The following is a 57,671-nucleotide window of genomic DNA, read 5'->3' on the forward strand; positions in this document are numbered from 1 at the left end:
GCACGGTCCGCGCGACCTCCTCGACCATGACCGCGGCCTTCACCGCGGCCTTGGCGTCCTTGCCGATCGTGAACGGGCCGTGGTTGCGCATGAGCACCGCGGGGCTGCGCGAGTCGCGCAGCGTCTCGACGATCCCGCGGCCGATCGAGTTGTCGCCGATGAGCGCGAACGGCCCTACGGGGATGTCCCCCCCGAACTCGTCGGCCATCATCGTCAGCACGCACGGCACCGGCTCGGCGCGCGCCGCCCAGGCGGTCGCGTACGTCGAGTGCGTGTGCACCACTCCCCCGACGTGGGGCAGGTGCGTGTACACGTACGCGTGCGCGGCCGTGTCCGACGACGGCCCGCGCGTGCCCTCGACGAGGGCGCCCTCGAGGTCGCACACCACCATCGACTCGGGCGTCAGCTCGTCGTACGTCACGCCCGACGGCTTGATGACGAGCAGGTCGCGCGCGCTCGGGCCGGCGGGGTCGACGACGACGCGCTGCGACACGTTGCCCGCCGTCCACACGACCAGGCCCCAGCGGGGCAGCTCGGCGTGCAGCGCGGCGACCACCTCGCGGACGCGCGCCACCTCCTCGCGGACGGCGGGCGCGTAGGCGTCCAGGGCGGTGACGGTCATGCGGCCTCCTGCGTTCGTCCCCGCGGCGGCGGGGCTGGATGGTCGGTTCGGCGCGACGGGCGCCGGTGGGCGTCCGCGCGGAGCGTCGGGGGTCAGAGCACCTCGGTGGCGAGGCGCTCGACGGCCAGGCCGGCCTCGTAGCGCTCGAGGTAGGTGGCGTAGCCGGCGACGTCGGCCGGGTCGGGCTGCACGACGTCGATCTCGGCGTCCGCGAAGACGCGCGTCGTCAGGTACGTGCCGAGGTCCTGCGTCGCCCCGCTCGCGAGGTAGCCGGCGAGCACCGCGATCCCCCACGCGCCGCCCTCGCCCGCGGTGCGTCCGACGGCGACGGGGGCGCCGACGGCCGCGGCGAGCAGCCGCTGCGCGACGCCCGCGGTCCGGAACAGGCCGCCGTGGGCGTACATCGTGTCGACCTCGACGCCCTCGGCCGCGAGGATCCGCATGCCCAGGCTCAGGGTGCCGAACGCGCCGTACACCTGCGTGCGGACGACGTTGGCGAGCGTGAGCCGGCTGTCGGGGGTCCGCACGATCAACGGACGCCCCTGGTCCAGGCCCGTGATCGGCTCGCCCGCCAGGTAGTTGTACGCGAGCAGCCCGCCGCCGTCGGCGTCGCCGTCGAGCGCCTCGCGCAGCAGGACGCCGAAGACCTCGTCGGCGCCCGCGTCGGACCCCAGCGCGGTGGCGAAGCGGCCGAACACGCCGGCCCACTCCCCCAGCTCGCTCGCGCCGTTGTTGCAGTGGACCATCGCGACGAGGTCCCCCGCGGGCGTCGTCACCAGGTCGATCTCGTGGTGCACGGCCGCGAGCGGCTGCTCGAGCACGACCATCGCGAAGATGCTGGTCCCGACGCTGATGTTGGCCGTGCGCGGGGCGACGGACGCGGTCGCGACCATGCCGGTGCCCGCGTCGCCCTCCGGCGGGCACAGCGGCGTGCCGGCGCGCAGCGTGCCCGTCGGGTCGAGCAGGGCGGCGCCCTCGTCGGTCAGCCGGCCGGCCTCCTGGCCCGCGACCAGGACGTCGGGCAGCAGGTCGGCGAGGTGGTCGACGGGCAGGCGGTCGGCGACGAGGCCGTCGACGCGCGCGAGAAGGTCGGCGTCGTAGTCGCGCGTCGCGGGGTCGACCGGGAACATGCCGGACGCGTCGCCGACGCCGAGGACCTTGCGGCCCGTCAGGCGCCAGTGCACGTACCCGGCGAGCGTCGTGACGAAGCGGACGTCCGCGACGTGCGGCTCGGCGTCGAGCACGGCCTGGTGCAGGTGCGCGACCGACCAGCGCAGCGGGATGTTGTAGCCGAGCAGCTCGGTGAGCTCGGCGGCCGCCGCGCCCGTCGACGTGTTGCGCCACGTGCGGAACGGCACGAGCAGGTCGTCGTCGGCGTCGAACGCGAGGTAGCCGTGCATCATCGCCGAGACGCCGATGGCGGCGAGCGACGTCGGGCGCACGCCGTGGCGCTGCTCGGCGTCGGCCAGCAGGTCGGCGACCGCGGCGCGCAGGCCGTCCCACACGGCGTCCAGCGCGTAGGTCCAGGTGCCGTCGACGAGCTGGTTCTCCCAGGCGTGGCCGCCGCTCGCGAGCGGCACGTGGTCCTCGCCCACGAGGACCGCCTTGATGCGCGTCGACCCGAGCTCGATGCCGAGGGTCGCGCGGCCCTGCTCGAGGGCCTCGCGGGCCGTGCCTCCGAGGGCGTCGGCCCCGTGCTGCTGCGCCATCGCGTGCTGCTCCCTTCCGGGCTCCGTCGCCCGGTGTCGCCGTCGCCGGGCGGGTGCTCGTCGCGCCCGCGCCTCGCTGATGTTAACGCTCACATGGAGCGCGTGCCAACCCTTCCCGTCAGGTCCCGCCCGCCGCGTCGCGCGGGGCCGACGACCGCCGCACCACCAGCTCGGGCGCGATCGGGTGGTGCTCCGCCGACGCCCCCGCCAGCGCGTCCACGACCGACTGCACCGCCCGCCTGCCGAGGTCGTCGAACCCCTGCCGCACGGTCGTGAGAGGCGGGTGGTAGAACGCGGTGCCGGGCTCGTCGTCGAACCCCACGACCGCGACGTCCTGCGGCACCCGCACACCGGCCTGCGCGAACGCCGCCAGCAGACCCAGCGCCAGCTGGTCGTTCGCGGCGAACACCGCGTCCGGCAGGCCCTCGCGGACCAGGTCGCCGCCGACCGCGAACCCGTCGGCCGCGGACCACCCGCCCGTGCGGTGCTCCGGCACCGGCAGGCCGGCGTCCTGCAGCGCCTCGCGCCACCCCCGCAGGCGGTCCCGCGCGTCGTACCACTCCTGCGGGCCCGCGACGTGGACGACGTCGCGCCGGCCCGTGGCGATCAGGTGCTCGGTCGCGAGCCGCCCGCCCACGACCTGGTCGACGGCCACCGTCGGCAGGTCGGCGCCCTCGCGACCGGACGACACCAGCACCACCGGCACCGGCAGGTGCACCCCGCCGACCGCGTCGACCGTCCCGCTGCGCGGCGCCACGACGACCACGCCGTCGACCCCCTGGGCCAGGAAGTGCTCGACCGCCGCGACGACCTCACCCCCGCTGAAGTCGCGCAACGTCGCCACCGACACGTAGAAGCCCGCGTCGCGCGCGGCCTGCTCGAACGCGACGAGCGTGCTGGTCGGACCGAACAGCGCGGTCGCCGGCGTGATCACGCCGAGCGTCCCGGTACGGCGCGTCACCAGCGCGCGCGCCGCGAGGTTGGGCCGGTACCCGAGCGTCGCGATGGCCTCCACGACCCGCTCGCGCGTCGCCGGGCGCACGCTCGGGTGGTCGTTGAGCACGCGCGACACCGTCTGGTGGCTGACGCCCGCGAGCGCCGCCACGTCGTTCATCGCCGGGGGCCGGCCGTCGCGTGACCGGTGCGCAGGCGTGGGACGTGCGGCAGCGGCCGGGCGGGGGTCCACGGTCACGGGTCAGCCCGCGCCGAGCTCGCGCGAGCGGTCGGCGGCCGCACGCACCGCCGCGACGAGGCCGGCCCGGACCGCGTGCGCGTCGAGCGCCGCGACGCCCGCGACGGTCGTGCCGCCGGGCGACGACACCCGCTCGCGCAGGACGACCGGGTGCTCGCCGCTCTGCGCGACCATCGCCGCCGCGCCCTCGACGGTCGCGACCGCGAGCCGCGACGCCAGGTCCCGCGGGAGCCCCAGCAGCACGCCCGCCTCGGCCAGCGCGTCGATCACGTAGAACGCGTACGCGGGACCCGAGCCCGACAGGGCGGTCACCGCGTCGAGGTGCTTCTCCGCGACCCGTTCGACGAGGCCCGTCGCCGCCAGCATCCGCTCGACGAGCGCGAGGTGCGCGTCGTCCGCGGCGGCGCCCGGAGCGATGCCGCTGGCACCCTTGCCGATGAGCGCCGGCGTGTTCGGCATGACCCGCACGACCGGCGTCCCGGCGGGCAGGGCGTCCTCGTAGACCCGCAGCGGCACCCCCGCCGCGACGCTCACGACCAGGGCGCCTGCGCGCAGCACCGGGGCGATGTCCGCGAGCACGGCCGGGACGACGTCCGGCTTGACTGCCAGCAGCACCACGTCGGCCGACGCCACCGCGTCCCGGTTGTCCGCGACCCGCACGCCGTGCTCCTGCGCGAGCGCCGCCGCCCGGCCCGCGTCCTGGTCGGCGACGACGACCCGCTCGGCGTCCCAGCCGCCCTGCCGCAGCGCCGCCACGAGCGTGCCGCCCATGACCCCGCCGCCGAGCACCGCCACGAGGGGCGTCGCCCCCGGGTCCTGCGTGGTCATGGTGGCCTCCGTCGCGCCGGCGGCCGCAGGCTCGCGACCGGGACGAGCCTACTGGCGCGTCCGGCGCGCGCGGGTGCGCGTCGAACCACGTGTCCGGTGGCTCCTGGCGGACCAGGAGCCACCGGATGCGTGGTTCGTCGTCGGGCCGCGGTGCCGCCCCTCCTCAGCCTCCCGGCACCACGCCGGGCGGCGGGCCGCCGCCCATGGGTCGCTGGACGGACGTCGACTCCTGCGACAGACCCGACAGGCCCGTGCTCGCGTCGTCGTCCTCACCCACGTCGAGCGGCGCCTCGAGGTCCGCCAGGACGACCCGGTCACCCACCTCGACGCCGGACGTCACCTCGGTGAGCTCCGACCCCACCGCACCCGTCCCGACCGGGACGTCGTCGACGGCGCCGTCCTGGCCCAGCACCTGCACGGTCGTCGCACCGCCCGCCGTCCGCACCGCTGACGTCGGGACCGTCAGCACCGCGTCGCCCGCCGCGACGGCCACGTCGACCTGCGCCGACGAGTCGTCGAACACCGGCTCGTCCGACGGGTCGAGCGCGACGAGGACCGTGTACGCGGGGGTGGACGTCTCCGAGACGTCCAGCACACCGACGCTGCTCACCGTGCCCGTCAGCCCCGCCGACGTCGTCGCGACGCGCACCGTCGCGTCCTGCCCCACCGCGACCGCGTCCACCGACGTCAGGGGCACCACGAACGTCACCAGGTGACCGTCGTCGCCGAGGACCGTCACGACCGACGACGTCGACGACGCCTCCACCGTGGCGCCGACGCTCAGCCCGACCGCCGCGACCGTGCCCGCGACGGGGCTCGTGAGGTCGGCGAGCGTGAGCGCGTGCTCCGCGATCGCCACGTCCGCCTCGCGCAGCGCGATCTGCGCGCGGTCCGCCACGACCGTCTCCGCGGTGATCGTGCGGGTCGTCGTACCGCCCAGGGCTGCGTCCGCGCCCGACGGGCCGGTCGTCGACTGGCCCGTCGCCGGTGCGCCGGTCGCGGGGGCGCCCGTGGCGGGTGCCCCCGACGTCGGCGGGCTCGCGTCCGAGCCGCCGGGGGTGGCGCCGCCGCCGGGGGTGGGGCTCGGGGCGGGGGTGGGGCTCGGGGCGGGGGTGGGGCTCGGAGCGGGGGCGGTGGGGTCCGTGGGGCTCGGGGCGGGGTCCGGGGTGCCCCCGCCGCCCGGAGGCGTCGCCGCGACGGCCGCGACCAGCGCGTCGACGGCCGTGTCGAGGTCCGCGGACGCCGCGGTCAGTGCCGCGAGCGGCGCCGTGAGGGCGTCGCCCGCCTGCGACAGCGCCGACTGGCAGGCCGCGAGCAGCTGCTGCGCCTGCGAGAGCGGGACCCCGGCGGGCGTCGGCGCGGTCGGCACGGCGGCGACGCCGTCCTCCGTGGCGTCGGGGTCGGTCGCGTCGGGGTCGGTCGCGTCGGGATCGGTGGCGTCGGGATCGGTCGCGTCGGGGTCGGCCTGGTCGCCGCCGCCGGACGACGCGTCGTCCGTGCCCGGGTCCGCGTCGGGCACGACCGTCGTGGGGTCGAGCGCGAGGAACGCCGTGCACGACTCACCCGTCCACGCATCGGTCTGCTGGGTCACCGCGGCGGCGAGCGCGTCGTAGGCGGCCAGCAGGGCCTGCTGCGCCGCCTCCACCCGGGCGGTGGCCTCCGTCACCGCCGCGTCCGGCGACGCCTGCGCGGTCGGGGTGGCGGTCGGGGCCGGGGTCGCGGTCGGCACGTGGCTCGCTGTCGCGGTCGGGGCCGCGGACGGTGCCGTCGGGGCGGCGACCGTGACGACGCCGACCGAGGCGCTCGTCGTCCACGCGACGGCGGTCGACACCGTCGTGCTCGCGCCCGTCGTGCTCGCGCCCGTCGTCCTCGTGCTCGTCGTGGACGTGCTCGTGCTCGTCGCGCCGGACGACTGCGTCTCGAGGTCGTCCTCGAGCTGCTGCTGGGCGTCGGCGAGCGCCGAGCGCGCCTGGTCCAGCGCCGCCTGCAGGTCGGTGGGGTCGAGCGTGGCGAGCACCTGGCCCGCGCCGACGGTGTCGCCGACGGCGACGTCGACCGACGCGACCGTCCCGGCCGTCGCGAAGGCCGCGTCGCGGCGCGTCGCCGACGTCACCGTGCCGACCGCGGAGACCGTCTGGGCGACCGTGCCGAGCTCGGCCGTCGCCGTCCGGTACCGGTCGGCGTCGTCCCGCCCACCGAGTGCCAGGGCGACGCCGCCGCCCACGAGCGAGAGCCCGACCGCGGTCACCGCGACGACGGCGACCGTCCGCCGTGCCCGCCGTCGGCGCCGCACCGGCTGCTCGCGCATCGGCTCGTGCGTCGGCTCGTGCATCGATTCGTGCGTCGGCTCACGCATCGTCGTCCGACCCGCCGTCCTGCGACTGCCCGGGCATGCCAGGACGGCCGGGCAGGCCCGCACCCGTGCTGCAGCCCTCGTCACCCGGCGTGGAGACCGTGACGTCCGTGGCGGTCACGGCGCCCGCGTCGTCGGTCTCGCCGCGCGCGACGACGCACCGGCCCACCGCCAGGGCGGACGTGTCCGCGGCGGCCGTGCGGGTGTACGCGGTCGCGTCGTCGACGGTCACGGTCCCCGTGGTCGAGCCGTCGTCCGACGTGACCGCGACCGTGATGGTGGTGCCGTCGACCGCGGTGACCAGCCCCGACGTCCCGCCCGGTCCGCCGGCGCCCCCGCCGCCGGGCTGCGGCATGTCCGTCGGCATGTCCGTCGGCATGTCGGTCGGCATGTCGGTCGGCATGTCACCGCCCGGCCCGCGCCCACCGAACCCGCCCATCCCACCGAAGCCCGCCGAGCACGCACCGTCGACCGGCTCGCTGATCGCCACCGCCCTCGCGGCGCCCGCCGCGTCGTCGTCGGTCGGCATCGTGAAGGCCGCGACGCACACGCCCACCGTGACGTCGGCGAGCGTCGCGACGACGGTCTGCGTGACGGTCGTCGCGTCGGTCCAGGAGACGGCCGTCTGGCTGTCGGTGCTCTGGACCTGCATCGTCGTACCGCTCACCGCCGCCACGAGCCCGCTGACGCCGGGGGCGCCGCCGCCGGGCAGGCCACCGTCGGGCTGCTGCTGGTCGCTGCGTGCGGGCGCGGTCGCCGTCGGTGCCGCGTCGACGGACGACGCGGTGCCCCCGCAGGCCGCGAGCAGCAGCACGAGCGCCGTGAGGGGCACGACCCCCGCGACGGCGCGGTGCGTGTGACGACCGAGCGGGTCACGACCGAGCGGGCGGCGACCGAGCGGGCGGCGGGTCAGGTCGGACGTGGGCATGGCGGGCTCCTGCCGGTCGGGGGTGGGACGAGGGGTGCGCGCGGCCATCACTCGGCCCGCAGCGCGTCGATGGGGGCGAGACGCGCGGCGCGCGTCGCGGGGTACACGCCGAACACCAGGCCGATGGCCATGGCCACGACCACCGAGCCGGCGACGGCCGCACCCGACACGACGATCGACGTGCCGAGCAGCGCGGGCAGCCACCGGGCGCCGACGACACCGAGCACCGCACCGAGCAGGCCGCCCGTCAGGCCGAGGACGGTCGCCTCGACGAGGAACTGCCGGCGGATCGCCCACGGCGGTGCGCCGAGCGCCTTGCGCAGCCCGATCTCCCGGGTCCGCTCGCTGACGGACACGAGCATGATGTTCATGACGCCGATGCCCCCGACCAGCAGGGACAGCCCCGCGATGCCCGTCAGCAGCACCGTCAGGGTGCGGTAGACGGCCGTGGCGGTGGACACCAGCGCGTCCTGCGACGCGACCGTGAAGTCCGCGTCCTCGGCGTCCGACGCACCGTGCAGCGCCAGCAGCGTCTGCTGCACCTCCTGGTAGGCGGCCGACAGCCGGTCGGCCGACGCGGCCTGCACGTAGATCGTCGAGACGGTGTTGCGGGTGGCCCCGCCGACGAGCGTCTCGGCCGCCGTCGACAGCGGCACGAGCGCGATGTCGTCGAGGTCGCTGTCGCCGCTCGCGCCGGCCTCCGCCAGGACGCCGACGACCGTGAGGTCGGTGCCCGCCACGCTCACGACCTGCCCGACGACCGCCGTCGTGCCGAACAGCTCCGTCGCGGTCTGGGCGCCGAGCACCACGACGTCGGCCCGCTCCAGGTCGTCGTCCTGCGTGAGGAACTGCCCGGCGGCCAGCTCGCGGCCGCGTACCTCGAGCCACGACGCGGTCGTCCCGGTGACGGTGGTGGCCCAGTTGGTGTCGGCGGCCTCGAGCTGCAGGACCGTCGAGCGCTCGGCCGCGACGCCGGCGACGTCCGGGGCGTTGACCGGTGAGGCGAGCGCGTCGGCGTCGTCGCGGGTGAGCGTCGTGGCGGACCCGAAGCCGCCGCGCATGCCCGACGCGTCGGTGCTCGACCCGGGCGTGACGATCAGCAGGTCCGAGCCGAGCGAGCTGATCTGCGCGCTGACGTCCCGCTGCGTGCCCAGGCCCAGACCGACGGTGAGGATCACCGCCGCGATGCCGATGAGGATGCCGAGCACGGTCAGCGTCGAGCGCAGCGCGTGGGAGCGGACCGCCGCGAGGCCCGTGCGCAGGGTCTCCGTCCAGCTCATCGCAGGACCCCCGCCCGCGCGCCCGGGCCGTCGTGGACGATCAGGCCGTCCGCGACGCGCACGATCCGCGCGGCGCGGTCGGCGACGTCGTGCTCGTGCGTGATGAGCACGATCGTGCGGCCGGCGGCGTGCAGCTCGTCGACGAGGTCGAGCACGTCGGCCGTGGACGCCGAGTCGAGGTTGCCCGTGGGCTCGTCGGCCAGGACCAGCGCCGGGTCCCCGACGAGGGCTCGTGCCACCGCGACGCGCTGCTGCTGCCCGCCCGACAGCTCGCCGGGCCGGTGGTGCACCCGGTCGCCCAGGCCGACACGGGTCAGCGCCTCGATCGCCCGCTCCCGGCGCTCCGGCGCGGGCACCCGCCCGTACACGAGCGGCAGCTCGACGTTGCGCCACGCGGACAGCGACGGCAGCAGGTGGTACTGCTGGAACACGAAGCCGATGTGCTGGTTGCGGATCCGGGCGAGATCGACCTCGGCGAGCTGGGACACGTCCTGCCCCGCGAGCCGGTAAGACCCGCGCGTCAGGGTGTCCAGGCAGCCCAGGACGTTCATCAGCGTCGACTTGCCGGAGCCGGACGGGCCGACGACAGCCACGTACTCGCCCTCGTCGATGCGCAGGTCGACCCCGCGCAGCGCCTCGTGCTCGACGGTGCCCGTGCGGTACGTCTTGCCGGCGTCCGCGAGCTCGATGACCGCGGGGCCGTCAGCCATTGCGTCCACCGGGGGCCGCGCCGCCCTGGCCGCCGGGGCCGCCCATCTGGCTGGGGTCGAAGTCCTCGGGGAAGCCCTCCGGGAGCCCGCCCTCGAAGCCCTCGGGGAAGCCCTCGAACATCTGCTGCCCGCCGCCGGCACCGCCGGTGAACACCCGCACCACGACCTCGTCGCCCTCGGCGAGGCCCGACGTGATCTCCGTGAGGTCGCCCGACGTCGCGCCGGTCTCGACGGTGGTCTCCACCTGAGTGCCGTCGGCGTCGAGCCGCGTGACGGTGGTCGTGCCGTCGTCACCCGTCGTGATCGCGGCCGACGGGACCGTCAGGACGTCGGTGCGGCGCTCGTGGACGATCTCGACGTCGACCGCGATGCCGTCGTGCAGGTCGTCGGACGTGCCGGTGACGGCGACGGTCACGGGGTAGGCGGCGGTGCCGGACGTGCTGCTCGACACCAGCCCGATCTCGGCGACCGTCCCGAAGACCGTGGCAGCCAGGTCGTCGGAGGTGATCTCGACCTGGTCGCCGACCGCGAGCAGCGCCACGTCGGACTCGCCGACAGTCGCGTCGACACGCCACGCGTCGGTGCCGACGACGGTGAAGCCGGTGCTCGTCGCGGTGGTCGTCGACGTGAGCGTCGCCGCACCGTCGGGTGCCGCGCCCGACCCGTTCGTCGCACCGGAGCCGGCGGTCACCACGTCGCCGACCTCGAGGTCCGCGGTCGTCACGAGACCGGCGACGGGTGCGACGAGCGTCGCGCCGTCGAGCGCCGCCCGGGCGTCGTCGGCCGCCGCGGCCGCGACCTCGACCTGGGCGGCGAGCGCGTCGATGCGGGCCTGCGCCGCGGCGGTCCCGTCGTCGTCCGCCCGCGCCTCGGCCTCCTCGGCGCGGGCCTGCGCGAGGTCGGCCTGCGCGAGGAGCAGGTCGGCGTCGAGCTGCAGCGTGCCGACGGTCGCGAGGGCCTGCCCCGCCGTCACCGTGTCGCCCGCGGCGACCAGCACGGACGTCACCGTGCCGGCGACGTCGAACACGGCCGTCTCGTGGACCAGCGGGGTGAGGGTGCCGGACGTCGACACGGTCTGCTCCAGGGTCTCCAGGCTCGCCGCGACCGTGCGGGTCGGCGGCGCCTGCGCGTCCGACGGGGGCGCGCCGCGCCACCAGACCCACCACGCGAGCGTGCCTGCCACCGCCAGCGCCACCACCACGACGGCGATGCGCGCGCGGGGCGCACTCCTCCTCCAGACGCCGAGCATGTTCTCCCTCACCGACCACCGCGGGCGGACCGCGCGCGGCCCACCGGCCGGTCGTCCCGGCCACGCCGCGACGCTAGGGTCCGACCCTTGGGATGGGGTGGACGCGTCCTGTGGCTCACCTGGGAGAACACCGTCGGGCGAGTTGTCCGGATCGTGGGATCCACGCCCGTCGAGACCGGGCTGGGTCGTCGTCAGGGCGGCATACGACGACTGAGGCCGGTCTCGATCGGGCCGGGTCCCGCATGGCGGGACGGGGCGCACCCCAGCCGGGGCGGTGTCGGGACGGGACCGGTCAGGGCAGCGTCAGCAGGCCGTCCGTCAGCAGGCCGCGGACCGTCGGCAGGACGTCGGCGGCCACGTCCGCCGCCGGGACGTCGAGCAACGCGCCCAGCGCCCCGACGATCTGCCCGGCCGTGAGCTCGCCGTCGCACGCGCCGACGAACGCCGCGAGCGCCGTCCCCGCCTGCACCGTGCGGCCCAGCCCGCCGCCCTGGCGCAGCAGCACGACGCGCGGGTCCGACGCCCCGGGCTCGAGGTACCGCTCCTCGGTGACGTCCGGCGCGACGGTCAGCCGCAGCCCCGCCAGCGCGTCGTCGGTCAGGCCCGTGACCGCGTCGTGCGCCGCGAGCGCGGCCGCGAGCACCGGGCCCAGCGGCTGACGGACCGGGCCGGTCTGCGACTCCAGGCGGCGCAGCGTCGGCACGCCCGCGACGGGCCGGCGCAGCGTCACGATGCCGAACCCGACCGACGCGACGTCGCGCGACGCGAGGTCGTCGAGCCACGCGCCGTACCGCGTCGACCAGGCGTCACGGTCGGCGGGCGTCGTGCCGCCGTCGCGGATCCACGTCTCGGCGTACTGCGCGGGGTCCTGCTCGTCGCGCTGCACGACCCAGGCGTCCAGACCCGACGCGTCGACCCACGCGCCGATGCGCTCGTGCCACTCCTCGCCCGCGCGGACCTCCCAGTTGGCGAGCAGCTGCGCGACGCCGCCGGGTGCGAGCACCGCCCCGACGCCCGTCACGAGGTCCCGCACGAGGTCGTCGCCCGCGCGGCCGCCGTCGCGGTAGTCGTACGCGGGCACGTCGGCGCGGCGCGGCGTGATGACGAACGGCGGGTTGCTGACCACCAGGTCGAACGTGTCGCCGGCGACGGGCTCGAGCATCGACCCCGCGCGCAGCTCGACGCGGTCCGGGCCGAGCCCCGCCAGGGCCGTCGTGAACCGCGCGAACGCGAGCGCGCGCACCGACAGGTCGGTGGCGACGACGTGCGTGGCGTGGCGGCTCGCGTGCAGCGCCTGCACGCCGCACCCCGTGCCGAGGTCGAGGACCCGAGCGCGCGGGTCGCGGACCGTGGCCTGCGCGAGCGTCACCGACGCGCCCCCGACGCCCAGGACGTGGTCGGTCCGCAGCGCGCCGCCGGTCGCGAGCTCGCCCAGGTCGGAGGCGACCCACCACGCGGCGTCGCCGGCGCCGTCCGTCGCGGCGTAGGGGCGCAGGTCGACGCGCCCGCGGACGGCGTCGGCGTCGTCGGCCCCCGCCACGTCGACGAGCCCCAGGCGGCGTGCGCCCGCGACGCCGACGGTCGGCAGCGCAGCCGCGAGGGCGGTGGCGCGGACCGGTGCGCCGAGCACGAAGCACCGCGTCAGCACCGCGGCGGGGTCGTCGCCGCCGGGCGCTGCGGGGTCGGTGGCACGCAGCGCGGGCAGCGCCTCCCCGCGGTCGAGCGCGCCGGCCGCGACGACGCCGAGCAGGTCCTCGACGTGCTCGACCGTGTACCGCGCAGCCGTGAGGTCGGCGCGCAGCGCGTCGAGAAGGTCGGGGACGGCGACGGGGGCCTGCGGGCTGCTGCTCACGGCCCCATCGTCCCAGCCGGCGCGGCGGCGGCCGCACCACGGGCCCGTCGGCGCTCAGGGCTCCGGCAGGTGCACGTCCACGACGAGGGGGCGGTGGTCGCTGGCGACGCCGACCGCGGCGTCGTCGGGCACGTACGCGTCGAGGACGGGCAGTCGGCGGTCGACCAGGACCACGTCGATGCGCACGCGCGGCACGTCGGCCGGGTACGTCGCCTGCTCCGCGCCGACGACGCTCGCGGCGTCCTGCAGCCCCCCGGCGCCGTCGCTCAGCGCGACCCACGACGGTCCGCCGGGGCGCTCGTTGAGGTCACCGGCGATGACGACGGGCCCGTCCGCGCCGCGCAGCAGCCGGCGCGTGACGAGGTCGACGTGGCGGTTGCGCTCGGAGGGCCGCAGGCCGAGGTGGACGACGACGACGCGCACGCCGTCGATCCGCGCGGTCGCGACGCCGCGTCGCGTGAGCCCCAGGCGCCAGGGCAGTCGCAGGCCGGACGCCCCCCGCACGCTGCGGTAGGGGGCGACGAGCAGTGCGGTGGTCCGTGCCCCGCCGCCGCCCACGGCCACCCGGAGCCCGGTCCGCGCGGCGAACCGTCGCAGCCGCGCCCGGCCGCGGGGCCCGCGGGGGGGTTCCTGGACCGCGAGCACGTCGGGGCGCGCGGTGCGGACGACGTCGACGAGTGCGTCGACCTCCTCGCGCATACCGCGCAGGTTGTAGGTCATGACCCGCAGGATCCCGACGTCGCGCGCGCTCACCGTGTCCTCCGTCCGTCCCCCCGGGCTGCGCGAGCGTACCGACCGCCCGGCCCCGCGTCACGACACCGGGCGCGGGTCGTCCATGACGGGACGTGCGTGAGGTGGGCCCGGTCTCGCGGCGGGGGCAGGGCGAAGCGTTTCGCGGGGACGGTCCGTCCGGGCTTGGTTGGGTAACTTGCGAAAGTCGTCGGCGCACGGGGCAGCGGCGATCCCCACCAGGAGGTTCGACGATGAACCACGCCATGCGCGGACGTGCGCGCACCCTCGCCGCCGCTGCCGCCGCGCTCGCCGTCGGCGTCGCCGGCACCCTCCCGGCGACCGCCGCGCCGACGACCACCCCGTCCCCCGAGCCCGCGCCCGCCGTGCACATCGCCGACCCCGGCGCGACGGCCGCGACGCGCTCGCTGTTCGCCTACCTCGACGACGTGCGGGGCGAGCAGATCCTCGTCGGCCACCAGCACACGACGTCGTTCGGCCTGACGCTGACCGACCCGGACGGGACGACGTCGGACCTGGCGACCACGTACGGAGACTTCCCCGCCGTGTTCGGCTGGGACACCCTGATCCTGGCCGGTGACGAGCGCCCGGGCCGCCAGGACGCGACGACCGAGGAGAACATCGCGGCCTTCGCCGACCACATCGAGAAGGCGCACGCCATCGGCGCCGTGCAGACCATCAGCGCGCACATGGAGAACTTCGCCACCGGCGGGTCGTTCTACGACACGTCCGGCGACGCGCTGCGCGCCGTGCTGCCCGGCGGGGCGAAGAACGCCGAGCTCACCGCCTACCTGGACGACATCGCGACCCTCGCGGGCGAGGTCCGCGACGAGGACGGCGAGCTCATCCCGATCGTGTTCCGGCCCTGGCACGAGAACGCGGGCTCGTGGTTCTGGTGGGGTGCCGCGTTCGGCTCGCCGGGCGAGTACAAGGAGCTCTTCCGGTACACCGTGGAGTACCTGCGCGACGTCAAGGGCGTGTCGAACTTCCTGTACTCCTTCTCCCCCGGCGGCGGGTTCGGCGGTGACGCGGACGTCTACCTGCGGACCTACCCCGGCGACGCGTTCGTCGACGTGCTCGGGTACGACGCCTACGACGCGACGGGGTCGCAGACGTTCCTCGACGGGCTGGTCGCGGACCTCGGCATGATCGCCGACCTCGCCGACGCGAAGGGCAAGGTCTCCGCGTACACCGAGTTCGGCGTGACCGGCGGCGTCGGGACGTCCGGTGCGAGCCCCGAGGCGTGGTTCACGAAGGTCCTCGCGGCGATCGAGGCCGACCCGCGCGCGTCGCGCAGCGCCTACCTGCAGACGTGGGCGAACTTCGACGCGGGCCAGCACTTCGTGCCCGTCGGCGACGACGCCCTCGTCGCAGACTTCCAGGCGTTCGTCGACGACCCGTTCACGGCCATGTCGGGCGACCTCGACCGCGACGACGTCTTCGGCCGGGACGTCGCGACGACGCCGCACCCGCCGCTGGTGCACGTGGTGTCCCCCGCTGACGGGTCGCGCGTGGCCGCCTCGCCGACGATCCTGCGGGTGCGCGTCGCTGACCTGGACGCGGACGCGGTGCGCGTGACCGTCGCAGCCCCGGGTGCGGCCGAGGCCGACGCGGTCGTCGACCTCACGCCCGACGGCGCCCTGTGGTGGACGGCCCTGCTGGACCTGCCGCCCGCGCTGCTCGACAACTCGACCCGCACGTTCACCGCCGACGTCCTCGTCGACGGCGAGGTCGTGCTCACCGACACCGCGCACGTCGTCCTCGGCCCCCGCCCCACGTTCGGCCCCGGGGTCGTCGACGACTTCGAGGGCTACGGCGACGACACCGCGCTGCGCGCCGAGTACGTGACCTACGGCGCCAACGACATCGCGCTGGAGACGGGCAGCGTCGGCGGGGGCGAGCAGGCCCTGCGTCTCGATTACGACTTCGCGACCCAGACCTACACGGGCATCGGCAAGCAGCTCGACGGCGACTGGTCGGACCTCAACGAGCTCAGCCTCTGGTACGACCCGGACGGGTCCGGCAACCGGCTCGTCGTGCAGCTCGTCGCGGGCGGCGTCAGCTACGAGGCGTACCCGTCGCTCGCCGGTGACGAGCCGCAGCGCGTCGCGCTCCCGTTCGTCGACTGGCGCCCCGCGCCCTGGGACACCGCGAACGCGGACCGCCGGATCACCGACGACGACCTGCGCGCGATCACCCAGCTCAACGTCTACGTCAACGCGGTCGACGGCAGCGCCACGTCGGGCTCGTTGGTGGTCGACGACATCGCCGCGCTGCCGGGCGTCGAGCCGCCGCCGCTGTTCTCCGACGTGCCCACGGGCCACCCGTACGCCACCGAGATCCTGTGGATGCACGCCCGGGGACTCGACGACGGGTACGCCGACGGCACGTACCGGCCGCAGCGCGTCGTGCCGCGGCACGAGGCCGCGACGGTCCTCCACGCGTACGCCGGGCAGGGCGCCACGCCGTCGGTCCGCCGCCCCACGTACTGGGACGTGCCGCGCTCGCACCCCGCGTACGCCGCCGTGGAGTGGCTCGCCGCCGAGCAGATCACGGACAGCCGCGCGCTGCCCCTGTTCCTGCCGTCGGCGCCGCTGGACCGCACCACCGCCGCCCTGTGGCTGTACCGCCTCGCGGGCGAGCCGGAGGTCGACGCGAGCACGCTGGAGTTCCGCGACGTCCCGACGAGGTTCCCCGCCCGGGCCGCGATCGCGTGGGCCACGCAGACCGGTGTGATCGAGCCCCGGTCGGCCACGACGTACGGGGTGCTGCGGCCCGTCCTGCGCCAGGACCTCGCCCGGTACCTCTACCGGGTCGAGCACCTGCCCACGCCGCTCGACCCGGTCGTGCTGTTCGACTTCGCCGACGGCGCGCAGGGCTGGACCGCCGCGGCGGGCACGGCGACCGGGGCCGACGGCGCGCTCGCGGTCGAGGCGCCCGGCGCGGACGGGTCGTGGGTCGGCGTCACCGGCGCGTGGGACCTGACGGGCCGGACGCAGCTCGTCGTCGACGCACCCGCCACCACGGGCTTCGACACCAAGCTCGCGCTGCAGGTCGGCCCGTCGTGGACGTGGTGCGAGACCGCGCAGGCCGGCTGGGTGAACGGCCCGTCGGCCGGCGACGTCGTGCTCGACCTGACCACGCTGACCCCCGAGTGCGCGGCCGGGCTGGCCGACGTCAAGGGCATCAACCTCTACCTCAACACCGGCAGCCACGTGCTCGACGACGTCGAGGTGCGCTGAGACGCGGGGGTGGGGGTTGCGGCGCGGGCGTCCTGGTCACGGCGCACCGGGCGTCCCGCACTGACGTACGTTGGCCGACGACGAGTCCGACGCGCACCGCGCGCCCCACGAGAGGACGACCCGTGCGACGCACGTCCGCCCTGGCCCTGGCGACCACGACCGCACTGCTCCTGACGGCCTGCACGGCCGGCTCGCAGGACGGGGACGAGCCGGCCGCGACCACCGACGGGACGACTCCCGCCACCGAGGCCCCCGCCACGGAGGCTCCCGCCGGCGAGGCCCCGGCTGCCGACGCGTCCGACGACGAGCCGCTCGCGCCCGCCACCGCGGAGTGCCTGCTCGGCACCTGGGAGCTCGACCTGGCGGCCATGCAGGACGACCTGCGCCGGATGGCCTCGGCAGGCGGCGGCGCCGTGACGGTGGAGGTCACGGGGACCTCGACCTACGAGTTCGCCGAGGGCGGCCGGTTCACGTCGACCGTGGACTCCTCGTCGACCGTCGCGATGTCCGCCGACGACTCCGACCTGACCTCGTCCTCGGTCTCGACCGGGGTCCTGACGGGGGCCTGGGCACTCGACGCCGACTCGCTGGTGATCTCGGACGTCGACACCAGCGAGCTGGAGGTCGCGACGACCGCGACCCTGGACGGCGAGGACCTGGAGGTCCCCGACGGCACCCCCGAGGACGCGATCGAGGTGCTGCCGCCGACGGCATCGACCGCGTCCTGCGGCGCCGACCGGCTCACGCTGCAGATGTCGGTCCTGCAGGACGAGGACGCCGACCCCGTGAGCATCACGTACGTGCTGCGCCGCTGACGGACGCCCGCACCCGGGGCGGGCGGGGCCGGATCGACCCTGTCGTGAGAGGTCGATCCGGCCCCGGCCCGGCGGACGAACGGGTCAGCCGACGAGCTGGGTCTCGTGCTCGAGGCGACCCTCGCGGTCGACCTTCGCGGCGCGCAGCCGCGAGACGACGACCGCACCGAACGCGATGGCCGTGGCGATGACCGCGATCGTCAGGCGCAGCGTGTGGTTGGCACCGTCGCCGACCGACACCACGACGATGGCCGGGGCGATGAGCAGCGCCACGAGGTTCATCACCTTGATGAGCGGGTTGATCGCCGGGCCCGCGGTGTCCTTGAACGGGTCGCCGACGGTGTCGCCGATGACGGCGGCGGCGTGCGCGGGCGAGCCCTTGCCGCCGTAGTGGCCGTCCTCGATGATCTTCTTCGCGTTGTCCCAGGTGCCGCCGGCGTTCGACAGGAACACCGCCATGAGGACGCCCGAGCCGATGGCCCCGGCGAGGAACCCCGCGAGCGGCCCCACACCGAGGCCGAAGCCGACGGCGATCGGCGCGAACGCCGCGAGGAGCCCCGGGGTGGCGAGCTCGCGCAGCGAGTCGCGCGTGCACATGTCGACCACCCGGGCGTACTCGGGGCGCACCTCGCCGGTCATGATCCCGGGGTTCTCACGGAACTGGCGGCGCACCTCGAAGACGATGGCACCGGCGGCGCGTGTCACCGCGTCGATGGCCAGGCCCGAGAACAGGAACACGGTCGCCCCGCCGAGGATCACGCCGACGAGGGTGATCGGGCTGATGATGTCGTAGGTCATCATCGCCGCGACGAGGTCGTCGCCGATGTCGCCCGTGACGCCCTCGAGCGCGGTCCGTACCGAGTCGGCGTACGCCCCGAACAGCGCGGTCGCGGCCAGGACGGCCGTGGCGATCGCGATGCCCTTGGTGACGGCCTTGGTGGTGTTGCCCACGGCGTCCAGGTCGGTGAGGATCTGCGCGCCCTCGGGGGTCACGTCGCCCGACATCTCCGCGATGCCCTGCGCGTTGTCGCTGACCGGGCCGAACGTGTCCATCGCGACGATGACACCGACGGTCGTCAGCAGGCCGCAGCCCGCGAGCGCGATGAGGAACAGCGCGAGCGGCACGGACCCGCCGGCCAGCAGGAACACCCCGCAGATCGCGGCCGCGATGATGCCGGCGGTGTACACGGCGGACTCGAACCCGACACCGATGCCGGACAGGACGACCGTGGCGGGTCCGGTGAGCGTGGTCCGGGCGACGTGCAGCGTCGGCTTGCTCGTCGTGCCCGTGAAGTAGCCGGTGACCCACAGGATGATGCCCGCGAGGACGACGCCGATGAGCACGGCCGCCGACGCGACGAGCCGCGGGTCGCCCGCGTGGTCCTCGAGGCCGACGGTGCCGCCCGTGAGCGTCGCGAACGACGCGGGCAGGTAGGCGTACGCGGCGAGCGCGGCGAGGAGCACGCCGATGAGCGCGGAGACGTAGAAGCCGCGGTTGATGGCCGTCAGGCCGCTCTCGTCGCCGCGCACCTTGGTGATCGCGACGCCGAGGGCCGCGACCAGCGCACCCACCGCGGTGACGATCAGCGGGAACACCATGCCCTCCTCGCCGAACGCCGCCCGGCCGAGGATGAGCGCGGCGACCAGCATCACCGCGTAGGACTCGAACAGGTCCGCGGCCATCCCGGCGCAGTCGCCCACGTTGTCGCCGACGTTGTCCGCGATGGTGGCGGCGTTGCGCGGGTCGTCCTCGGGGATGCCCTGCTCGACCTTGCCGACCAGGTCCGCACCCACGTCGGCGGCCTTGGTGAAGATGCCGCCGCCGACCCGCATGAACATCGCGAGCAGCGCGGCACCGAAGCCGAAGCCCTCGAGCACCGCCGGCGCCTCGCCGCGGTAGACGAGCACGACGAGCGCGGCGCCCAGCAGGCCGAGGCCGACGACGGCCATGCCGACGACGCCCCCGGTGCGGAACGCGATCCGCGCGCCCTCCGCGCGGCCGTCGGGTCCTGAGGCGGCCGCGGCCACGCGCACGTTGGCGCGCGTGGCGAGCCACATGCCCAGGTAGCCGATGGCCGCCGAGAACCCGGCACCGACGAGGAAGAAGACCGACCGACCGATCTTCACGCCGCTGTCGCCCGGCAGCAGGAACAGCAGCGCGCAGACGACGACGGCGAACAGGGCGAGCGTGCGGAACTGGCGGCTGAGGAACGCCGAGGCGCCCTCCTGCACCGCCAGGGCGATCTCCTGCATCGACGCCGTGCCCTCGCCGGCGGCCAGCACCTGACGACGGAGCACTGCGGCGACCACGAGGGCCGCCAGGCCGATCACGGCGATCGCCGCGACGATCGTGATGCTCGTGGCACCGAGCTGCATACGTCCTCCTCGACACGCCGGTGCGACCCCCTGAGCGCACCCCGCCGTCCAGCCCCGTTGCCGACGGACGCGGTGAGTCTAGCGGCGGGTGTGACGCAGGTCGCACGCCGCCACAACTCGGACACCGAGCGACGCACCTCACGGTGCGGACGCGGTGCGGACGCGCTACGAACCGAGCGCGTCGGCCACCGTCTCGCGGATGTCGAAGACCTGCGTCAGACCCGTGATGCGGAAGACCTTGAGCAGGCGCTCGGAGTCCACGACGAGGACCAGGTCGCCGCCGAGGGTGCGCACGCGCTTGAGGGTGCCGACCAGCAGGCCCAGCCCGGTGGAGTCCAGGAACGTCACGCCGGTGAGGTCGACGACGAGATCCGTGCGGCCCTGGGCGACGAGCAGCGTGGTGCGTTCACGCAGCCGGTCCGCGGACGCGACGTCGATCTCACCCGAGACGTGCAGGACCGTGCGCACACCGACGTCCTCGGTGGTGACCTGCACGTCCATCGCCGTTCTCCCTCGTTCGCCCCGTCGGCATCACGGTCATCTGTCTGCATTGAAGCACCCCGTCCGCACCGGGAGGTGTACCGAGGGGGCGAGGTTCTGCGCGCCGTGCCCGTCCGGCGGCGCGGACGTGCGCGCCACGCGTGCTCGGGAACCTCACCCCCTGCCCGGTCACGATCGGGTGACGGACCCAACCTTTCGGGCCCGTCGTTCGTCACCATGGGTGGAGGGGCACGCGCCGCGCCCCGCCCCGGACCGACGACAGGAGCACCGTGACCCCTTGGCAGGACGCGCTGGACGAGCTCGTCCGCACCCGCGGCCGCGCGCTCGTGGGCTACGCGTACCTGCTGACGGGTGACACGCGCGAGGCCGAGGACCTCGTCCAGGACGCGCTGGTCCGGACGTTCACGCGCGGTCGCGGCACGCGGGAGGTCGCGTCCGCGGAGGCGTACGTGCGGCGCGCGATCCTCACGACGTACGTCGACGGCTTCCGTCGTCGGCGCCACTGGGCGACGATCCGGCACCTCGCCGCCGTGCCCGAGCCGTCGCCGCCCGACGGGCCCCACGCGGGCCCCGAGCCCGTCGTGACCACGCGGCTGGCCGTGCAGCAGGCGCTCGCGCTCCTGCCGCCCCGCGAGCGCGCGTGCATCGTCCTGCGCCACTTCGAGGACATGACGGTGGCGCAGGTCGCCGACGCGCTGTCCCTGTCCGTCGGCACCGTCAAGCGGTACCTGTCCGACGCCACCCGCACGCTCGAGACCCGCCTGGGCTCGCTCGACGACGACGCCGACGAGCCCGCGGCCCACACCGAGGACGTCCTCGTCACCCTCCGGAGTTCACGATGAGCACACGCCTGCACCTCGCGCTGCGCGACGTGGCCGACGCCGCGGGGGACACGACCGCGTTCGGCGACCCCGACGACGGCGCGACGACCCTGACGGTGCAGCGGCTCGCTGCCCGCGTCCGACGGCGGCGGGCCGTGCGCGGCGCCGGGACGGCCGGGGTGGCCGCGAGCGCGGTCGGCGCGGTGGCCCTCGCCGGGCCGTACCTGACGACGCAGGAGATCAGCCCCGCGGCGGACCCCGACGCCGCTCCCGGCACCTGCCGGTCGTCGGTGGCGACGCTGCCGACGGGCCCGTCGGACGTGCTGAGCGTCGAGCTCGGGTACGTGGCGGCCAACGGCACCTCGGGCGTCGACGCGGCGCGTGCCGGCATCGGTCTGGGCACGTGGCAGGGCGGCGTCGCCGACCTGCAGGTCGCGGTCTCCCAGCTGCCGGTCGGCATGACCGACCCCTCGCGGCTGCGGCTCCTGGTCTCCCAGGACGACGTCGTCCTGGGGAGCGCCCAGTACCGGCTCGACACGACGATCACGTCCGTCCCGAACGTCCTGCGGCACGAGGTCGGTCTGGCGGAGCCGTGGGCCGGCACGGACCCCCGGGCCGTGTACGGGCTCGAGCCCGAGGGCGACGTGTGGTGGGACACGCTCCCGGACGAGCAGGGCACGATCGACGTGGCGCAGCGCGTGCCGCTGGACCTCGTGGCGTGCGACGGCTCGGGCGGGCTCCCGCTCGGCGAGTACGACGTGTGGGTGACCACGGTCGACTCGCTGGGTGCCGCCCGCGGCTCGGCCGGACCGTGGGCCCTGACCGTCGCGTCCGACGTGCCGACGGCCACCGACCTGCCCGACGGCTTCCCCCGCACCGTGCCGCTCGTCGACGGTCGGGTGGTCGCGGCGCACCGCCATGGTGACGGCTGGGCCGCCGAGGTCGTGACGCTCGGGGACGACCGTGCGCGGCTCGCGGCCGATCTCCTGTCCCGGGTGGCGCTGTACGTCGACAGCACGGGGGCGGGCCTGCCCGGGCCGCCGTCGGCGACCGGCCCCGTGGGCTCCGCGCCGTGGGTGTCCGGCGTGGCGGTGCCGGGCTGGCTCGTCCGGGTCGTGGCGTCGCAGACGCCCGACGCCGAGCCGTCGGTCGTGTACGTCCTGACGCCGACGTCCTGACCGACCCTCGACCGGGCCACCCACGACCGGTCCACCCGCGCACGACCTGCCCGACCACCCGCCCGGCGACCGCGCACCCGACGCGGCGTCGGGTACAACGTTTCCCGGGCGTCGCGCGTCCTGGCTCGTGACGGGTCCCGCCCGTCACCGCCGGGACGAGCCCGGCGGTCCGGGGAGGTGAGGCGTGCGCGAGGCCGCGGACGACGACGTGCTGGGCGTGCTCGCGCGCGAGCGGGGTCGCGCGCTGTTCGGGTACGCGTACCTGCTGTGCGGCGACCCGCGGACGTCCGAGGACCTGGTGCAGGACGCGCTGGTCCGCACGTTCGCCCGGCTGCGGGCCGGCACCGACGTCGGCCACGCCGAGGCGTACGTCCGTGCGGCGATCCTGCGCGGGCACCTCGACGCGCTGCGTCGGCGGCAGCGGTGGGCCACGGTGCGGCACCTGCTGCACGTCCCCGGGGACGAGGCCGCCCGCGACCCGGCGGCGGCCGTCACGACGGGTGCGGCGGTGCAGGACGCCCTGGCGACGCTCGCGCCGCAGGAGCGGGTCGCGGTGGTGCTGCGGCACGTCGAGGACCTCACCGTGCCGGACGTCGCGGACCGCATGGGCCTGGCCGTCGGCACCGTCAAGCGGTACCTGTCGACAGCGTCCGCCAAGCTCGCGACCCGGCTGGGGCCGCTGCCCGACGACGGCGAGCACGTCGTCGTCCACGCCCGGGAGGCACGATGAGCACGGACCGCCACCCTCTGGACGACGCGCTGGACGACGCCGAGCGGGCGGGTGCGACCTACGAGGTGCCGCTCGGCCTCGTCCGCACCCGGGTCCGCCGTTCGCGGCGCACCCGAGCGGCCGCGCGCGGTGCGGTGGCCCTGACGGGCGTCGCCGCCGTGGCGCTGGCCGTGCCCTGGGCGCTCGGGGGGTCGGGACGTGGGCCCGCCGTGGCGCAGGGCGACTGGCCCGCGCAGTTCACGCGGTGCGGTGCGTCCGTGACCGGCACCGAGGGCGCCGACGACGCGGGACCGCTGTCCGTGACGATCGAGAACGCGCGCGCCACGATCGGCGCCGACCGCGTCGCTCTCGTCACCACGTCGGTGAGCGCCGACCCCGGGGCCGTCGCCGAGGTGCACCAGGCGGGGACCGAGGTCTCGCTCCTGCGGGACGGCGTCGTGGTCGGCGTGGAGGACGACGCCGCCCCGGTCGTGGTGCACGAGCCGGAGCTGCGTCAGGATCCCCCCGCACCGGGCACGTCCGTCTGGTCCTTCGGCACGGGCATCGTCTCCTGCGCGCAGTACCCCGACGGCGGCGGGGACCCGCGGGTCCCCGCCGGGGAGTACGACCTCGTGGTCGCGCAGACGGTCGACTGGCGGGCGCCCGACGGGCGCAACGCCTCGACCGTGGTGTCGCGGACGTGGCCGGTGACGGTCACCGAGGACGAGGGCGTGGACGCGCCGCTCCCCGACGAGTGCGGCGGGGACGCGGCCGAGCTCGCCGCGATCGCCGGACCGGAGGCGAACCCGTTCGCCGTCACCCTCGACGCCGACGTGCCGCCCGTCGCCGCGGCAGGTGCGGACCTGCGGTTCACCGTGACCGCGACCAACGAGGGCACCGCCGCCGTCGCCGGGTGGACGGGCCACCCCGACGTGCTGCTCACGCGCGACGGGCGGGTCGTCGGGGTCCCGGGTGCCTCGGACGACCTCGGGCTCGACGCGACCATGTCGCCCGGCACGTCGATCGGCTTCGACGCGTGGACCGCGCTGCACGACTGCACGACGCTCGGCGTCGGCGAGCACGTGAGCACCTCCGACGGGGACCCGCTGCCCCCCGGTGAGTACGAGGTGTGGGTGGCGATGGAGCTGTTCCTCACCACACCGGCAGGGACGGACGGACCCGAGGGCGACCGCACCGACGTGCGGCTCGTCCACGGGCCGTGGCCCCTCACGCTGGAGTGACCCTCACCCCCGGTGCAGGCGCTCGCGCGGGACCCCCGCGAGCGCCTGCGCGTACTCGTCGGTCGCGCCGTCGGGCCGCACCTGCTGCAGCACGTGGTCCCGCACCCCCATGTCGGCCAGTGCCGCGGTGAGCTCCGCGACGTCGGCGTCGGTCAGCACCGTCGGGTCGACGGTCGTCCGGACCTGCACGTCGACCCCGCTGTCCAGGACGATCCGCAGCGCCGCGAACGCCTTGCCCGCGGCGGTCGCCCCGTCCCCCGTGCGGGTGATCGCGCGGTACAGGTGGGCGGGGGCCTTGATGTCCAGCCCCACCCAGTCGACGTGACGCAGCAGGCCCGGCAGGCGCGCCGGGTACGCGCCCGCGGTGTGCAGGCCCACGAGGAAGCCGGCCTCCTTGGCCTCGCGCGCCGCGGCCACGACCCCGGCCTGGCGCGTCGGCTCCCCGCCGGACAGCACGAGCCCGTCGAGCAGGCCGCGCCGCCGGCGCAGCAGGCCCATGACGTCCGACCAGGCCACGACGCCCGGGACGGTCGGGTCGAGGATCGCGCTGTTGTGGCAGTACGTGCACCGCCACGGGCACCCCTGCAGGAACGCGGTGGCGACCAGCCGGCCGGGCCAGTCGACGGTGGACAGCGGCGTCAGGCCCGCGATCTGCAGGGACGTCGCCCGGCCCTCCCACGCCCCCGTCGACGCGGCCGTCACGACGGCACGCCCGCAGGCTCGAGGAACGGCACCCGCTCCTCGTGCTCACCCTGCTTGCCGATGTTGAACGAGCTGACCGGCCGGTGGTACCCCATGACGCGCGTCCACACCTCGCAGGTCGTGACGACGCCGTCCTCCTCGCACGTCGGGCACACCGGGTGCTCCCCGGACAGGTACCCGTGCGCCGGGCAGATCGAGAACGTCGGCGTGACCGTCAGGTACGGCAGGCGGAACCGGGTCAGCGCGCGCCGCACCAGCTCGCGGCACGCCTCCGGGGTCGAGATGCGCTCCGACATGTACAGGTGCAGGACCGTGCCGCCCGTGTACCGGGTCTGCAGCTCGTCCTGGCGCTCGAGCGCCTCGAACGGGTCGTCGGTGAAGCCCACCGGCAGCTGCGAGGAGTTGGTGTAGTACGGGTGCTCGAACGTGCCCGCCTGCAGGATCGCCGGGTACCGCTTGCGGTCCTCCTTGGCGAACCGGTACGTCGTGCCCTCCGCGGGCGTCGCCTCGAGGTTGTAGAGGTTGCCCGTCGACTCCTGGGCCTCGACCATCCGGGCCCGGACGTGGTCGAGGACGCGCAGCGCCATCGCGTGACCGCGCTCGTCCGTGATGTCCTCGCGGCCCCCGCTGAAGTTGCGGACCATCTCGTTCAGCCCGTTGACGCCGATCGTCGAGAAGTGGCTGCCCAGCGAGCCGAGGTACCGGCGCGAGTACGGGAACAGGCCGTCGTCCATGAGGCGCTGCACGGTCGTGCGCTTGAGCTCCAGGGACGTGCGCGCCAGGTCGATCAGGCGGTCGAGGTCGGCCAGGAGGCCGTCCTCGTCGCCGGGGTGCAGGAAGCCCAGGCGGGCGCAGTTGATGGTGACGACCCCGATGGAGCCGGTCTGCTCGCCCGAGCCGAACAGGCCGTTGCCGCGCTTGAGCAGCTCACGCAGGTCCAGCTGCAGGCGGCAGCACATCGACCGCACGTCGCCCGGCTCCATGTCGGAGTTGATGAAGTTCTGGAAGTACGGCAGGCCGTACTTGGCGGTCATCGCCCACAGCCGCTGCGCGTTCTCCGACTCCCACGGGAAGTCCTTGGTGATGTTGTACGTCGGGATGGGGAACGTGAACACGCGGCCCGACGCGTCGCCCTCGGTCATGATCTCCATGTACGCCCGGTTGATCATGTCCATCTCGACCTGCAGGTCGCCGTACGTGAAGTCGCACGGCTCGTCGGCGACGAACGGCGTCTGGTCCGCGAGGTCCGCCGGGCACGTCCAGTCGAACGTCAGGTTGGTGAACGGCGTCTGCGTGCCCCACCGCGACGGGACGTTGAGGTTGTAGATCAGCTCCTGGATGCCCTGCCGGACCTCGGTGTACGACAGGTCGTCCAACCGCACGTACGGCGCCATGAACGTGTCGAAGCTGCTGAACGCCTGCGCGCCCGCCCACTCGTTCTGCATCGTGCCGAGGAAGTTCACGATCTGCCCGATCGCGGCGCTGAAGTGGCGCGGCGGGCGCGCCTCGACCTTGCCGGGGACACCGTTGAGGCCCTCCTGCAGCAGCGTGCGCAGCGACCAGCCGGCGCAGTAGCCGGACAGCATGTCGAGGTCGTGGATGTGCAGCGACCCGTCGCGGTGCGCCTCCCCCACCGCCGGCGGGTACACCTTGCTCAGCCAGTAGTTGGCGATGACCTTGCCCGACGTGTTGAGGATCAGCCCGCCGAGCGAGTACCCCTGGTTGGCGTTGGCGTTCACGCGCCAGTCGCTGCGGTCGAGGTACTCGTCGATCGACGAGACGACGTCGACCATCGGTCGGTGCGGGGCGGTGGGCTGGGACATGCGGGGTTCTCCTCCACGACGGGATGACGGCTCGAGCAGAACACCCAGTCGACCCTCCCCACCACTAGATGTGGTGGCATGACACGCGTGTCGCACCACATGTTGCTCGGCGCGTCGTGAACCGGGGTACCGGGTGCGGGACCTACGTCCCGCACGGCGGGTGATCTGCGGCCGGTTCCGGCCGGGGTCAGGCGGGGTCAGGGCGGGGTCAGGCGGGCGCGGTCGCCCGGGCGCAGCTGCGCGGCGCGGGCGACCCCGACGGGCGTCAGCACCGCGACGACCGGGTAGCCGCCCGTCACCGGGTGGTCGGGCCCGAAGAGCACCGGCAGCCCGTCGTGCGGCACCTGCACCGCACCGAGGACCACGCCCTCCGACGCGAGCTCGCCGGCCCCCGCCCGCGACAGCGGCGAGCCGTCGAGGCGCACCGCGACGCGGTTGCTGTCGGCCGTCACCGTCCACACCTGCCGCCACAGGCGGGCCCGGCCCGCGTCGTCGAGGTGGTCGAGGCGCGGCCCGGGGACGGCCGGCAGCAGGACCACGGGGCCGGCATCGGCCGTCGCGGTCGGGTCGGGGGTGAGGTCGACCGGGAGCGCGGGCAGGCCGTCGAACGCCGTCCCGTACGCGAGCACGTCGCCGGCGCGCACGGGCGGTGGACCGAGCCCCGACAGGACGTCCCGCGAGCGCGACCCCAGGACGCGCGGCACGTCGAGCCCGCCGCGCACCGCGAGCCAGGTCCGCAGGCCGCGCGCCGGGGCGCCGAGCGTGAGCGTCGCGCCCGCGGGTGCCCGCACCGCCGCACCGACGGGCACCGGCGTGCCGTCGAGGTCCGCGTCGACGACCGCGCCGACCAGCGCGAACGCCGTCGTCGCACCGAACGTGGCGACCAGTCCGCCGAGCAGCACCTCGAGCCCGGCGGCGTCGCGGCGGTTGCCGACGAGCCGGTTCGCGCGGGCGAGCGCCGTCGGGTCCGCCGCACCGGACCGCGGCACGCCCACCGCCGCCAGGCCGGCCCGTCCGAGGTCCTCGACGAGCGTGAGCGGGCCCGGCGCGACGACCGTCAGGGCTGACGGCAGCGGTGCGGGCGGTGCAGCCTCGGGTGCACGGTCCACCCGGGTCGGGGACCCGTCCTCGTGCGTCGGCGACGCGCGCTCCTCCGGGCTCTCCTCGCGGACGGCCGCTGCGTCGGCGGCAGGACGCGCGGGCGTCGGCGCGCCCTGCACGGGTGCGGCGGCCGCCCGGACGAACCGCACGGCGTCACCCGGCGCGAGCAGCGCCGCACCGGCGGTCCCGCGCGCGACGTCGAACATCGCCAGGTCGGTGCGGCCGAGCAGCCGCCACCCGCCCGGCGTCGCCGTCGGGTACACGGCCGTGAACTCGCCCGCCACCGCGACCGACCCGGCCGGGACGCGCGTCCGCGGGCTGTCGAGGCGCGGCACCTGCAGCCGCGGGTCCAGCCCGACGACGTACGCGAACCCCGGCATGAACCCGCCGAACGCGACGCGGTAGCCACCCGGCCCGCCGGCGAGGTGCCGCGCGACGACCTCGTCCACGCTCGTGCCCGTCAGCGCCGCGACGTCGTCGAGGTCCTCGCCGTCGTAGACCACGCGCACGTCGATCGTGCGGACGTCGGCGACGGACCCGTCACCGGCCCCCGCCTGCCGGGCGGCGTCGGCCACCGTCGCCGCCCACGCGTCGCGCGTGCGGGCGTCCCCCCGCACCAGCACGGTGCGTGCGGCCGGCACGACGTCGACGACCCCCGGCACGGCCAGGGCACGCAGCCGGGAGTCGAGCGCGCGCACGGCCCCCGATCCCGGGAGCTCGACGAGCACCGCGTCGCCGCCGTAGCGCACGACGCGCACCGAGCCGGGGTCGCCCGGGCTCATGCCCCGGCCGGACCCGCCGCAGCGACCGGGCCGAAGGGGCGCACGACGACCCCGGCCGCTTGCAGCGCGTGCCGGACCGCCACGGCGAGCGCGGCGGCACCGGGGGTGTCGGAGTGGACGCACAGCGAGTCGGGGCGCAGGTGCACCGGCGTGCCGTCGACCGCGACGACCACGCCGTCGACCGCGAGCCGCACGGCACGCTCGGCCGCCACCGCCGGGTCGGTCACCAGCGCACCGGGTTCCGTGCGGGGCACGAGCGAACCGTCGGCGCGGTACCCGCGGTCGACGAACGCCTCGACGACCGTGCGCAGGCCCGCGTCGGCCGCGAGCGCGAGGACGCGCGACCCCGGCATGCCCAGCACCGCGAGCGTCGGGTCGACGGAGAGGACCGCCTCGACGACCGCTCCCGCGTGCGCCTCGTCGTGCGCGGCCGCGTGGTAGAGCGCCCCGTGCGGCTTGACGTGCGTGACGCGCGCCCCGACCGACCGCGCGACCGCGATCAGGCCGCCCACCTGGTGGGCGACCTGCGCGCGCAGGACGTCGGCCGCGACGTCCACCGGACGACGGCCGAAGCCCTCGCGGTCGTCGTACGACGGGTGGGCGCCGATCGCGACACCGCGAGCGAGCGCCCCGGCGCACGTCGCGGCCATCGTCACGGCGTCCCCGCCGTGGTACCCGGCGGCGACGTTGGCGCTGGTCACGAGGTCGAGCAGCGCGTCGTCCGCGGGCGGCTCGAGCCGCCACGGCCCGTCACCCTCACCGAGGTCCGCGTTCAGGTCGATGACCACCACCCCCCGATCCTCCCCCACCGTCCCCACCCACCCAAGGCCGCGAGAGAGCAATCCAGCACACCCCGACTGCCGCGAGAGCGATCCAGCCCTCGCCGCCCCCCGGCCGAGCGGAACCTCACTCACGGGAATCGCACCCCATCGGTGAGCCAGGTTCCGCTCGTCGGGCGAGACGATGGGTGGTGGGAGGATCGACGGGTGGGTCCCGGCGAGCTGCTCGACGTGCTGCTCGCCGGTGGCCGGCGAGCCGACCGGGCGACCCACGTGCGGCACCTGCCGGCGCGCGAGGGCGTCCGCGCGGACTGGCCCGCGTGGGCCGACGAGGACCTCGTGCGCGGGTATCGGGCACTGGGTGTCGAGCGGCCGTGGGCGCACCAGGTCGACGCCGCCGACGCGGCGTGGTCGGGCCGGCACACCGTCCTCGCCACGTCGACGGGGTCCGGCAAGTCGCTCGCGTTCTGGCTGCCGGCGCTGTCGGCCGTGCGACGCGCCGCCGCGGGTGCGCTGCTGGACCCGGGCCGCATCGAGTCCGCCACGCGCCGCCCCACCGTGCTCTACCTCAGCCCGACCAAGGCCCTCGCCGCCGACCAGCTCGCCGCGCTGGAGCGGCTGCTCGTCGCGGCAGGCACCCGCGACGTGCGGGTCGCGACCTGCGACGGGGACACCTCCCGCGACGAGCGGCGCTGGGTGCGGGAGTACGCCGACGTCGTCCTGACCAACCCGGACTTCCTGCACTTCGCGCTCCTGCCGGCGCACGCGTCGTGGGCGCGGCTGCTCGCGTCGCTGGCGTACGTCGTCGTGGACGAGTGCCACGCGTTCCGCGGCGTGTTCGGTGCGCACGTCGCGCTCGTGCTGCGGCGGCTGCGCAGGCTCGCGGCGGCCTACGGCGCGTCGCCCGTCGTCGTGCTCGCGTCGGCGACGACGTCGGACCCGGCCGTCAGCGCCGGGCGGCTGCTGGGCGTCGACCCCCGGGACGTGCACGCGGTGACCACGGACACCTCCCCGGCCGGGCGCAAGACCGTCGTGCTGTGGCAGCCCCCCGAGCTGCCCGGGGGCGACGGCCCGTGGGCCGCGCTGCTGCCGGCCGAGGACCCGTGGGCGACGGTCATCACCGTGCCGGCGGGTGACCCGGGGGCCGGCGGCCCGGCGGAGGAGCCGTCGCCCGACGAGCCGCCCCCGGGCGAGGCCGCGGGGTTCGGCGAGCCGGCCGTCGGCGGGCGCACCGCCTCCCCGCCGGGCACCCCCGCGGACGACGGGCCGGCTGCCGCGACGGCTTCCGACGGCACGGCACGCGAGGGTTCGGGACCGCTCGGGACCGGTGAGCGGCTGGTCGCCGTGCCCCGCGACCGGCCGCGGCGCACCGCGACCGCCGAGGTCGCGGACCTGCTCGCCGATCTGGTCGCCGCCGGTGCGCGGGTGCTGGCGTTCACGCGGTCTCGCCGCGGCGCGGAGTCCGTGGCCGCCGCGACCCGTGACCACCTCGCGGCGGTCGACCCGACGCTGCCGTCGCTCGTGTCGTCGTACCGCGGCGGGTACCTGCCGGAGGAGCGCCGCGCCCTCGAGCGCGCGATCCGCGCCGGGCACCTGCGCGCGCTGGCCACCACCAACGCCCTCGAGCTGGGCGTCGACATCTCCGGGCTGGACGCCGTGCTCATCGCGGGCTGGCCGGGGACGCGCGTGTCGCTGTGGCAGCAGGCCGGCCGTGCGGGACGCGCCGGCGCCGACGGGCTCGTCGTGCTCGTCGCGCGCGAGGACCCCCTGGACACCTACCTCGTGCACCACCCCGAGGCGGCGCTCGACGCCCCCGTCGAGGCGACCGTCTTCGACCCCGGCAACCCGTACGTCCTGGCACCGCACCTGTGCGCGGCCGCCGCCGAGCGGCCCCTGCGGGCCGAGGAGCTCGACCTGTTCGGTCCGCGCGCGCCCGCGCTGCTGGCCGAGCTCACCGAGCGCGGCATCCTGCGTCGACGCACGTCGGGCTGGTACTGGACGCACGCCGAGCCGGCGAGCCGCATGACGGACCTGCGTGGCGCGGGCGGGGACCCCGTGCGCGTCGTCGAGAGCACGACGGGACGGTTGCTGGGCACGGTCGACGCCGCGTCAGCCGACGCGACCGTGCATCCCGGTGCGGTGTACGTGCACCTCGGGGCGACGTTCGTCGTCGACGAGCTGCACCTCGCCGACGGTGTGGCGCTGGCGACGCGCCGCGACGTGGACCACGGCACGTGGGCGACCTGGGTGACCTCGACGACGGTCGTCGACGTCGAGCACGAGGTCGCGTGGGGCCCGGTCACGTGGTGCTACGGGCAGGTGGACGTCACGACGCAGGTCGTCGGCTACCAGCGCCGACGCATCCCCGACCTGCAGGTGCTGTCCACCCACGACCTCGACCTGCCGGCGCGCACGCTGCGCACGACCGCGGTCTGGTGGACCGCCCCGCCCGAGGTGCTGGCCGCGGCGGGCGTGACCCTCGAGGTGGCGCCGGGTGCGCTGCACGCCGCCGAGCACGCGTCCATCGGTCTGCTGCCGCTGCTCGCGACGTGCGACCGGTGGGACCTGGGCGGGCTGTCGACGCTCGTCCACCCCGACACCGGTCATGCCACGGTCTTCGTGCACGACGGCCACCCGGGCGGCGCGGGCTTCGCCGAACGTGGCTTCGAGCTGGGCGCCACATGGCTGACCGCGACCCGCGACGCGATCGCCGCGTGCCCGTGCCCGACCGGTTGCCCCGCGTGCGTGCAGTCCCCCAAGTGCGGCAACGGCAACGACCCCCTCGACAAGGCAGCGGCGTTGCGCCTGCTCACCACGGTCCTCTCCCACGCCACCCCCTGACTCCGCCCAGCTGCCGAGGGGGCGATCCAGCCCCGGGGGACGGTGCTGGATCGCCCTCTCACGGCGGGGTGGAGGGCGGGGCGGGGGCGCCGCGTGGGCCGGCGCGGGCGACGTCCCGCGCTGGCCCCGCGGCGGACGTCACCAGGACGCGGACCGTCACGACGCCGGCAGGCCCCGGCCTGCACGACGTGACGGCCGCCCCGTTCCGGCGAGCCGCCGCCGACGCCTGCCCGCACGGGTCGGCGCCGCCGTCGGCGGTGTGCTGCGCTCCCGCGAGCGCCGCGAGGTCCGCGGCGGCGCCCGCGCGGGCAGCGGCCACGTGGGCGGTGCCGACCAGCCCCGCCGCGAGCACCAGCGACAGCGCGACGGCGACCACCGCGAGCACGAGCACGGCACCCGACCCCGCGTCCGACCGAGCGTCCAGCTGAACGTCCGACTGAGCTTCCAGCTGAGCGTCCAGCTGAGCGTCCGACCGAGCATCCGACCGAGCGCCCGGCCACGCACCGGGCCGCTCGCCCGACGTGGGGCCCGACGCCGCGCCCGAGCCGCCCCGCCGCCACCTCACGGCTCGGCCCACCCGGTCGCCGAGGCACGGGCGTGCAGCCCGTCCGCACCCGGCCACGCGGTGAACGGTGCGCTCACCGTGACGGTGACCCACCGGTCGTCACGCGTGACCCGGACGTCACCGCCGCGCGCACCGAGGACGTGCCGCGCCGCGGCGACCACCTCGCCGTCCGGCTCCCCGAGTGCTGCGACGCGCGCGGCCGTGCGTGCCGCGTCCAGGCACGTGAGGCGGACGAGCGTGGCGGACCCGGTCGCGAGGACCGCCGCGAGGACCGCGGCCACGGCCACCATCCCCACGGCGAGCTCGGCCGTGACGGCGCCGCGGTCCGCGAGCGCACCGGCCGGATCGGGGGCGGCATCCCGACCGGCGACGCCCTGAGGCCCGCGGCGCCGCCCGCTCACCCGCCGAGCGCCTGCCGCACGATCCCCGAGAGCAGGCCCTTCACCTCGTTCCCCTTGAGCACCACGAGCAGCACGCCCGCGAACCCGACCGCCGCGAGGGTCGCGATCGCGTACTCCGCGGTGGCCATCCCCGCGTCCCGCGCACTCCCCTGTGCTGCCCGCACCCGCCGCAGCACCGCGCGCCATGCGGCGCCCCCGGTGCCGTGCTTCGTCACCCGTCCCATGCGCCTGCTCCTTCGTCCGTCGACCTGACCCGCGTCGTGCGGGCCGGGCACCGCCGCGGCGCCCAGGACGAGCCTCACGGCCGACGCGAGGGCCGTGGGGTGCACCCGGCGGATCCGTGGACGAGGCGCGCACCACCGGGGGCTGTGGGCGGTTCACCGGGCCGGGTGTGAGTTCTCGACCCGCGGGCGATCGCGAACGAGGAACCCACCTGGTGGTGGAACCCGCTGCCCTACGTGACCGACGAGGTCAGCGCCGCCTGCTTGGCCAGCACTTCGCCGCCGGCGCCCGCGACACCTGGCTGACTCGACCGGCCGATGAGACGGCAGTCGACATCTTGCGCGAGCACGGCTTCCCGCTGACCGCCGACCAGGTCGCCTGCGTGGTCTCGGCGAGGAGAACATGTGCAAGCGCGGGCGCCTCGCCGCTCCTACATCGCCCCACCGCCTGGGCTGTTTCCTGACGTGCCCTCATCAGAGACGAACTGACTCTGGGCGCGCGCTGGCAGCGCGCGGTGAGCGGCCGAAACCGGATTCGCCCCTACGGCTCGGGCCAGCCCTCGGAGTCCGAGGCCAGGTGACCGCCCAGGGAGTCGGCGAGGCGGCGCAGCCCGTCCTCGATGCGGGTCCAGGTGGCTGCGGTGCCGCCGCCGGCCGGTTCGACGGTCAGGGCGCGCAACGCACCGTCGGCCACGATGGTCTCGACCATGGCGGTCCCGTCAGGGGCGAACACCTGCGTCCCGTCCTCGAGCAGCTGCCCGGGTTGCACGGGCTGGCCGTCGTCGTGGGCGAGGTCGAGCTCGGTCAGGACTGCGGCAACCGTGTCGGGCGGCAGGGCGGCGAAGTGCCGCGGGTCGTCCAGGCCGGCCGCAGGTCCCACCGCGAGCAGCAGCTCGACCCCGATGTCGTCGAACGGTTCCGCGGGCGTCGATGTGGGTGGGCCGAACAGGGCCGCCAGCGGGCTCGACGTCACGATCGCCGGGGGCGTTTGGCCGGCGTAGGACAGGTAGGGCACCAGGACCGACGGCTCCTCGTCCTGGCCACCTCGCCACCAGGACGAGGGAAGGTCCTCAGCGATGGTGTTGCGTAGCGCCAGCGGGTCGCGGGCGCCTTGGACCTGGCCCTTCTCGTACTGATAGGCCATTCCGGTCGCGAGGTTCGTCAAGCGGATCGACGAGCCGTTGCTGAGCCGGACGACCGGCTCCTGGTGTTGCGCCATGCGGACGCGGCCCTTCTGCAGCCACAGGTCCCACCGTGCTCCCTGGTCGACTCCCTTGATCACGAGCTCGATGTAGTGCATGAGCCCTTCGCACAAGAGGGCGCGGCGGCGCGCGAGATCGGCGTACTCCGGGAGTACGTGCGCGGCAATCCTCGGCTCGTACAAGGACGGCACGTCGGTGGGGACGTCGGGGTAGCCAGCCATGGCAAGCGTGGTGAACCACTCCCACATCGGGACCAGGCTCTCCAGGCTCGCGTCCATCTGGTCCAGGGGGCCGTCGGTGTCCCGCATCACCTCGGCTAACAGGCACAGCCGGTAGGGCGCGCGCGCCTCGATGTGGCGCACAACGTCCCACGCCTGCTCTCTACTCAGGTCCAAGTACACGCGATCTCCCACGTCATGCGGTGATGTGAATGTAGTACGGAATGTTGTGGCGACTCAATGCCTCCAGCACCCCCTGGGAGGGCCCGATCATTCCAGTGGTGCCGCTCATGAAGAAGTGCCACACGACACCATCGATCCCATTTTCCTGCCTAGCCACCAACGCGGCGTCGCGCGCAATTTGCTTCAAAGCCCGATACGTTACCAAGCCCTCCTTTGATTCGTGCATGATAAGGCCGGATCCACCGGTAAGGCTACTCTGCAGCCCATCGGGGTATCGGCACCCCCAGAGAATAAAGAGACAGGTTGTCTTCCAGTCAGTGGGGAGGCCGAGCTGATTTCGCAACCACCGTTCGGCGCTCTTGCCGTGGTCTACAAACACCAGCGGCGGGCGGCTGGCACCGAAGGGCGACTGGCGTAGCAACTGCGGGCTGTCGAAGATTCGCTTGAGGTGGTCGATGCTGTTGAAGGCGACCAGCTCGGCGATACGTGCGTCTGCCAGCCCGTATAACTTGAGATTGTCGTACAGATCTAGGTCGACGTGTCGAAGCAGCTCGATCGCCTCCGGGACGTTCTCGCTCGCTCGCGCCCACAGCTTATAGCTCGCTGCGGTCCGTTCGGCCTTGGAGAGGCGAGGCATGATCCGTGCGAACTTGGCAGCTACCCCTGCTGCGTCACCCGGCCCTGGGATGAGCGTGAGGCCAATGAAACCTGCCCACGCGTAGTTTTCGTCGTTCACGGCCCACGCCATGTCGCGAACATCCCCAAAGACGAGGGCACCCGATGTGACGTTGCCGACGAGCCATGGGACCGAGTCCCGCCGGCACACCTCGGTGTCGCCGCAGGCGAAGCCGAGGTGGGCGTCGTGCAGCCACCACGTCCTGGACTTCTTCTCGTTGTAGTTCACCGGATCGAGTCGTCCGTAGTTCGACGGGTCGGCTTCCTCGCTGTCGGTCCAGCCGTCCATGTCGCTGTCGGGCAAGTTGGGGAAGGTACCCCACTGCATCTCGTCACCGTCGAGCAGGCCGTCTCCGTCTCGGTCCTGGTGAAGCGGCCAGGAGAGCAGCTCGGACTCGTCAGGGTCGTCAAGGCCGTCGTTGTCGCTGTCGGGATTGTGGGGGTCGGAGACCACGTCGTAGGTGACCTGCGGGTAGCGGGAGCCCGCCGCGCGGGGCAGTGGAGTTCCGAGCTCGTCGCCGTCGGTGATGCCGTCGCCGTCCGTGTCCGGATCGTTCCAGTCGCTGTAGAAGATCCGCCGGTCGACGCCTGAGCCTGCAGCAGGCGGCGTACTCGAGCGCACCCCGTTGAACTCGACCCAGTCGGGGACCCCGTCGGAGTCCGTGTCGGTCGTGGCGTCACTGGGGTCCACCGAGGGACGCGGCTGTTGCAGATCCCGGCCCCAGTCGGGCACATCGGTATCGGTGGGGATGTGGGTGTAGGTGCCGCCGGTGCGCTGTGCGACGGCCCGGAGCCAATCTGCGCCGTCGCCGCCGGCACCGACATCGAGGATGTGCGTGGGTGGTTGCTGGGGGTCGAGGATGCTCAGTATGTCGTCATCGCCGGTGGGGGTGTCTGATGCTTCGAGTTCGCCATCGGTGATGAGCACGACCGTGCGGTTGCGGCATGAGCCCAGCGGGGTGCCGAGATTCGCGCCGTCGAAGGGATTGGACTCTCCTGTGCGCAGGGGCGTGCCGAACCCCCAGTAGGCCAGCCCGGCTACCTCATCGTCCGGGTCGACATCGGGCGCGGACTGCAGCAGCGGCCTCTCGTAGGTGGAGAGCGCCTCGATGGCTGTCCGAGCTCGGTCGATCGGACGCCCGTAGGCCGGCACGCCGAGGTGTGCCGCGTTCTGGTGTCGGAGGCCGTCGAGCTGCCAGTAGCCACCCCATCCGAAGTCGATGAAGTTCTCGGCCAGCTCCAGGTTGTGGACGGCGATGTCATCCCCGGCCCGCAGGTTGGAGAGCATGGCCAGGGCGGCGTCGAAACGTTGGCCCGTGGGGTCCGCCCTCTGGACGCTGGGCGTCTCGTCGAGAACCATGTCGACATCGAGAAGGACGCTGCCCGCACTGCTGAATTCGCATGTCTGCGTCCTGGTGCGCCAGTCGTCGAGATCCACCACGGTGTAGGTCACACCGAGCTCAGGCGCGTGCACCACGACGGTGCCGCCTCCAGGAGCGAGGTCGATCTGGTTCTCCGCTTGCTCCCACGTAGAGCTTCCCGGGTTCTTACGGAATGCCGCCAAGGCGGAGACGTCGGCGTAGGCGACCGGCACCGGCAGATTGATCACGTCCAGCACGACGCTCGAGCTGCCCGCGAGGGAGGCGGTGCTCATTGCGCTTCTGGCTGCGAGAGTTCCACCATCCGTGGCGACCGGTGATTCCTCATCACCGACCCCAGATGTCACTGTGACCGCGGGGGAGATGGCGCTCGAGAAAGGGCTGACAGGGTCGGTGGCGACGGTGAGGTTCTCCAGGCCCGAGGCGGTGCCGGTCGCTGCGACGGAGACGTCCGCATCCGATTCCAGTGTGGCGACCAGGGCGACGTCGCCGTCGAGGACGCCGTCGTCGTCGGAGTCCGCCGCTGCGGGGTTCAGGCCCAGACGAACCTCGCGTCCGTCCTCGATGCCGTCGCCGTCGGTGTCTTCGAGCAGAGCGGACGTCTGGTAGCCGCTCTCCTCACCGTCGAACAGGCCGTCGACATCGGTGTCGTCATCCGACGGCTCGGTGCCGGCGGTCGCCTCTTCCGCGTTGGTCAGCCCGTCGGCGTCGGTGTCCGTGGCCCCGTCGTCGATGCCGTCGCCGTCGGTGTCGATACTGGTCGGTGACGTGTGTCCGATCAGATGAAGGACTTCGTAGGCGTCACCAAGCCCGTCGAAGTCGCTGTCCTGCAGCTCGATGTTGCTACCGATCTGCTCCTCGAGGATGTCGTTGAGACCGTCGGCGTCGGTGTCGGTGTCCTTGCTCGTGGGCGCCCTGGGAGGCGACGGCTCGGACGCCTCCCCGACGCCGGCGGCGTTGCGTGCGGCCACTGTGAACGTGTAGCTGGTGCCGTTCTGCAGCCCCGGGAAGGTCGCGCTCGTCTGGCCCTCGACAAGGAGGGTCGCCCCGCCGGGATGTGCGGTCAGGACGTACCCGGTGGGCCAGGACCCTCCGTGGTCCGTCGGCTCTTCCCAGGACACGGTGAGCTCCCCGTCACCTAGGCGGGCCTGCAGTCCGCTGGGGGGTCCGGGCGTGGTGATGGGTCGGAACTCGACGCTCGCCGGGTCGCTCGCGCCGAGTGCGCTGTGCGCGTGGATGAGCGCTCGGTAGTCCTCACCGAACGTCAGGTCCTCGATGGTGGCGGTCGGGAGCGTCGTCGTGACGGGCGCGAACGGCGCGTAGTAGGGACTGGCCATCACGCTGTAGTGGTCGATGGGTGCGTCGCCCGGGTCCAGCGGGGGGTCCCACGTGAGCTCGACGGTGGTCTCGCCCGGCAGCAGTGCGACATCGACGTTCTGCGGAAGGTCGGCGACGGCCGGAGCGACAGCAGCTGCGATCGGTCGGCTGGGCTGGCTCACGGCGGCGTCGTTGCGAGCGGTGACGGTGATCGAGTATTCCCCGGCGGGCAGCTGATCGAGTAGTGCGCTGTTCGCATCCCCGGGCACGGTGACGGAGTGCCCGCCTGGGGACGCGGTGACCGTGTAGTCGAGCACCGGGTACGGGTCAGCGGAGTGGGCGGCGTACCAGTGCACTTCGGCACCACGTCGGGCACTGAAGGCGGCACGGGCGATGGGCGCGGTCGGGGGTGCGACGACCAACAATGTCCGTAGCTCGGTCCAGTCCGACTGAGAGACGCCATCCCACGCGAGAACCTGCCAACGGTACTCGAACGCGCCGCCGGAGGCCGGCGCGGGGAACGTGAACGTGGTGATGCCGCCGGCCTCACTCGCCGCGCTGCCCACCCCTTCGGCGACGAGGTTTCCCCATTGATTCTCCACACGGAAGACGCCACGAGAAGGCAGGACGCTGGATTCAAGGTGAGCGCTCAGCATGACGTTCGCATCTGTCACGTAGCCGTCTGCTGCAGGGCCTGAAGGTGTCGGCACGTCCGGAGCCGGAGCGACGAGAAGCGAAAGAGCTTCGCTCCATGGTCCGTACGCCTGACCGTCCGCGTGCACGGCTCGTGCGAACACCTCATACGTGGCCCCAGGCTGAAGAACGCCAGTGCCAGGCGTCCACTGCGCCGCGGCGCACTCGGGCACGTCGGCCACACCCGGCAAGTCAGCGCTGACGAGCACGTCGCCTTCGGACGACCGCACTTCGACGGCGAAGTCGTACGGCCACCCCTCCGAAGGCTCGGTCGGCTCCTCAAGGCATGAGTACACCCCGAAGGACGGATCCGTCCGGGCGGCGACCCGTACACCGCCGTCGGTAAATGCCTCCTCGCTCAACCCCAGGGATGGCGCCGGGACATCGGCGCGGAACTCTGCCGGTTGCACGCTCGGCAGGGCAGCCGCCGGAGGAGGTACGACGCTCCACCCCAAGGCGAACAGCACAGCCATCGCAGTCACCCACGACGTCCTGCCTGACAGCCACTTGGCCGATCGTTCGCTCTTCAAGGTCGCCCCCCAGCACCAGATGTTGAACCCGGTGGAGGCTCTCTCATCCCGTTCGCGGTGCATAGCCCGGGAGTGTCAAGTGCACCCGTTTGCAGCAGCCCCGACGTGGCCGAGATCGCCGCCTCCACGAGCGCGTCAGCGGCGTCGTGCCTGCGCGCCGGGCGGCGGCCGGGCGCTACGGTGCACGCACGGATCAGATCGCGCTGTGCCGCCCCGCCCCGCGCGGCTCGGCCCCTCCCGGTGACCACCACGCCGTGCTCACGGCCCCGCCCCCAGGAGGTCGCCCGCGAGCCCCAGCACCACGGGCACGAGCCCGAGCAGCACGAAGGCCGGCAGGAAGCACAGCCCGAGCGGCAGCGTCAGCCGCACCCCGAGTGCGCCCGCGGCTGCGCGGGCGCGCGCCCGGCGCTCGCGCCGCAACCGGGCCGCCGCGGCGCGCAGCTGGGGGCCAGGTGACGCCCCCGCGTCCCACCCGACGCGCAACGCGTGCGCGAGCACCGCGATCGACGGTGGCGCGCCGGCCCACGCGGCGTCCCAGGGTGCGCCGAGCCCCAGGGCGGTCCCGGCCCGCAGGAGCGCCTCGCCCTCGTCCCCGCCGAGGTGCCGCCCGGTCACCGCGAGCGCGGCGGGCACCGGCGTACCACCGCGCAGCGCCGCGGCGCACAGGTCGAGGACGAACGCCGGGTCGAGCCCGACGGGCCGGGTGCCGCGGCGCCACCGGCGCCGCCCGCGGGCCGCCTCGGCATCCGGCTCCCCGGCGCGTCCGCGCCCGGACGACCGTGAGCGTGCGGGGTCGCGCCAGGTCGCCCACGGCAGCCCGGCGAGCAGCACGCAGACGCCGACGACGACGCCCACGGTCCCCGGGCTCACGGCGCACCGGCCCGGCGCAGGAGGACACCGACCCACAGCCGGCCGGCCGCGACCAGCCCGAGCCCGGCGACGGCGAGGCCGGTCCCGAGCCCGCCGTCCGTGAGCACCTGCCAGGGCTGCGCGCCCATCGCGGTGCCGACCAGCAGGCCGAGCACGGGCAGCAGCGTGAGCACGCGGGCGGTGGCCCGCGGCCCCGCGAGCGCGGCGTCGAGCTCGCCTGCCTGTTCGGCGTCGGCCGCGACGGCGTCGGCCAGGTCCTCGAGCACGTCCGCCAGGGGTGCGCCCGTCTCGGTGGCGACGCGGACGCCGACGACGGCGGCCCGCACCCGGGTGCGCTGAGAACCGCGCGCGCCCACGACCCCGGCCAGGGCGTCGACGTCCGGCACCTGACCGTGGACGGCGGACCCCAGGACCTCCACCCACGCCGTGCTCGGCGGCACACCGGCCCGCAGCTGGGCCGCGACGGCGTGCAGCAGGCTCGCGAGGTCGGTCTGCAGCCCCTCCGCCTCGCGTCGCCGACGCAGGCGCACCCGTCCTTCCCGCGCGGCGGGCCGCGCGGGAACCCCGGTCCCGGCAGGTCCCCCACCGAGCGCGGTGTGACCCCCGCTCCTCGCACGGCCGCCCGCCCGCCGCGGCGCGGGACCGGCGAGCGCGACCACCCCGAGCGCCACGAGCACACCGACGACGACGCTCACGACGCCCGGCCGCCGTCACCGTCCCGGCCGGGCGCGTGACCGACGCGCACCACCCGCCCGCGCACCGCCCCGCCCGCGCGCGCTGTCACGCCCCCGCGCGCCGCCACGCCCGCGCACGCCGCCACTCCCCCGCACGCCGCCACGCCCCCGCGCACCATCACGCCCCCGCCCCGGCGCGCGCCGCGAGCCACGCCCACCCCGCTCCGGTCCTCGACCGACCGTCCTCGCCGACCTCGACGGCGCTGGTGACCCGCAGCCCACCGTCGTCGGCGCGGTCGACGACGGCGACCTCGGCGAGGTAGCGACGACCGGCGTCGTGGCCGTGCCGGACGCGGCGGACGTGCAGCACGGCGTCCACGGCGCTGGCCGCCTGCGCGGCGAGGGCCGCACGGTCGAGGCCCGCGAGCGCGGCGAGCGCCTCGAGCCGCGCGGGCACGTCGGCCGCGGTGTTGGCGTGCAGCGTCGCGCACCCGCCCTCGTGGCCCGTGTTGAGCGCGGCGAGCACCTCGCGGACCTCCGCGCCGCGGCACTCCCCCAGCACGATCCGGTCCGGACGCATGCGCAGCGCCTGCCGGACGAGGTCGGCGAGGTCGACCCCGCCGGCGCCGTCCACGTTCGGTGGTCGGCTCGTCAGGCGGACGACGTGCGGGTGGTCCGCCATCAGCTCGCCCGACTCCTCGACGAGCACGATGCGCTCGTCGTGCGGGACCAGCGAGAGCAGGGCCGCCAGGAGGGTCGTCTTGCCGGCGCCGGTCGCACCGGACACGAGCAGGTTGGCGCGGGACGCGACGAGCCCGCGCAGCACGGGGACGAGTGCCGGCGCGACGGCTCCGGCGGCCACGAGGTCCGCGAGCGTGAACGCACGGGGTCGCACGACCCGGAGGCTGAGCACCGTGCAGGACTCCGCGAGCGGCGGCAGGACGGCGTGCAGCCGGGTCCCGTCGGGCAGCCGTGCGTCGACCGTCGGCGCGGCGTCGTCGAGGCGTCGGCCAGCCGCGGCGGCCAGGCGCACGGCCAGCGCCCGGACGTCGGCGGGCGTGCCGAGGTCCACGTCGATGCGCGTCAGCGCCCCGGCCCGCTCGACCCAGACGTCCTGCGGCCCGTTGACCAGCACGTCCGTGACCGCCGGGTCGTCGAGCCACTGCTGCAGGTCACCCGCGCCGAGCAGCTCGTCGGCGACGGCCCGCACCGTCTCGGCCAGCGGCACGGGTCCCAGCAGGGTGCCGTGGTCGCGCAGCGCGGCGTCGACGAGCGCGGTCAGCCCGCCCGCCCCGGCCGGCCGGCGGTGCATCGCCTCCCGCACCTGGGAGACGACCCCGGACGGGACGGCGCGCCGCGCGGGCGCCGCGCTGCGGGGCCTGCCGGCCGAGGTGCCGGCCGACACACCGGCCGACGTGCCTGCCGGCACCACCGCGCGGCTCATGCGGGCACGCCCAGACGGCGCACGACGGCGTCCGCAGTCCTCGCCGCGGGCCCTCTGCCCCCCGGCCCGACGCGCTCGGCGCGGGCCGCCAACGCCCGGTCGCGGCGGGCGACGTGCCACACGTCCAGCCCGCTCGCGGTCGCGACGTCCGCCGCGCCCAGGGCGGCCGGCCCGCCGCCCTGGACCACCAGCCCGCACCTCGTCGCGGCGGCGTCGAGGCGGGGCCGCAGCGCGAGCACGCCGGCGACGCTGCGCAGGTCGGGGCGCGCGACGACGACCACGACATCGCACGCCGCCAGGGGTGCGTCACCGTCGACGACCGTCCCGCGGTCGAGGTCGAGCACCAGCGCCCCGACCTCGCAGACGAGCGCGTGCAGCACGTCGAGCCGCACACCGGCGTCGACCGCGGCCGGGCGTGTGCGGTCGGCGGACAGCACGGCGCACGCACCCCAGCGCGGCAGCAGCGCGACGACGTCGGCGCCGCGCACGTCACCGCCGGCGCCGCGCAGGTCGGGCCACCTCGCGCCGTCGACCTCCTCGATGCCGACGACGACGTCGAGGCCGCCCGCGCCGCGGTCGAGGTCGACCAGTGCGGTCGACGTCGTCCGCGACAGCCGTCGCGCGACCAGGGCCGCGAGGGTCGAGGCGCCGACCCCGCCGCAGGCCCCGACGACCCCGACCACCACCGCCCTGCGTTGCCGCTGCACCCGTGCCTCCGTCCGTCGCCCGCGCCGCGGGAGCGCCCGCGGGGCCGACTCTCGCGGACACGGGGACCTGCGGGACGACCATCGTCCGCATCTGTGGACGACCTCGCGGACGGCGGGACCTGGGGTCGGCTCGGCGCCGCCCCGCGGACGGGGCGGCGCGGGCCCGTCAGTCCCCCGACGCCGTGAACAGGTGCAGCTGCGTGGTGGGGCCCGACCACACGGCGTCCCCCTCGAACCCGTTCTCCTCCAGCCACCGCAGCGCGTCCCGCGACCGGGCGTCGCCGGTGGACAGCACCCACACCCGTCGCGCGGACGCGAGCTCGTCCGCGAGCGCGTCCACGGGGCGCCCGCGCTCCCAGAGGCTGTCGGTGGCCGTGCGGTCCGGCCCGGTGCCCACGTCGACGACGCCCGTGAAGTCCTGGGGGTACCCCTCGAGCGCCCGGCGCGGCGACCGGGCGTCGTCCTCGGGGACGAACACGACGACGTCGCCGGCGTCGCTGCGTTCGGCGACGTGCCGCGCGACGGCCGACAGGTCCGCGTCGTCCTTGGCGAACTCGGCGCGCTGCGCGGCGTACACGGGCGCGGCGATCGCCGAGAGCACGACGAGCGCGACGACCTGCGCCCACCGGCGGCGCAGCGCCTCGACGCCCACACCGATGAGCAGGGCGACGGCCGGCGCGCAGTAGCGCAGGTAGCGCGGGTCCCACAGGGGTGTCGCGACGAGGGAGACGCCGAGCACGACGAGCGTCGGGACCACGGCCCACGGCAGCGCCACGTGGACCAGCGCGGCGCGCGGAGGCCACGGACCGGGTGCGCGGCGCGACACGAGCGCCACGACCACGAGGACCGCGACCGCACCGAGGAACCACCAGGACCCGTCGAACCACTGCCGGGTCAGGACCCCGTGCGCGGAGTCCACGCCCGGTCGGTCGATCCACCCGATCTGGTACCGCTGACGGGCTCCGGCGAGCACCGCCGGGGACGCGATCGCGAGGGCCCCCGCGGCGGCGACGAGCCACGAGCGCAGCAGCCGCCGGTCCGTCCGCGCCCACAGGAGGGTCACGCCGTGCGCGGCGAGCAGGACGAGGGACTGCACGAACAGCAGGCCGGACAGCCCGAGGAGGACCGCGTAGCCCCACCACGGCGCCCGGCCCCGCAGTGCCCGGACCAGGACGACGACGGCCCACGTGGTGGTCGCGGTGACGAACGCGTGACCCCGCGCCTCGACCCCCATCCAGGTCGTGGCGGGCAGCACGGCGAACGCGCAGCCGGCCAGGATCCCGGTCGTCCGGCTGCCGAGCTCGTTGCCGAGCACGACCACGCCCGCGGCCGCGACGCCCGTCGCGACCGCGCTGGGCGTGCGCAGGCTCAGCGGCGACGTGCCGAACACGTCGGCCCACAGGTGCATCCCCGTGTAGTAGGTGCCGTGGACGGCGTCGACGTGGCCCAGCAGGGCGACCATCTCGGGCCAGGAACGACCGACGGCGCTGACCGTCGCGACCTCGTCGAGCCACAGCGACGGGATCCAGGCACCGGCCACGCACAGGAGCGCGACGGCGCACCCGAGGACCAGCGCGTCGCGGACGACGGACGGGTCCGGACGGACCTCGCGGGCGGTCGGCGTCAGGCTCGACGTCCTCGCGGACGCGACGCCGACGGGCGTCCCCTCCGCCACGGGTGGTCTGCTGCCCACGGCACCTCCCCCAGGCGCGTCGTGACCTTCGTCACTCGGAGCATAGACAGTGCGCGGGGGGGCAATGTCCGGGTTTGTCGGTTCTCACCCGCAGGCCGGGCCGGGTGGCCCGCAACATCGCCGACACCAGCGCCCTCTACAGTCCCGCCCATGCCCGTCCCGCCCCTGCTGCTCGACCCCGGCACCGGCCCCGTCCGCGCCGCCACGTACCTGCCGTCGACGCCCGGGAACGTCCTCTGGGGCCGGCTGCCCTGCGCCGCCGACGCCCCGGTGCTGACCGTCGACCCCGGCACGCAGGTCACGGTCGACACGCTCAGCCACGAGGGTCTGCTCGAGGACCAGGGGCGTGACCCCCGCGCGTTCTTCGGCGCGCACGGCCTGACCGACGTCCTCGCCGACGCGGTCGCCCTCGCCGCGTCGGACCACCCCCGCGACCCGGACGTCGACGGCCCCCACGTCGTCACCGGACCCATCGCGGTGCGCGGCGCACGCCCGGGTGACGTCCTCGCGATCACCGTCGTCGAGACGCTGCCGCGCGTCCCGTACGGCGTCGTCTCCAACCGACACGGGCGCGGCGCGCTGCCCGGGGAGATGCCCGAGGGTGACGTCGACGTCGTCAGCATCGTCGCCCGCCTGGACGCGAGCGGCACGCGCGCGGTCATGCCCCGCGCGGCCGGCAGCGGGCGCACGGTCTCGTTCCCCCTCGCACCGTTCCCCGGCATCCTGGGGGTCGCGGTCGCGGGCGACGAGCGCCCCCACTCGGTGCCGCCGGGCGCGCACGGCGGCAACCTCGACATCAACCTGCTGCAGGCGGGCGCGACGCTGTACCTGCCCGTGCAGGTCGACGGCGCGCTCGCCTACGTGGGTGACCCGCACTTCGCGCAGGGCGACGGCGAGGTCGCACTGACCGCCCTCGAGGCGTCCCTGCGCGTCACGCTGCGCTTCGACGTGATCCCGCGCCTCGACGCGATCGCGGAGCTCGGGACGCTGACCGGGCCGCTGGTGCGCACCGCCGAGCACCTCGTCCCGACGGGCCTGGACGTCGACCTCGACGAGGCGCTGCGGCGCTGCGTGCGCGCGGCGCTGGACCTGCTGCAGGCGCGGTTCGGCATGGACCGCGCGCACGCGCTCGCCTACCTGTCCGCGGCCACGGACTTCGACGTGTCGCAGGTGGTCGACCGGGTGACGGGCGTGCACGCGCGCATCCGGCTGGCGGACTTCGAGGAACCGGACGCGCCGCAGGCTCCCGACGGCCCGGACGGCGGACCGCGCGCATGAGGACCGACCCGCCCCCCGGCCTGATCGCCGCGTTCCTCGCGTACGAGCGCGCGCTCGGCACGGACGACGTCGACGCCCTCGACCGCCTGTTCGCCGCCGACCCGGCGACGCTGCGCGGCGACGCGACCGGCCTGCTGGTCGGCCACGACGAGATCGCGGCGTTCCGCGGTGCGCGCGGCGGGGCGCCGGCGCGGCGCCTCGTCGAGGTGCACGTGCGCACGGTCGACGACGACCACGCGCTGGTCGTCGCCGTGACCGAGCCGGTGGGCGGCGGCCGCGGCCAGCAGACGCAGCTCTGGGAGCGCGGTGCCGCCGGCTGGGTCGTCGTCGCCGCCCACGTCCACGCCCCCGCGCCCGCGTTCGACGCGAGCGTGTGGCGCGTCCTGGGTGCCCCGCTGGTCCCCGGGTCCGGCGCCGGGCCCCTGGCGGGCCGCACGGTCGCGGTCAAGGACCTGTTCGCCGTCGCCGGGCAGCGCGTCGGCGCCGGCAACCCGACGTGGCTCGCGGACGCACCCGTCGAGACGGCCCACGCCGCCGCCGTCGACCGTCTGCTCGCCGCGGGCGCCGACGTCCGCGGCGTCGCGCGCACCGACGAGCTCGCGTACTCCCTCGCGGGGACGAACGCGCACACCGGCGCACCCCCCAACCCCCGGGCGCCCGGGCGGGTGCCCGGGGGCTCGTCGTCGGGCTCGGGAGCGGCCGTCGCGCTGGGGCAGGCCGACATCGGCCTGGGCACCGACACCGGAGGGTCGATCCGCGTCCCCGCGTCCTACCAGGGGCTGTACGGGGTGCGCACGACGCACGGCGCGGTCCCGACGACGGGCCTGGTCCCGCTCGCGCCGTCGTTCGACACCGTCGGGTGGCTGACGCGCGACGCCACCCTGCTCGCGGCGGTGGGCGACGTGCTGCTGCCGCCCGACGTCGACGACGGGCCCTGGTCGCCGCGCCTCGTCGTGAGCCCCGCGCTGCTCGCGCACGCGCAGGACGACGTCGCGACACGCGTCACGGCGTTCGCGGCGACGGCCGGCGCGACGGCGACGGCCGCGTGGGACGACGTGGACGTCGCGGCGTGGGCCGAGGTCTTCCGGGTCCGGCAGGCGTGGGAGGCGTGGCGCGCGCACGGCGCGTGGGTGAGCGCGCACCCCGGCGCGCTGGGCGCTGACGTCGCCGGCCGGTTCGCCGTCGCGTCGCGCGTCGACGACGCCGCGGGTGCGGCCGCCGGAGTGGCGCGCGAGGCGCTGCGCGCACAGATCCTCGACCTCGTCGGCGACGACGTCCTCGTGCTGCCCGCCACGCCGTCCGTCGCCCCGCGGCCCGACCCCGCCGACCTCGACGCCGTCCGCACCGCCAACCTGCGCCTGACCTGCATCGCCGGCCTGGGCGGCCTGCCTGCGGTGGTCCTGCCGGTGCACGGCGGGGGGACTGGATCGCTCTCTCACGCCCCAGGGGGTGGGGAGGGCAGGACTGGATCGCTCTCTCACGCCCCAGGGGGTGGGGAGGGGGAGGGCGGGGGTCTGGTCGGCGATCCGGAACCCGGGCGGCGCGCGGCGCTGCCGGTCGGGGTGTGCCTGATCGCTGCGCCGGGTCGCGACCGAGCGCTCCTCTCCCTGGCCCGCACCCTGACCGTCCGCCGCGCCTGACCCCCACCCCCGGCGAGAGAGCAGTCCAGCACTCCCGATCCCACGCTCCGCCCTCGCGCGGCGGACCGGACCGCTCTCTCACGGCCATGAGGTGGGTGGGTGAGCGGGTATTCACGCTGCTGAAACAACCGTTTCCCTCGGTGACACATCCCGCGCCTACGGTCGGCCTCGGGTGAGAGGACACACCGATGCTGCTGGAGGACTTCAACGCACTGCCGCGCGAGGACGCGTGGGCGCTCGTGCGCACGTGCGCCGACGTGCCGTCGTGGGCCGCGGCGGTCGCGGGCGGGCGCCCCTACGCGTCGGTCGCCGCGCTGCGTGCCCACGCGGACCAGCAGGCGCTGACCTGGGACGACGCGGACGTCGACCGGGCGCTGGCCGACCACCCCCGCATCGGTGAGCGGCACGCGACACCCGGCGCGACGGCGGCGATGTCGGTGCGCGAGCAGGCGGGCGTGGACGCGACCGATGCCGACGTCGCCGCCCGCCTGGCCGACGGCAACGCCCGCTACGAGCAGCGGTTCGGGCGCGTGTACCTCGTGCGGGCCGCGGGGCGCAGCAGCGCCGAGATCCTCGCGCTGCTCGAGCAGCGCCTCACGCACGACGACGCGACCGAGGCGGCCGTCACCGCCCAGCAGCTCCGCGAGATCGCGGCGCTCCGGCTCGCGGGCCTCGTCACGGAGCCCGTCGTCCAGCCCGTCGTCCAGCCCGTCGCCCAGTCCGGCTCCGAGCACGCCACGGCGCCCGTCGCATGACGACCTGCTCGACGCACGTCCTCGACGCCGCCGCGGGGCGCCCGGCGGTCGGGGTCGACGTGTCCCTGCTCGGCCCGGACGGCACGGTCCTGGAGACGGGCCGCACCGACGACGACGGCCGCCTGCGCTGGACGACGGCCCTGCACACCGGGACCTACGCGCTGCGGTTCGCGACGGGCGCGTGGTTCGCCGCCGCCGGCGTCCCGACCGTGCACGCGGCGGTCCACCTGGAGGTCCTCGTCGACGGCGACCAGGAGCACTACCACCTGGCGCTGCTGCTGAGCCCGTTCGCCTACACCGCGTACCGAGGGAGCTGACGCATGGCCGTCGGAGACGTCGTCCTGGGAGCCAACCAGTACGGGAAGGCCGAGGTGCGCCTGGTGCGGGTCACGCGCGACACCCCCGTGCACGAGATCGAGGACCTCACGGTGACCACGCAGCTGCGCGGGGACTTCACGGCGTGCCACACGACGGGTGACAACGCGCACGTCGTGGCGACGGACACGCAGAAGAACACCGTGTACGCCTACGCCAAGAAGTACGGCATCGGGTCGCCGGAGCGGTTCCTGCTGCGCCTCGCCCGGCACTTCGTCGACGGGTTCGCGCAGGTCACGGGCGGGCGGTTCGCGGCCGACGTGCACGCGTGGGACCGCATCGCGGTGGACGGCGAGCCGCACGACCACGCGTTCGTCCGCACGGGCCGCGAGACGCGCCGCACGGTCGTGCTCGTCGACGGCGACGACGCGCAGGTGGTGTCGGGGTTCACAGGTGCGACGGTGCTGAAGACGACGGGATCGGAGTTCTGGGGGTTCCCGCGCGACGCGTACACGACGCTCGCGGAGACGTCGGACCGCGTGCTGGCCACGTCGGTGACGGCGTGGTGGCGGTGGCGGGACCCGGACGTGGACTTCGAGACGCGCTACCCGGTCGTGCGCGACCTGCTGCTGTCGACGTTCGCGCAGGTGCACTCCCTGGCGCTGCAGCACACCATCTTCGAGATGGGCAGGGCCGTGCTGGAGGCGTGCGACGACGTCGCCGAGGTGCGGCTGTCGTGCCCCAACAAGCACCACTTCCTCGTGGACCTCGCGCCGTTCGGCCTGGAGAACCCGAACGAGGTCTTCTACGCCGCGGACCGCCCCTACGGCCTCATCGAGGCGGCGGTGGGACGCGAGGGCGACCCGCCGGTGCCGCACGTGTGGGCGTCCGTGCCCGGGTTCGTCTGAGGGCGGCGGCGATGACGACGATCATCCCGACGCGCCACGTCCCCAGCAGCCCCGCGCCCGGTGACCTGGTCGCCGCGGTGCGCGGCCGGCAGGTCCTCGTCGACGGGGCGCTGCGCCCTGCGACGCTGCACGTCGCGGGCGGCCGGATCACCGCGGTCGCCGGGTACGACGACCCGGTCGACGGCTTCGTCCTCGCCGCGCCCGACCACGCGTACGTCCTGCCGGGCGTCGTGGACACGCACGTGCACGTCAACGAGCCGGGGCGCACGGCGTGGGAGGGGTTCGCGTCCGCGACGCGCGCGGCCGCGCTGGGCGGGGTGACGACGCTGGTCGACATGCCGCTGAACTCGATCCCGCCGACGACGACCACGTGGGGCCTGGCCGCCAAGCGTCGCGCGGCGACGGGGCAGCTCTCGGTGGACGTGGGCCTGTGGGGCGGCGCCGTGCCGGGCAACCTCGACGACCTGCGCCCGCTGTGGGACGCCGGCGTCATGGGGTTCAAGTGCTTCCTGTCGCCGTCGGGGGTCGACGAGTTCCCGCCCCTGGGACCGGTCGGCTTCGACGCGGCGCTGCGTGCGGTCGCCGCGTTCGACGGGCTCGTGATCGTGCACGCCGAGGACCCGGCGGTGCTCGCCGACGCCCCCGTGCGCCCGGGCGGGGCGTACCGGGACTTCGTGGCGTCGCGCCCGCACGAGGCGGAGACGGCGGCGATCGCGCGGGTCGTGGCCGGCGCCCGCGAGACGGGCTGCCGCGTGCACGTCCTGCACCTGTCGAGCGCCCGCGCGCTGGACCTGCTGGCCGACGCCCGCGCCGAGGGCCTGCCCGTGACGGTCGAGACGTGCCCGCACTACCTGACGTTCGACGCCGACGCGGTCCCCGACGCCTCCCCGGCGTACAAGTGCTGCCCGCCGATCCGCGACGCGGGCAACCGGGAGGCGCTGTGGGACGGGCTGCGCGACGGCGTCATCGACGTCGTCGTCACGGACCACTCCCCCGCGACGGCCGAGGAGAAGCTGCGCGGCGACGGTGACCTGCAGCAGGCGTGGGGCGGCGTCGCGGGCCTGCAGGTCGGGTTCCAGGCGGTGGCGCACGGCGCCGCGGCCCGCGGGATCGACGTCGCGCAGGTCAGCCGCTGGATGGCGACGTCCACCGCGGACCTCGTCGGGCTGACCCACAAGGGCAGGCTCGCGGTCGGTGCGGACGCGGACGTGCTGGTCCTGGACCCGCGGGTCCCGCTGCGCGTCGTCGCGGCGGAGCTGGCGCACCGCAACGCCATCAGCGCGTACGACGGCCTGGAGCTGTCGGCGTCGGTCACGGCGACCGTGCTGCGGGGGCGCGTGGTCACGCGGGACGGCGCCGTCACGGCCGGCACGGGCGAGCTGCTGACCCGACCGTGACCGGCCGCGCACGTCGCCGAAACGTCGGTGAAACGACTGTTTCGTAGCGTGCCGCCCATGACCCTCAACCCCCCGCACCGCCTGCTCATGGGGCCGGGCCCCATCGACGCCGACCCGCGGGTGCTGCGCGCGATGTCCGCGCCGCTGGTCGGGCAGTTCGACCCGGTGATGACGGGGTACATGAACGCGACGCAGGACCTGTACCGCCAGGTGTTCCGGACGACGAACGACGCGACGCTGCTGGTCGACGGCACCGCGCGGGCTGCGATCGAGGCGGCGCTGGTGTCGCTCGTCGAACCGGGCGACCGGGTGCTCGTCCCGGTGTTCGGGCGGTTCGGGCACCTGCTGGTGGAGATCGCGCGCCGCGCCGGCGCGCACGTCGAGACGGTCGAGGCCGCGTGGGGCGAGGTCGTCGACCCCGAGCGCGTGGTCGACGCCGTGGCCACCTGGCGTCCCCGGCTCGTGGCGGTCGTCCACGGCGACACGTCGACGACGATGCGGCAGCCGCTCGCGGAGATCGGCGCCGCCTGCGCCGAGCACGACGCGCTGCTGTACGTCGACGCGACCGCCTCCCTCGGCGGCAACGACCTGCGCACCGACGACTGGCACCTCGACGTCGTCACCGCGGGGCTGCAGAAGTGCCTCGGCGGCCCGTCCGGCAGCGCCCCGACGACGCTCTCGGAGCGCGCCGCCGACGCGGTCCGGGCGCGCACCCACGTCGAGCAGGGCCTGCGCACCGACGACGACGAGCCGCGCGGCGCCGTCATCCGCTCCAACTACCTCGACCTCGCACAGCTCCTCGAGTACTGGGGCCCGCGGCGCCTCAACCACCACACCGAGGCCACGTCGATGCTGTACGCGGCGTACGAGTGCGCGCGCATCGTGCTGGAGGACGGGCTGGACGCGACCGTCGAGCGGCACCGCGTCGCGGGGGCCGCGATGCTCGCCGGCGTGCAGGGGCTGGGGCTGGACGTGTTCGGCGACGTCGCGCACAAGATGCACAACGTCGTGGCGGTGCACGTGCCCGAGGGCGTCGTCGCGGACGCCGTGCGCGCGGCGATGCTGGAGGACTTCGCGATCGAGGTCGGCACGTCGTTCGGCCCGCTGCACGGCCGGGTGTGGCGCATCGGGACGATGGGCGTCAACGCCCGCAAGGACGCGGTCCTCACGACGCTCGCGGCGCTCGAGCACGTGATCCGTGCGCAGGGCGCGGCGGTGCCGGCGGGCGGCGGCGTCACGGCCGCGCAGGAGGTGTACGCCGCATGACGACCGCGGCGCAGGTGCTGGCCCGCTGCGACGCCCTCGCCGCGTGCAGCGACCACCCCGAGCACCTCGACCGCGCGCACCTGACGCCCGCGCTCGCCGCCGCGCACGGGCTGGTGGAGGCCTGGATGACGGCCGCCGGGCTGCGCACGTGGCGCGACCAGGCGGGCAACCTGTGCGGCCGCGTCGAGGGACGCGAGCCGGGGCTGCCCGCGCTGCTGCTGGGCTCGCACCTCGACACCGTGCCCGACGCGGGCCGGTACGACGGCATGCTCGGCGTCCTGCTGGCCGTCGCGGTGGCCGACCGCCTGCGCGACGAGGTCGCGTCGTGGCCGTGCGCGCTCGAGGTCGTCGGCTTCACCGACGAGGAGGGCGCACGCTTCGGCACCGCCCTCCTGGGCTCGCGCGCGCTGGCCGGCACCTGGGACGACGCCTGGTGGGACCTGCGCGACGCGGACGGCGTCACGCTCGCGGAGGCGGCCCGCGACTTCGGCCTGGACCCGGCGCTGATCGGCACGGCCGCGCGGCGACCCGCGGACCTCGTCGCCTACCTCGAGGCGCACATCGAGCAGGGCCCGCTGCTCCAGGACGCGGACCGCTCGCTGGGGGTCGTCACGACGATCGCGGGCGCCCGGCGGCTGCGCGTCGAGGTGGTCGGGGAGGCGCGGCACGCGGGCGGCACGCCGTACCCGCGGCGGCGCGACGCACTGGTGGGCGCCGCGGAGGCGATCGTCCTGATCGAGCGCACGGTGCGGGAGTCGGGGGCGATCGCGACGGTCGGGCAGATCGACGTCGCGCCGGGCGCGGTCAACGTCATCCCGGGACGCGCGGTGTTCTCGGTGGACCTGCGGGCCGCGTCCGACGCCGAGCGCGACGCGATGCGCGACACGCTGCTGGCCGGGATCGAGGCCGGCTGCGCGGCGCGCGGCCTGGGGGTCCGCGTCACCGACCTGTACGCGGCGCCGGCGACGCCGTGCGCGGGCTGGTTGCGCGACGCGCTGCGCGACGGCGTGGTCGCCACCGGCGACGCCGACCCGGTGGACGTGTGGAGCCGCGCGGGCCACGACGGCATGGCGGTCTCGCAGGTCACGGACGTCGGCATGCTGTTCCTGCGCTGCCACGACGGCATCAGCCACCATCCCGACGAGGCGGTCCGCGAGGTCGACGTCGCGGCGGGGCTCGACGCGTTCACGACGGCCGTGCGGGCCGTCGCGGCACGGGCCGCGGTGCGGGCGTGACGACCGCCCTGTCGGCTCCCTCGTCGGCGCCCCCCGTGCCCGCGGGCGTCGACGGCCTGCGTCTCGACGAGCGCGTCGCGGCCCGCTACGCCGACCTGCCCCCGCAGGAGCGCAAGGGTGCGGACGTGCTGCTCGAGCACTTCGGCGACCTCGCCACGTACTCGGCGGCCGAGCTCGCGACCCTCGCCGGGGTGTCGAAGGCGACCATGAGCCGGCTGTTCCGCAGCCTCGGCTTCGACGACTTCACCCAGGTGCGCGACCACCTGCGGGCGCTGCGGGGCCACGGGCTGCCCATGACGCTCGGCAGCGCCACGGACCTCGACGCGCACGCCGAGGCCGAGGGCGCCGCCGTCCGCTGCGCCGTGGCGGCGCTCGCCGTGCACCTCGACGCGGTCGCGGACCTGCTCGCGCACGCGCCGCGGGTCGTCGTCGTGGGCCTGCGCACCAGCTACCCGGTGGCGCTGCACCTGCGCCAGCAGCTCACGCAGGTGCGTCCGCAGGTCGCGCTCCTGCCGCAGCCCGGGCAGTCCTGGTCGGAGGACGTGGTCGACCTGTCCCCGCAGGACGCCGTCGTGCTCGTCGCGTTCCGCCGCCGCCCGCCGGGCGTCCGCGCGCTGGCCGAGCGCCTGCGCGCGGCCGGCACCCCCGTGGTGCTGCTCGCCGACCCGACGGCGCGAGCCCTGGCGACGCACGTGACGTGGTGGGTGGAGTGCCCCGTGCAGACGCGCGGCGCGTTCGACTCCTACGCGGCGGCCTCGTCCGTCGTCGCGCTGCTCGCCGACGCCGTCCTGACGCGACGGGGCCGGACCGGTGAGCAGCGCGTCACCGCGATCGACTCGGCGTACCGCACGCTGGGCGAGGTCGAGGCGCGCTGATGGACCTCGCCGTGGAGTCCCTGCGCGCCGCCCGCACGCGCTCCGACCTGCACCTCGCCCCGGGTGAGCGGTACCTCGCGGGCGGGACCTGGTGGTTCTCCGAGCCGCAGCCGGGCGTCACCGGGCTGGTCGACCTCACGACGCTCGGGTGGGAGCCGGCGGAGCGGGCGGGCGACGGGCTGCGCATCGCCGCGACCTGCACGGTCGAGCAGCTCGGGGCGCACGCGCCCGACCCGGCGTGGACCGCGTGGCCGCTGGTCGGGGCGTGCGTCGACGCGCTGCTCATGTCGTTCAAGGTGCAGGCGCAGGCGACCGTCGGCGGCAACGTCGCGCTCGGGCTGCCCGCGGGCGCGATGACGAGCCTGCTGGCCGCGCTCGACGCGGTCGCCGTGGTGTGGACGCCGGACGGCGGCGAGCGGCGGGAGGCCGTCGCGGACCTCGTCGTCGGCCCGGGCGTCACGACGCTCGCGCCGGGCGAGGTGCTGCGCGCGTTCGACGTGCCGGCGCACGCCCTGCGGTCCAGGGCCGCCGTCCGCCAGATCTCGCTGACGGCCGTGGGACGGTCCGCGTCGCTCGTCGTCGCCCGGCAGGACGCGGACGGCACGGTGACGCTCACCGTGACCGCCGCGACGCCGCACCCCGTGCAGCACCGGTTCGCCGCCATGCCGACGTCCGTGCAGGTGGACGGGGTCCTGACGGGCCTGGAGTGGTACGACGACCTGCACGGCGCACCCGACTGGCGGCGGGCCGTGACGACGCTGCTCGCGCACGAGGTCCTGGCGGAGCTGGCCGCATGAGGGTCGACGGCGAGGACGTCACCGCGACGCCCGCACCGGGGCAGTGCCTGCGCACGTTCCTGCGCCAGGAGGGGCACGTCGCGGTGAAGAAGGGCTGCGACTCCGGGGACTGCGGCGCGTGCACGGTGCTCGTCGACGGGCAGCCCCGCCACTCGTGCCTCGTCCCGGCGGTGCGCGTCGTCGACGCGGACGTCACGACCGCCGCGGGCCTGGGCACCCCCGACGCGCTGAGCCCGGTGCAGGAGGCGTTCGTCGAGGCGCAGGGCTTCCAGTGCGGGTTCTGCACCGCCGGCATGGTGGTCACCGCGACCGCGCTGGCCGACGAGTCCGGGCACGTGCACCTCGACGAGGACGGGCTGGTCCGCCGGTTCAAGGGCAACCTGTGCCGCTGCACCGGGTACCGCTCGGTGCGCGACGCACTGGCCGGCAAGGCGAACGTGGTGCGTGACGGGGGCGTCGGCGACTCCGTGGCCGCACCCGCCGGGCGGCGTCTGGTCTGCGGGCGCGAGCCGTTCACGCTCGACGAGACGCCCGCGGGCGTGCTGCACCTGGCGGTCCTCGGCTCGCCGCACGTGCACGCGCGGATCCTCGCGATCGACACGACGCGGGCCCAGGCGCTCCCGGGCGTGCACCTGGTGCTGACGCACCGCGACTCCCCCGACGTGCTGTTCTCGACCGGCCGTCACCAGCACCGCACCGACGACCCCGACGACACGCGCGTGCTCGACGACGTCGTGCGGTTCCACGGGCAGCGCGTGGCGGCGGTCGTCGCGGACTCCGTGGCCCTGGCGCAGGCCGCGTGCGCGCTGATCGACGTGACCTACGAGCCGCTGCCGGCGGTGCTCGACCCCGAGGAGGCGCGCCGACCCGGCGCCCCGCTGGTGCACGGCGACAAGGACGCTGCGACGTCACGCATCGCCGACCCGTCCCACAACGTCGTCGCCGAGAGCCACGGCGAGGTCGGCGACGTGGCCGGTGCGCTCGCCGCGTCCCCGCACGTCGTGCGCGGTACGTGGCGCACGGCGCGCGTGTCGCACGCCGCCCTCGAGACGCACGCGGCCGTCGGGTGGCTCGACGACGACGGGCGGCTCGTGGTCCGGACGAGCTCGCAGGTCCCGTTCCTCGTGCGCGAGGAGCTGTGCCACGTCTTCGGGCTCGACCGCGAGCGCGTGCGGGTCGTCGTGGCGCGCGTCGGCGGCGGGTTCGGGGGCAAGCAGGAGCTGCTCACCGAGGACCTCGTGACCCTCGCGGTGCTGCGCACGGGACGACCCGTCCAGTACGAGATGACGCGCGAGGACGAGCTCACGCTCGCGCCCTGCCGGCACCCGATGCGCGTCCACGTCACGCTGGGCGCCGACGCCGACGGCCGGCTCACCGCGATGCACCTCGACGTCCTGACCGACACCGGCGCCTACGGCAACCACGCGCCGGGCGTGATGTTCCACGGCATCCACGAGTCCGTCGCGCAGTACCGGTGCGCGACCAAACGGGTCGACGCGCAGGCGGTCTACACCCACCAGCTGCCATCGGGGGCGTTCCGCGGGTACGGCCTGGGGCAGGTCCTGTTCGCGCTGGAGTCCGCGGTGGACGAGCTGGCGCGCGAGGTCGGGCTCGACCCGTTCGAGATGCGTCGGCGCAACGTCGTCCGCCCCGGGGACCCGTTCCTGGTCAACCACGCCGACACGACGACCGACCTCGGGTACGGGGTCGCCGAGCCGGCCGACGACACCCCGTCGTACGGGCTGCTGGAGTGCCTGGACCTGGTGGAGGACGCGCTGGTCACGACGCGCGCGGGCGACGCCGCGCTCGTGCCGACCGGGGACCGGTGGCGCGTCGGGGAGGGCATGGCCGTCGCCATGATCGCGACGATCCCGCCGCGCGGGCACCACTCGACCGCGGCGGTGACCGTCGGGGCGGACGGCCTCTACGAGGTGGCCGTGGGCACCGCGGAGTTCGGCAACGGCACGTCGACCGTGCACGTGCAGCTCGTCGCGACCGCGCTGGGCACCACTCCGGAGCGCGTGCGGCTGCGGCAGTCGGACACCGACG

45 protein-coding genes (2 of these 45 cut by a window edge) are annotated in these 57,671 nt (G+C 75.3%); 18 read left to right on the forward strand and 27 right to left on the reverse strand.

Features of this window, described 5'->3' with window-relative positions:
• The 11 genes from OKX07_RS15310 to OKX07_RS15360 all read right to left on the reverse strand — a co-directional run.
• A protein-coding gene (locus OKX07_RS15310) for an L-ribulose-5-phosphate 4-epimerase (RefSeq protein WP_265628851.1) crosses the window boundary here: on the reverse strand, positions 1-622 show its 5' portion. Its footprint begins 131 nt before the window's first position; the window shows 622 of its 753 coding nt (coding positions 1-622); it begins with the start codon at positions 620-622; its stop codon lies off the left edge, out of view.
• 92 nt (positions 623-714) lie between these two features.
• The gene (locus tag OKX07_RS15315; protein ID WP_265628852.1) at positions 715-2,331 is read right to left on the reverse strand and encodes a xylulokinase; all 1,617 of its coding nucleotides are present in this window, start codon (positions 2,329-2,331) and stop codon (positions 715-717) included.
• Between the two features lie 118 nt (positions 2,332-2,449).
• On the reverse strand, positions 2,450-3,523 hold the full coding sequence (locus OKX07_RS15320; protein WP_322746794.1) for a LacI family DNA-binding transcriptional regulator: 1,074 nt from the start codon (positions 3,521-3,523) through the stop codon (positions 2,450-2,452).
• A gap of 3 nt (positions 3,524-3,526) precedes the next feature.
• Positions 3,527-4,351 (reverse strand): pyrroline-5-carboxylate reductase, encoded by an 825-nt coding sequence (gene proC, locus OKX07_RS15325; protein ID WP_265628853.1) that lies wholly within the window; start codon positions 4,349-4,351, stop codon positions 3,527-3,529.
• A 163-nt stretch (positions 4,352-4,514) separates the two neighbouring features.
• The gene (locus OKX07_RS15330; protein ID WP_265628854.1) at positions 4,515-6,683 is read right to left on the reverse strand and encodes a biotin/lipoyl-binding protein; all 2,169 of its coding nucleotides are present in this window, start codon (positions 6,681-6,683) and stop codon (positions 4,515-4,517) included.
• A 16-nt stretch (positions 6,684-6,699) separates the two neighbouring features.
• Complete coding sequence (locus OKX07_RS15335; protein ID WP_265628855.1) at positions 6,700-7,632, reverse strand: DUF5666 domain-containing protein; 933 nt, start codon at positions 7,630-7,632, stop codon at positions 6,700-6,702.
• Positions 7,633-7,679: 47 nt separating this feature from the next.
• Positions 7,680-8,912, reverse strand: a complete 1,233-nt coding sequence (locus tag OKX07_RS15340) for an ABC transporter permease (protein WP_265628856.1) — start codon at positions 8,910-8,912, stop codon at positions 7,680-7,682.
• Positions 8,909-9,622: an ABC transporter ATP-binding protein gene (locus tag OKX07_RS15345; protein ID WP_265628857.1), complete on the reverse strand. Its 714-nt coding sequence runs from the start codon at positions 9,620-9,622 to the stop codon at positions 8,909-8,911. The genes OKX07_RS15340 and OKX07_RS15345 overlap by 4 nt, the downstream gene beginning before the upstream one ends.
• Positions 9,615-10,883, reverse strand: coding sequence for an efflux RND transporter periplasmic adaptor subunit (locus OKX07_RS15350; protein WP_265628858.1), 1,269 nt, complete (start codon positions 10,881-10,883; stop codon positions 9,615-9,617). The genes OKX07_RS15345 and OKX07_RS15350 overlap by 8 nt, the downstream gene beginning before the upstream one ends.
• Before the next feature lie 280 nt (positions 10,884-11,163).
• Entirely contained in the window at positions 11,164-12,723 is a 1,560-nt protein-coding gene (locus tag OKX07_RS15355; RefSeq protein WP_265628859.1) for a methyltransferase, read from the reverse strand.
• Between the two features lie 54 nt (positions 12,724-12,777).
• Entirely contained in the window at positions 12,778-13,476 is a 699-nt protein-coding gene (locus tag OKX07_RS15360; protein WP_265628860.1) for an endonuclease/exonuclease/phosphatase family protein, read from the reverse strand.
• A gap of 230 nt (positions 13,477-13,706) precedes the next feature.
• On the opposite strand from OKX07_RS15360, the gene OKX07_RS15365 reads away from it, so the two are divergent.
• Together OKX07_RS15365 and OKX07_RS15370 are read left to right on the forward strand one after the other, a co-directional pair.
• Complete coding sequence (locus OKX07_RS15365; protein WP_265628861.1) at positions 13,707-16,715, forward strand: glycosyl hydrolase; 3,009 nt, start codon at positions 13,707-13,709, stop codon at positions 16,713-16,715.
• Between the two features lie 122 nt (positions 16,716-16,837).
• Positions 16,838-17,530 (forward strand): hypothetical protein, encoded by a 693-nt coding sequence (locus OKX07_RS15370; protein WP_265628862.1) that lies wholly within the window; start codon positions 16,838-16,840, stop codon positions 17,528-17,530.
• 84 nt (positions 17,531-17,614) lie between these two features.
• Here the strand turns inward: OKX07_RS15370 and OKX07_RS15375 are convergent, their stop codons facing one another.
• Positions 17,615-19,906, reverse strand: coding sequence for a sodium-translocating pyrophosphatase (locus OKX07_RS15375; RefSeq protein WP_265628863.1), 2,292 nt, complete (start codon positions 19,904-19,906; stop codon positions 17,615-17,617).
• A 165-nt stretch (positions 19,907-20,071) separates the two neighbouring features.
• Complete coding sequence (locus tag OKX07_RS15380; protein ID WP_265628864.1) at positions 20,072-20,407, reverse strand: STAS domain-containing protein; 336 nt, start codon at positions 20,405-20,407, stop codon at positions 20,072-20,074.
• A 269-nt stretch (positions 20,408-20,676) separates the two neighbouring features.
• On the opposite strand from OKX07_RS15380, the gene OKX07_RS15385 reads away from it, so the two are divergent.
• The 4 genes from OKX07_RS15385 to OKX07_RS15400 all read left to right on the forward strand — a co-directional run bounded on the left by OKX07_RS15385 (position 20,677) and on the right by OKX07_RS15400 (position 24,356).
• A complete protein-coding gene (locus tag OKX07_RS15385) occupies positions 20,677-21,249 on the forward strand; it encodes a SigE family RNA polymerase sigma factor (protein ID WP_265628865.1) in 573 nt (190 codons plus the stop codon).
• Positions 21,246-22,406 carry a hypothetical protein gene (locus OKX07_RS15390; protein ID WP_265628866.1) on the forward strand — a complete coding sequence of 387 codons (1,161 nt, stop codon included), beginning with the start codon at positions 21,246-21,248 and terminating at the stop codon, positions 22,404-22,406. Before OKX07_RS15385 ends, OKX07_RS15390 begins: the two co-directional genes overlap by 4 nt.
• A 184-nt stretch (positions 22,407-22,590) precedes the next feature.
• Positions 22,591-23,136, forward strand: coding sequence for a sigma-70 family RNA polymerase sigma factor (locus OKX07_RS15395; RefSeq protein WP_265628867.1), 546 nt, complete (start codon positions 22,591-22,593; stop codon positions 23,134-23,136).
• Positions 23,133-24,356 carry a hypothetical protein gene (locus OKX07_RS15400; protein ID WP_265628868.1) on the forward strand — a complete coding sequence of 408 codons (1,224 nt, stop codon included), beginning with the start codon at positions 23,133-23,135 and terminating at the stop codon, positions 24,354-24,356. The genes OKX07_RS15395 and OKX07_RS15400 overlap by 4 nt, the downstream gene beginning before the upstream one ends.
• Positions 24,357-24,359: 3 nt before the next feature.
• Here OKX07_RS15400 and OKX07_RS15405 read toward each other — a convergent pair whose 3' ends face one another.
• The 4 genes from OKX07_RS15405 to OKX07_RS15420 form a co-directional block, all read right to left on the reverse strand.
• Positions 24,360-25,058 (reverse strand): anaerobic ribonucleoside-triphosphate reductase activating protein, encoded by a 699-nt coding sequence (locus OKX07_RS15405; RefSeq protein ID WP_265628869.1) that lies wholly within the window; start codon positions 25,056-25,058, stop codon positions 24,360-24,362.
• Positions 25,055-26,881 carry a ribonucleoside triphosphate reductase gene (locus tag OKX07_RS15410; protein WP_265628870.1) on the reverse strand — a complete coding sequence of 609 codons (1,827 nt, stop codon included), beginning with the start codon at positions 26,879-26,881 and terminating at the stop codon, positions 25,055-25,057. Before OKX07_RS15410 ends, OKX07_RS15405 begins: the two co-directional genes overlap by 4 nt.
• Before the next feature lie 197 nt (positions 26,882-27,078).
• On the reverse strand, positions 27,079-28,764 hold the full coding sequence (locus tag OKX07_RS15415) for an urea amidolyase family protein (protein ID WP_265628871.1): 1,686 nt from the start codon (positions 28,762-28,764) through the stop codon (positions 27,079-27,081).
• The gene (locus tag OKX07_RS15420) at positions 28,761-29,555 is read right to left on the reverse strand and encodes a LamB/YcsF family protein (protein ID WP_265628872.1); all 795 of its coding nucleotides are present in this window, start codon (positions 29,553-29,555) and stop codon (positions 28,761-28,763) included. Before OKX07_RS15420 ends, OKX07_RS15415 begins: the two co-directional genes overlap by 4 nt.
• 195 nt (positions 29,556-29,750) lie before the next feature.
• On the opposite strand from OKX07_RS15420, the gene OKX07_RS15425 reads away from it, so the two are divergent.
• Positions 29,751-32,384, forward strand: a complete 2,634-nt coding sequence (locus tag OKX07_RS15425) for a DEAD/DEAH box helicase (RefSeq protein ID WP_265628873.1) — start codon at positions 29,751-29,753, stop codon at positions 32,382-32,384.
• Positions 32,385-32,442: 58 nt separating this feature from the next.
• Here OKX07_RS15425 and OKX07_RS15430 read toward each other — a convergent pair whose 3' ends face one another.
• From OKX07_RS15430 to OKX07_RS15475, 10 genes are all read right to left on the reverse strand, one after another.
• On the reverse strand, positions 32,443-32,844 hold the full coding sequence (locus OKX07_RS15430) for an Rv3654c family TadE-like protein (RefSeq protein ID WP_416220880.1): 402 nt from the start codon (positions 32,842-32,844) through the stop codon (positions 32,443-32,445).
• Positions 32,845-32,945: 101 nt separating this feature from the next.
• A complete protein-coding gene (locus OKX07_RS15435) occupies positions 32,946-33,350 on the reverse strand; it encodes a TadE family type IV pilus minor pilin (RefSeq protein ID WP_265628875.1) in 405 nt (134 codons plus the stop codon).
• On the reverse strand, positions 33,347-33,574 hold the full coding sequence (locus tag OKX07_RS15440; RefSeq protein ID WP_265628876.1) for a DUF4244 domain-containing protein: 228 nt from the start codon (positions 33,572-33,574) through the stop codon (positions 33,347-33,349). The genes OKX07_RS15435 and OKX07_RS15440 overlap by 4 nt, the downstream gene beginning before the upstream one ends.
• A 538-nt stretch (positions 33,575-34,112) precedes the next feature.
• Positions 34,113-35,174: a hypothetical protein gene (locus OKX07_RS15445; RefSeq protein WP_265628877.1), complete on the reverse strand. Its 1,062-nt coding sequence runs from the start codon at positions 35,172-35,174 to the stop codon at positions 34,113-34,115.
• Between the two features lie 13 nt (positions 35,175-35,187).
• Positions 35,188-39,831: a fibronectin type III domain-containing protein gene (locus OKX07_RS15450; RefSeq protein WP_265628878.1), complete on the reverse strand. Its 4,644-nt coding sequence runs from the start codon at positions 39,829-39,831 to the stop codon at positions 35,188-35,190.
• A 195-nt stretch (positions 39,832-40,026) separates the two neighbouring features.
• On the reverse strand, positions 40,027-40,638 hold the full coding sequence (locus tag OKX07_RS15455; RefSeq protein WP_265628879.1) for a type II secretion system F family protein: 612 nt from the start codon (positions 40,636-40,638) through the stop codon (positions 40,027-40,029).
• On the reverse strand, positions 40,635-41,333 hold the full coding sequence (locus OKX07_RS15460; RefSeq protein ID WP_265628880.1) for a type II secretion system F family protein: 699 nt from the start codon (positions 41,331-41,333) through the stop codon (positions 40,635-40,637). The genes OKX07_RS15455 and OKX07_RS15460 overlap by 4 nt, the downstream gene beginning before the upstream one ends.
• 157 nt (positions 41,334-41,490) lie before the next feature.
• A complete protein-coding gene (locus tag OKX07_RS15465; protein ID WP_265628881.1) occupies positions 41,491-42,756 on the reverse strand; it encodes a TadA family conjugal transfer-associated ATPase in 1,266 nt (421 codons plus the stop codon).
• On the reverse strand, positions 42,753-43,463 hold the full coding sequence (locus tag OKX07_RS15470; protein ID WP_265628882.1) for a pilus assembly protein FlpE: 711 nt from the start codon (positions 43,461-43,463) through the stop codon (positions 42,753-42,755). Before OKX07_RS15470 ends, OKX07_RS15465 begins: the two co-directional genes overlap by 4 nt.
• 166 nt (positions 43,464-43,629) lie before the next feature.
• A complete protein-coding gene (locus OKX07_RS15475) occupies positions 43,630-45,156 on the reverse strand; it encodes a glycosyltransferase family 39 protein (RefSeq protein WP_265628883.1) in 1,527 nt (508 codons plus the stop codon).
• Positions 45,157-45,306: 150 nt separating this feature from the next.
• Here OKX07_RS15475 and OKX07_RS15480 point away from each other — a divergent pair, with 150 nt between their 5' ends.
• The 11 genes from OKX07_RS15480 to OKX07_RS15530 all read left to right on the forward strand — a co-directional run.
• Positions 45,307-46,434 carry an acetamidase/formamidase family protein gene (locus OKX07_RS15480; protein WP_265628884.1) on the forward strand — a complete coding sequence of 376 codons (1,128 nt, stop codon included), beginning with the start codon at positions 45,307-45,309 and terminating at the stop codon, positions 46,432-46,434.
• Positions 46,431-48,074 (forward strand): AtzH-like domain-containing protein, encoded by a 1,644-nt coding sequence (locus tag OKX07_RS15485; protein ID WP_265628885.1) that lies wholly within the window; start codon positions 46,431-46,433, stop codon positions 48,072-48,074. The genes OKX07_RS15480 and OKX07_RS15485 overlap by 4 nt, the downstream gene beginning before the upstream one ends.
• Before the next feature lie 188 nt (positions 48,075-48,262).
• The gene (uraD, locus tag OKX07_RS15490) at positions 48,263-48,829 is read left to right on the forward strand and encodes a 2-oxo-4-hydroxy-4-carboxy-5-ureidoimidazoline decarboxylase (RefSeq protein WP_265628886.1); all 567 of its coding nucleotides are present in this window, start codon (positions 48,263-48,265) and stop codon (positions 48,827-48,829) included.
• Complete coding sequence (gene uraH / locus OKX07_RS15495; protein WP_265628887.1) at positions 48,826-49,146, forward strand: hydroxyisourate hydrolase; 321 nt, start codon at positions 48,826-48,828, stop codon at positions 49,144-49,146. The genes uraD and uraH overlap by 4 nt, the downstream gene beginning before the upstream one ends.
• A 3-nt stretch (positions 49,147-49,149) precedes the next feature.
• On the forward strand, positions 49,150-50,052 hold the full coding sequence (gene pucL, locus OKX07_RS15500; RefSeq protein ID WP_265628888.1) for a factor-independent urate hydroxylase: 903 nt from the start codon (positions 49,150-49,152) through the stop codon (positions 50,050-50,052).
• Between the two features lie 11 nt (positions 50,053-50,063).
• Positions 50,064-51,449, forward strand: coding sequence for an allantoinase AllB (allB, locus tag OKX07_RS15505; protein ID WP_265628889.1), 1,386 nt, complete (start codon positions 50,064-50,066; stop codon positions 51,447-51,449).
• Positions 51,450-51,506: 57 nt separating this feature from the next.
• Positions 51,507-52,715 (forward strand): pyridoxal-phosphate-dependent aminotransferase family protein, encoded by a 1,209-nt coding sequence (locus OKX07_RS15510; RefSeq protein WP_265628890.1) that lies wholly within the window; start codon positions 51,507-51,509, stop codon positions 52,713-52,715.
• Positions 52,712-53,950 carry an allantoate amidohydrolase gene (locus OKX07_RS15515; RefSeq protein WP_265628891.1) on the forward strand — a complete coding sequence of 413 codons (1,239 nt, stop codon included), beginning with the start codon at positions 52,712-52,714 and terminating at the stop codon, positions 53,948-53,950. The genes OKX07_RS15510 and OKX07_RS15515 overlap by 4 nt, the downstream gene beginning before the upstream one ends.
• Complete coding sequence (locus tag OKX07_RS15520; RefSeq protein ID WP_265628892.1) at positions 53,947-54,825, forward strand: MurR/RpiR family transcriptional regulator; 879 nt, start codon at positions 53,947-53,949, stop codon at positions 54,823-54,825. The genes OKX07_RS15515 and OKX07_RS15520 overlap by 4 nt, the downstream gene beginning before the upstream one ends.
• Positions 54,825-55,622 (forward strand): FAD binding domain-containing protein, encoded by a 798-nt coding sequence (locus OKX07_RS15525; protein WP_265628893.1) that lies wholly within the window; start codon positions 54,825-54,827, stop codon positions 55,620-55,622. Before OKX07_RS15520 ends, OKX07_RS15525 begins: the two co-directional genes overlap by 1 nt.
• Positions 55,619-57,671 carry the 5' portion of a molybdopterin-dependent oxidoreductase gene (locus OKX07_RS15530; protein WP_265628894.1) on the forward strand. Its footprint extends 761 nt past the window's final position, so only the first 2,053 of its 2,814 coding nucleotides appear in the window; it begins with the start codon at positions 55,619-55,621; its stop codon lies beyond the right edge, outside the window. The genes OKX07_RS15525 and OKX07_RS15530 overlap by 4 nt, the downstream gene beginning before the upstream one ends.

The organism is Cellulomonas sp. S1-8 (assembly GCF_026184235.1).
Lineage (GTDB): Bacteria > Actinomycetota > Actinomycetes > Actinomycetales > Cellulomonadaceae > Cellulomonas.

Coding starts and splice junctions, on each gene's coding strand:
- OKX07_RS15315 (WP_265628852.1), bottom strand. CDS start 2,331: ATGGCGCAGCAGCACGGGGCCGACGCCCTCGGAGGCACGGCCCGCGAG.
- proC (WP_265628853.1), bottom strand. CDS start 4,351: ATGACCACGCAGGACCCGGGGGCGACGCCCCTCGTGGCGGTGCTCGGC.
- OKX07_RS15330 (WP_265628854.1), bottom strand. CDS start 6,683: ATGCACGAGCCGACGCACGAGCCGATGCGCGAGCAGCCGGTGCGGCGC.
- OKX07_RS15335 (WP_265628855.1), bottom strand. CDS start 7,632: ATGCCCACGTCCGACCTGACCCGCCGCCCGCTCGGTCGCCGCCCGCTC.
- OKX07_RS15340 (WP_265628856.1), bottom strand. CDS start 8,912: ATGAGCTGGACGGAGACCCTGCGCACGGGCCTCGCGGCGGTCCGCTCC.
- OKX07_RS15345 (WP_265628857.1), bottom strand. CDS start 9,622: ATGGCTGACGGCCCCGCGGTCATCGAGCTCGCGGACGCCGGCAAGACG.
- OKX07_RS15365 (WP_265628861.1), top strand. CDS start 13,707: ATGAACCACGCCATGCGCGGACGTGCGCGCACCCTCGCCGCCGCTGCC.
- OKX07_RS15375 (WP_265628863.1), bottom strand. CDS start 19,906: ATGCAGCTCGGTGCCACGAGCATCACGATCGTCGCGGCGATCGCCGTG.
- OKX07_RS15380 (WP_265628864.1), bottom strand. CDS start 20,407: ATGGACGTGCAGGTCACCACCGAGGACGTCGGTGTGCGCACGGTCCTG.
- OKX07_RS15390 (WP_265628866.1), top strand. CDS start 21,246: ATGAGCACACGCCTGCACCTCGCGCTGCGCGACGTGGCCGACGCCGCG.
- OKX07_RS15400 (WP_265628868.1), top strand. CDS start 23,133: ATGAGCACGGACCGCCACCCTCTGGACGACGCGCTGGACGACGCCGAG.
- OKX07_RS15410 (WP_265628870.1), bottom strand. CDS start 26,881: ATGTCCCAGCCCACCGCCCCGCACCGACCGATGGTCGACGTCGTCTCG.
- OKX07_RS15415 (WP_265628871.1), bottom strand. CDS start 28,764: ATGAGCCCGGGCGACCCCGGCTCGGTGCGCGTCGTGCGCTACGGCGGC.
- OKX07_RS15440 (WP_265628876.1), bottom strand. CDS start 33,574: ATGGGACGGGTGACGAAGCACGGCACCGGGGGCGCCGCATGGCGCGCG.
- OKX07_RS15450 (WP_265628878.1), bottom strand. CDS start 39,831: ATGCACCGCGAACGGGATGAGAGAGCCTCCACCGGGTTCAACATCTGG.
- OKX07_RS15465 (WP_265628881.1), bottom strand. CDS start 42,756: ATGAGCCGCGCGGTGGTGCCGGCAGGCACGTCGGCCGGTGTGTCGGCC.
- OKX07_RS15480 (WP_265628884.1), top strand. CDS start 45,307: ATGCCCGTCCCGCCCCTGCTGCTCGACCCCGGCACCGGCCCCGTCCGC.
- OKX07_RS15485 (WP_265628885.1), top strand. CDS start 46,431: ATGAGGACCGACCCGCCCCCCGGCCTGATCGCCGCGTTCCTCGCGTAC.
- uraD (WP_265628886.1), top strand. CDS start 48,263: ATGCTGCTGGAGGACTTCAACGCACTGCCGCGCGAGGACGCGTGGGCG.
- uraH (WP_265628887.1), top strand. CDS start 48,826: ATGACGACCTGCTCGACGCACGTCCTCGACGCCGCCGCGGGGCGCCCG.
- pucL (WP_265628888.1), top strand. CDS start 49,150: ATGGCCGTCGGAGACGTCGTCCTGGGAGCCAACCAGTACGGGAAGGCC.
- allB (WP_265628889.1), top strand. CDS start 50,064: ATGACGACGATCATCCCGACGCGCCACGTCCCCAGCAGCCCCGCGCCC.
- OKX07_RS15510 (WP_265628890.1), top strand. CDS start 51,507: ATGACCCTCAACCCCCCGCACCGCCTGCTCATGGGGCCGGGCCCCATC.
- OKX07_RS15515 (WP_265628891.1), top strand. CDS start 52,712: ATGACGACCGCGGCGCAGGTGCTGGCCCGCTGCGACGCCCTCGCCGCG.
- OKX07_RS15525 (WP_265628893.1), top strand. CDS start 54,825: ATGGACCTCGCCGTGGAGTCCCTGCGCGCCGCCCGCACGCGCTCCGAC.